A 55,545-nucleotide genomic window follows, 5' to 3' on the forward strand; every position below is an offset into this window, starting at 1 on the left:
CCGGCCGGAGACGGGGTATCAACATATCTGGCGTTGACTTTTGGCACGCTGTTGAGTTCTCAAGGAACGGACGCTTCCTTCGTACTCACCCGAGAGACTCTCTCAGGCTTTCCTCCGGGCGCTTCCCTTCGGTGTTTCCGACTCTATCAGATCTTTCCGATCCGATTTCCTCGGCGCTTTCCGGCCTTTCGGCCTTCCGGCGCTGCCGACTTTATCAGATCCTTCCGGGCTCTTTCGATCCCTTCGGGTCCTGATCCCCAGTCAACCGGGGGCGTCCTCCCAGCCCTTGGGCCGTTCCGACGAGTGAGACTTTAGCGGATTCCTTGCTCCCGAGCTAATCGGGGGCTGCGTCCTCGTAAAGCTTCGAACGCGGATTCCTCATTCCGAAAATACGCACGCCGAAGTGCACGGCGACAGAGCGCCGATTGATCGGTGGGTACCTGCGGAGTGGCTGTCCGGGGACCGACCGGAGTCGGCGCTCACGTCGGACAACCCGAAGAACTTTACGGGTCTGCCTGGGGTGTGTCAACTCCGCTCGCCACGGTCCCGGGCAGGCGTATGCTCCAGTCCATGACTTCGCGTACGTGCATCCGACAGTGGTGGGCCGCCTGACGGCGGCCGGACTCACGTATGCGCTCAACGGCCGCCGCTTCGGCGGCCGTTCTCATATCTCCTCCACAAGAGGCGGCGGGCCGGCAGCGGCGGCCCCGACCAGAAGGTGGAGAGATGACACGGGTCTTCAGTGGGGTCAAGCCGACCGGGCACCTGACGCTGGGCAACTACCTGGGTGCCATGCGGCGGTGGGTCGACGTGGACCAGCACCAGTCCGACGCCCTCTTCTGCATCGTCGATCTGCACGCCCTGACCGTGGACCACGATCCGGCACGGGTGCGCAGGCTCAGCCGCCAGGCGGCGACGCTGCTGCTCGCGGCGGGGCTCGATCCCGAGCTGTGCACCGTCTTCGTACAGAGTCATGTGGACGAGCACACGCGGCTGTCGTACCTGCTGGAGTGCGTGGCCACCGATGGCGAGATGCGGCGCATGATCCAGTACCGGGAGAAATCCACGCGCGAGCGGGAGCGGGGCGGGAGTGTGCGGCTGTCGCTGCTCACGTATCCCGCGCTGATGGCGGCGGACATCCTGGCCTACGGGGCCGACGAGGTGCCCGTGGGTGACGACCAGGCCCAGCATGTGGAGCTGACCCGGGATCTGGCCGTGCGCTTCAACCAGCGCTACGGGCTCACCTTCACGGTGCCCCGGGCGACTCGCCCCGAGGTCGCGGCCAAGGTCATGAACCTTCAGGACCCGACGTCGAAGATGGGGAAGTCGGACGACTCCGGGCCGGGGATCGTCTATCTGCTCGACGAGCCGGACGTGGTGCGGAGGAAGGTCATGCGCGGCGTGACGGACAGCGGATCGGACGTCGTGTACGACCGGGAGGCCCGCCCCGGGGTGACGAACCTGCTGGAGATCCTGGCCGCCTGTGAAGGAGGCGACCCCGAGGAGCTGAGCGGCGCTTACGGGTCGTACGGCGCTCTGAAGAAGGACACCGCGGAGGCCGTGGTCGAGGTGCTGCGGCCGGTGCAGGAGCGGCACAAGGAGCTGTGTGCGGATCCCGGGTATGTGGACGGGGTGCTGCGGGCCGGTGCGGAACGGGCCAGAGGGATGGCCCGACCGCAGGTGGACGCGGCGTACCGGGCGATCGGTTTGCTGCCGGCCGGGTGAGGGACCGCTGCCCACCGCCGGTCCCCCGGCGGTGGGCAGACCCGTCAGCTGTTGCCGGACGCCAGCTCGCGGCTGCGGTCGCGGGCCGCCTCCAGCGCGGCGATCAGTGCCGCGCGTACCCCGTGGTTCTCCAGCTCGCGGATGGCGTTGATCGTCGTGCCGGCCGGGGAGGTGACGTTCTCGCGGAGCTTCACCGGGTGCTCCCCGCTGTCGCGGAGCATGACCGCCGCGCCGATCGCGGACTGGACGATCAGGTCGTGGGCCTTGTCGCGGGGCAGGCCGAGCAGAATGCCGGCGTCGGTCATGGCCTCGACCAGATAGAAGAAGTAGGCCGGGCCCGAGCCGGACAGGGCGGTGCAGGCGTCCTGCTGGGCCTCGGGAACGCGGAGCGTCTTGCCGACGGCTCCGAAGATCTCCTCGGTGTGTGCGAGATGGGCCTCGGTGGCGTGGCTTCCGGCCGAGATGACGGACATGGCCTCGTCGACGAGGGCGGGGGTGTTCGTCATGACGCGCACCACGGGGGTGCCGGCGGCGAGGCGTGCCTCGAAAAAGGAGGTGGGGATGCCGGCGGCGCCGCTGATGACCAGACGGTCGGCGGGGATGTGCGGCGCGAGTTCGTCGAGGAGCGCGCCCATGTCCTGGGGCTTGACGGTGAGGATGAGGGTGTCGGCGGTCTTCGCGGCCTCGGCGTTGGAGACCGGGGTGACGCCATGGCGGCTGCGGAGCTCCTCGGCCCGTTCCCCGCGGCGGGCGGTGACCAGAAGGTCGGCGGGGGCCCAGCCGGCTCGGATCATTCCGCTGAGCAGGGCCTCGCCGATCTTTCCGGTGCCGAGGACTGCGACTTTCTGGGTCATGGTGCGGGTGCCCTCCGGGGGTTGCGTCGTCCGGGTTCATCCTCGCACCGGGGTGGGCGTACGGGGCGGGTTGTCCGGTGGGCGGGACACCGAACGGGTCCCGCGCCGTCCCTATGCCGTGCGACGCCTGAGGGTCGCCGCTCCCAGTGCGAGCACCAGGAGCGCGCAGCCCGCGACGATCAGGGCGTCCCGGACGAACGCCGTCGTCATGTCCGTATGGCGGAGCACCTCGTTCATGCCGTCCACCGCGTACGACATCGGCAGGACGTCGGAAAGCGCCGTCAGCACGGGATGCATGTCCGTGCGAGGGGTGAAGAGGCCGCAGAGCAGGAGTTGGGGGAAGATCACCGCCGGCATGAACTGGACCGCCTGGAACTCCGAGGCCGCGAAGGCCGAGACGAAGAGGCCGAGGGCCGTGCCGAGCAGGGCGTCGAGCAGGGCCACCAGCAGAAGCAGCCAGGGCGAGCCGGTGACGTCCAGGCCGAGGAACCAGACGGCCAGGCCGGTGGCCAGGGCAGACTGGACGATCGCGAGCGTGCCGAAGGCGAGGGCGTAGCCCGTGATCAGATCGGCCTTGCCGAGGGGCATGGCGAGGAGGCGCTCCAGGGTGCCGGAGGTGCGTTCGCGCAGGGTCGCGATGGACGTCACCAGGAACATCGTGATCAGCGGGAAGATCCCGAGGAGCGAGGCCCCGATGGAGTCGAAGGTGCGCGGGCTGCCGTCGAAGACATAGCGGAGCAGGACCAGCATCAGACACGGGACGACCAGCATCAGCGCGATGGTGCGCGGGTCGTGGCGGAGCTGCCGCAGTACGCGGGCGGCCGTGGCCGTCGCGCGGGAGAGGGTGAGGGCCCTCGCGGTCGGGTGGGCGGTGGCCAGGGTCATCGGACCGTCTCCTTTCCTGCCGTCCGCTGCGCCGTCGCCTCGTCCACCAGGTGCAGGAACGCTTCTTCAACCGTCTCCGCGCCGGTACGGGCCCGCAGGCCTTCCGGGGTGTCGTCGGCGAGCAGTTCTCCCTCCCGCATCAGCAGGAGGCCGTGGCAGCGCTCCGCCTCGTCCATGACATGGGAGGAGACGAGGAGGGTGGCGCCGCGGTCGGCCGTGAGGCGGTGGAAGAGGGCCCAGAGATCGCGGCGCAGGACCGGGTCGAGGCCGACGGTGGGTTCGTCGAGGACCAGGAGTTCCGGGGTGCCCAGCAGCGCGACCGCGAGGGAGACGCGGCTGCGCTGACCGCCGGAGAGGTTGCCGGCGAGGGAGTCGGCGTGTGACGTGAGGTCGACGTCGGCGATGGCCCGGGTGACGTTGTGGTGGCGGCGGCCGGCGGCGGCGCGGCCCGGGTCCAGGATCGCGGCGAAGTAGTCCAGGTTCTGGCGGATCGTCAGGTCCGCGTAGACGGAGGGCGCCTGGGTGACGTAGCCGATGCGGGAGCGCAGGGGGGCGGAGCCGGCGGGGAGGCCGAGGACCTCCAGGGTGCCGGTGACCTTGGCCTGGGTGCCGACGATCGCCCGCATGAGGGTCGATTTGCCGCAGCCGGACGGGCCGAGCAGACCGGTGATCCGGCCGCGGGGCACGGTGAAGCCGAGGTCGTGGAGGACCGTGCGGGTGCCGCGGCGGACGGTGAGCCGGTCGGCGTGGACGGCGGGTGTGGTGGAGGTGAGGGATGTGGCGGGTGTGGCGTGGGCGGAGGCCGGCGCGTCGGGGCCGGGCGGGTGGGCGCGGCGTTTATTCATCATGCGATGAATATGACGCGCACGGGTCCGGTCGTCAAGGGGCGGGGGTTCTGGTCGTCAAGGGGCGGAGGTCTGACGGAGGGTTCCGGCAGGGAGTCCTGGCAGGAAGTCCCGGCAGAGGGTCCTGGGGTCGATGCGGACTGCGGAGTCGATGCGGACTGCGGAGTCGATGCGGACAAGGCCGCCGGGCCGGGTGGGCGCGTGGGCTCGGCCTGACCGCCTCACCCGCGCCCGGCGCCCGGCGGCTTCGGCCCGAGCTCGGGCGGCCACCTCGGGGCTACGGACGTCGCGCCACGATGAGCTCCACGTCGTAGACCTCCTCCACGAAGCCGTCCGGGAAGTCCTCGAGCAGGCGCTCCCGTTCCCCGGCGAGGAAGGTGCGGGTGCCCTCCTCGCCGTGGACGAGGAAGAGCGAGTGGCTGCCGATGTTGGCGAGGTGGATGTCGACGGGCACCGTACGGCTCCAGCGCACCACGCGGTGGGTGTGGGCCGGGACCTCGGGGGCGCCCTCGAAGGCGAGTTCGGTACGGGTGCCGCCGGCGCCGTTCTTGGTGGCGTCCTCGGCGCCGAAGTACCGCTTGATGCGCTCCGCCTGCGCGGAGATCCAGGGCACGTCCGGGGCATCCATGTTCCACCACAGCGCGAGCGCGCCGCCCGGGCGCAGGACGCGCAGGGCCTCCGGGACCGAGCGGGCGGGGTCGGTCCAGTGCCAGGCCTGGGCGTAGGTGAGGAAGTCGACGGAGGCGGTGGCGAGCGGGAGGGCGTTGCCGTCGCCGCGCAGCAGCGGCACCTCGGGCAGGGTGCGGCGGAACTGGGCCGCCATCCCCTCGCCGGGCTCCATCCCGAGGACCCGCGCGCCTCTGGCCCTGAGGAGGGCGGTGGCGATACCGGTGCCGGCTCCGATGTCCACGACGCGGGCGCCGGTCAGGGGGCGGCCGGCGAGTTCCTCCAGCGCGTCGAAGAGGACGGGCGGATAGGAGGGTCGGTTGGCGGCGTACTGGGCCGCGGCGGCGTTGAAGGAGTGGGCTCGCAGGGAGCGGAAGGGCGCGGTCATACGCCCATGGTGGCGCGCCGCGGCGGCCGGCACGGCGAGTCGGGGAGAAGGGTCAGGAGCGGCGCTTGCGGGCCGGGTTCCCCGTACGGCGCGACGTGCGCTTCTCATGGGCGGCGCGGGCCTCGTCGTACTCCTCGCGGTGCAGCTTCTCGCCGGGGGCCTCGGCCAGCGAACGGACGAAGTAGGCGAGCAGTGAGCCGAGGAAGCCGATCGCGAGCAGGCCTCGGAGAGAGGACTGGCGCTCCGGGTCGGGGCGCTTGGTGAAGGCTCCCCAGGTGTGGCCGAAGGCCAGCGCGCTGCACACCGCGAACATCACCACGACCAACAGGGTCACGAGGCCGCCGACGTCGGCGATCTCCAGGCCCTGGTAGGCGAAGCGCAGCACGAGGCAGGAGACGGCGGCGGCCAGGAGTGAGCCGACGGCCACCGCCGCGCGGCGGGCGCCGTAGCCGCCGTCGTGGTCCACCCAGGTCGTGCCGAAGAAGCGGATCGGTTCGGGGCGGGGTCCGCGGGGGGTGTCCGGAGTGCCGTTGTCGTCGCTCACGCGTCGATTATCACCCCGGCGGCGGGCAGGACCCCGCCCCCGGTCCGGCTCAGCCGCAGCGGGAGGTGACGTAGCCGTCGCTGCCCGTGTGCACATACGCGTCCGCGACGTACTCGCCGTCGTCGATGCTGTCCCAGATGTTGCTCGTGCCGTACGGGCCGGTGACCGTCGTGCCCGGCGTCTGGCAGTAGATCGGCACCTTGGCCCCCTCGGGCAGGGTCCGGACGACGCCGTAGCCGGTGCCGGGGCCGCTGCGGACGCGGAGCTGGACGCCCGGGGCCACCGAGTAGTAGCGCACGGCCGCGGCGGTCGCGACAGACTCCGTCACGCCGTCGTGCCGGGCTTCTCCGACCTGGTCGACAGACATGGAATACCTCCCCCGTTGAGCCCCATGACCTCATGGGGTCCCGTTGATTCCCCCGCGTCACGCCACGAAACACAGCTGTGTGACACGCCCGTGGAGGCTAGCAAGCCGCCTCCGACTCGCACGAGTCATCGACTAGGCTCCGTGCGTCGCGCGCGCGGACGAACAGTCACGGGGGTGGTCCAATGGCGCCACAGCGCAACACCGGAGCGGGCGCGGAAGCGGAACTTCCCGAGTACGCCGGTCACTACCGCCTGGAGTCCTGCCTCGGCTCCGGTGGCATGGGTGTGGTGCATCTGGCCCGGAGCACCTCGGGGCTGAAGCTCGCGGTGAAGGTCGTCCACGCCGAGTTCGCCAAGGACCCGGAGTTCAGAGGACGTTTCCGGCAGGAGGTGGCCGCCGCCCGGAGGGTGAGCGGTGCCTTCACCGCACCCGTCGTCGATGCCGATCCCGAGGCCGCGCGGCCCTGGATGGCCACGCTGTTCATCCCAGGTCCGACCCTGTCCGACCATGTGAAGCGGAACGGGCCCATGGCGCCCGCCCAGTTGCGCCGGCTGATGGCCGGGCTCGCCGAGGCGCTGCGCGACATCCATCGGGTCGGGGTCGTGCACCGGGATCTGAAGCCGAGCAACGTGCTGCTCGCCGAGGACGGCCCGAAGGTCATCGACTTCGGCATCTCCCGGCCGAAGGACAGCGAACTGCGCACGGAGACCGGCAAGTTGATCGGCACGCCGCCCTTCATGGCGCCCGAGCAGTTCCGTCGGCCGAGGGAGGTCGGTCCGGCCGCCGACATCTTCGCGCTCGGGTCCGTCCTGGTGCACGCGGCGACGGGCCGTGGGCCGTTCGACTCCGACAGCCCGTATATCGTCGCCTACCAGGTCGTGCACGACGAGCCGGATCTGACCGGTGTGCCGGAGAGCCTCGCGCCGCTGGTCCAGCGCTGCCTGGCCAAGGAGCCCGAGGACCGGCCCACTCCCGACGAGCTGATGCGGGAACTGCGGTCGGTGGCGGCGTCGTACGACACACAGGCCTTCATACCGGCCCAGCGCACCGATGACACACAGAGCGGCACTCCGGGTGACCTGTCGAACGACGCTCCCGGTGACACGACGGGTGAACTGTCGAGTGACACCCCGGGTGACACGCCGGACGGTAAGCCGCCGCCCGAATCCCGTGCGGGCAGGCCGGGCCGGCGGCCCCGGGGCCTGCTCAGCCGGATGGCTCTGGTGGCGGGAGCGTTCAGTCTCGTGGTGGGCGGCGCATGGTCCGCCGTCCGGCTGTTCGACGACGGCGGTCCCGCTCCGGCCGGTCCCCGCACCACGCCGGCCGCGTTCCGCACCTGGGAGGCGAAGCCGACGTCCGGGGACAGTGCTGTGCCGCAGTGCTCCTACGGTGCGGAAGAGCTGCTGTGCGGACAGTCCGGTCTGGTCTTCGCCCTCGACCCGTCCGACGGCTCCCTGGTGTGGCGGCACAGGTACGCCCCGGCCGTCCGCAGCGGTCCACCGGTCCTCTCGGGCGGTCTGGTCCAGCCGTTGCCGGCCCGGCACCGGCGCCTGGAGGCGCTGGATCCCGGTTCGGGCCGGACCCGCTGGGACCGGGACATGCCCGCCTACAACGGGATGCGGCAGGCGGGGGGCATGCTCCTGCTCACCGGCACCGACGGGACGGTCACCGGCGTCAACAGCGCCTCGGGGAAGACCGAGTGGAGCCACCGGATCCCCGGCCAGAGCATGCCGTACTTCACCTCCTTCACCGGGGACCCGCTGGCGTACGCCGTGAGCACGTCCGACGACGGGTCGGGCACACGGGTCACCGCGGTGGACGCGGAGACGGGTGAAGTGCGCTGGGATGCCCGTATGAAGGGGAACCTCAGGCCGTTCGGGAGCGCGGACGGGTCCGTCTTCCTCCTCTCCGAGGACCCGGTCTACGGGCGCGCCCGAGCCGTGGTCCGCTACACCCCCGGGTCGAGGTCGACGCGGGCCGTCGCGCTGCCCTTCCCCCTGGACGACGCCCATGCCACTGTCCACGGCAGCACCGTCTATCTGCTGGCCGCCGGGGGCACGCTGGAGGCCGTCGACATGGACCGGCGCGGACAGCTCTGGCATGTCGAGACGTCCGTGAGCCGCGGCTCGGCGCCGGTCGCGGACGGCGGGCACGTCTACTTCACCGCGGCCGACGGACGGCTGCTCGCCTTCGACGCGGGCGACGGCCGGCTCCTCGGCCAGACCCGGCCGCGCCTCGGCCCCCATGCCGACCGGGTGACGGCCGCGCTGCCGGAGCCCGTGATCGTCGACGGTCATGTCTACGCGGGCGCCCCCGACGGCACGGTCTTCGGGGTGGACGGGCGTGATCCGTCGCTCTGGTGACATGCGAGGGGGCCGCTCCCGAAGGAGCGGCCCCCTCGCGCGTCGCCGGTCAGCCCGGCTCCGTCACGTGGTTCAGCCCAGCTTCGACACGTCGCGCACCGCGCCCTTGTCCGCGCTCGTCGCCATCGCGGCATAGGCGCGCAGGGCGGCCGAGACCTTGCGGTCGCGCTCCGCGGGGGCGTAGACGCCGTTCAGGGCGGCGCGGCGGGTGTCCAGCTCCTCGTCGGAGACCAGGAGGTCGATCGTGCGGTTCGGGATGTCGATGCGGATGCGGTCGCCGTCCCGGACCAGGGCGATCGTGCCGCCCGAGGCCGCCTCCGGAGAGGCGTGACCGATCGACAGGCCCGAGGTGCCGCCGGAGAAGCGGCCGTCCGTGACCAGCGCGCACGCCTTGCCCAGGCCGCGGCCCTTCAGATACGAGGTCGGGTACAGCATCTCCTGCATGCCCGGGCCGCCCTTGGGCCCCTCGTACCGGATGACGACGACATCGCCCTCCCTGACCTGCTGGGCGAGGATCTTCTCGACGGCCTGCTCCTGCGACTCGCAGACGACCGCGGGGCCCTCGAAGGTCCAGATCGACTCGTCGACGCCCGCCGTCTTCACCACGCAGCCGTCGACCGCGAGATTGCCCTTGAGGACCGCGAGCCCGCCGTCCTTGGAGTACGCGTGCTCGGCCGACCGGATGCAGCCGCCCTCGGCGTCCACGTCCAGCGCCTCCCAGCGCTCGGACTGGGAGAACGCCTCGGCGGAGCGCACACAGCCGGGGGCCGCGTGCCACAGCTCGACCGCCTCGGGGGAGGGGGAGCCGCCGCGGACGTCCCAGGTCTTGAGCCAGTCCGCGAGGGAGGGGCTGTGGACGGCGTGGACGTCCTCGTTCAGCAGGCCCGCGCGGTGCAGCTCGCCCAGCAGGGCCGGGATGCCGCCGGCGCGGTGCACGTCCTCCATGTAGTAGGTCCGGTCCTTGGCCACGTTCGGGGCGACCTTCGCCAGGCACGGCACCCGGCGCGAGACCTCGTCGATCTCCGCGAGGCCGAACGGGACGCCCGCCTCCTGGGCGGCGGCCAGCAGGTGCAGGATCGTGTTGGTCGAGCCGCCCATCGCGATGTCGAGGGCCATCGCGTTCTCGAAGGCCGAGAAGGTGGCGATGCTGCGGGGCAGGACGGTCTCGTCGTCCTGCTCGTAGTAGCGGCGGGTCAGGTCCATGACCGTGCGGGCCGCGTCCTCGTACAGCGCCCGGCGGGCGGTGTGAGTGGCGAGGACCGAGCCGTTGCCGGGGAGGGAGAGGCCGATCGCCTCGGTCAGGCAGTTCATCGAGTTGGCCGTGAACATGCCGGAACAGGAGCCGCAGGTCGGACAGGCGTTCTCCTCGATACGGAGGATGTCCTCGTCGGAGACCTTGTCGTTCACGGCGTCGGAGATCGCGTCGACCAGGTCGAGCGTACGGACCGTGCCGTCGACCAGGGTGGCGCGGCCGGACTCCATCGGGCCGCCCGAGACGAAGACCGTCGGGATGTTCAGGCGCAGGGCCGCCATCAGCATGCCCGGGGTGATCTTGTCGCAGTTGGAGATGCAGACCAGGGCGTCGGCGCAGTGGGCCTCGACCATGTACTCCACGCTGTCCGCGATCAGATCGCGGGAGGGGAGGCTGTAGAGCATGCCGCCGTGGCCCATCGCGATGCCGTCGTCCACGGCGATCGTGTTGAACTCGCGCGGGATGCCGCCCGCCTCGCGAATCGCCTCGCTGACGATCCGGCCGACCGGCTGGAGGTGGGTGTGGCCCGGGACGAACTCCGTGAAGGAGTTGGCGACGGCGATGATCGGCTTCCGTCCGATGTCCGCACCGGGTACACCGGAGGCACGCATCAGGGCGCGGGCGCCCGCCATGTTGCGGCCGTGGGTGACTGTGCGGGACCTCAGCTCGGGCATCGTCGCTCGCTCCTTCGGAGAGTTCTGACTCACGTCGAGCGTACGCCGGTGCTCCAAGGGACGGACACGACTGTCCGCGATACGGGACGAGTGTTTCAGGAACGCGGCGGGGCGCGGGCCGTCGTTCTCAGGGGTTGGTCAGATGTCCCTGCACCATCGGCGCCAGCCGCGCCACCAGTTGTTCCAAGTCGGCCGACGCCAGCGGCTCCACCTTGATCACATACCGCAGCATCGCGACCCCGACGAGCTGCGCGGCCGCCAGCTCGGCACGCAGTTCCGCGTCGGGCAGGCCGAGCTGCCCGGAGATGCGGCGCAGCAGCTGCGCGACGACCAGCCGGCGGAAGACGGCGGCCGCGGTCTCGTTGTTCACGGCGGAGCGGACGATCGCGAGCAGCGGCGCACGGGTCGCGGAGTTCTCCCAGACGCCGAAGAAGAAGCGGGTCAGGCGCTCGCCGACGGCCTCGCGGGGGCCCTCGGCGAGCGCGTCCGGCGCGCTCAGGGCGGGCGCGACGGCGACCTCGATGGCGGCCTCGAAGACCTGTTCCTTGGTGCCGAAGTAGTGGTGCACGAGCGCGGAGTCCACCCCGGCGGCCTTGGCGATGCCGCGGACGGACGTCTTCTCGTAGCCGCGCTCGGAGAACTCCTCGCGGGCCGCCTCCAGGATGCGGTCGCGGGTGGCGGGAGCCGTGGCCGTCTCCCTGCGGCTGGGCCGTCCCCTGCCGCGGCGGACGGGACCCGCTCCCGTCGTCCCGGACCCTCCGGTGGTCCCGGTCACGGACGGACCACCCCGCTCACCCGCGGGACACCTTCGCGGCGGACGCGAGGTGCAGGCGGGTGAAGGCGAGCGCCTCGGCGAGGTCGGCCTCGCGCTCGGCGGCGGACATCGCGCGGCGGGTGTTGACCTCGATGACGACGTACCCGTCGAAGCCGGTGTGCGCGAGGCGCTCCAGGACCTCCGCGCAGGGCTGGGTGCCGCGGCCGGGAACGAGGTGCTCGTCCTTGTTGGAGCCGTTGCCGTCGGCGAGGTGGACATGGCCGAGGCGGTCGCCCATGCGGTCGAGCATCTGAAGCGCGTCGGACCGGGCCGTGGCCGTGTGGCTCAGGTCGATCGTGAAATGGCGGTAGTCGTCCCTCGTGACGTCCCAGTCGGGGGCGTACGCGAGCATCTCCCGGTCCCGGTAGCGCCACGGGTACATGTTCTCTACGGCGAACCGCACATCCGTCTCGTTCGCCATGCGCCAGATGCCGGCGACGAAGTCGCGGGCGTACTGGCGCTGCCACCGGAAGGGCGGGTGGACGACGACGGTGCCCGCGCCGAGCTTCTCGGCGGCCGTGCGGGCGCGCTGGAGCTTGACCCAGGGATCGCTGGACCACACGCGCTGGGTGATCAGCAGACAGGGCGCGTGGACGGCCAGGATGGGGATCCGGTGGTAGTCGCTGAGCCGGCGCAGCGCCTCGATGTCCTGGCTGACGGGATCGGTCCACACCATGATCTCGACCCCGTCGTACCCGAGGCGCGCGGCGATCTCGAAGGCCGTCGCCGTCGACTCCGGGTAGACGGAGGCCGTCGACAGGGCGACCTTCGCATCCGGGATGCGCACCGCTGGTTCTGCCACGAGGGACAGGGTACGGGGCGGCGCCTTGACATGGAGGGCCGGTCGCGCAGGGCGGGGTGTGGGAAGGCGCACAGCGCCGGGTGGCACCCGCTACCCCGCCGCCATGTGGTCCAGGCGGCGAAGGATCACGCCCTCGCGCAGGGCCCACGGGCAGATCTCCAGGGTCTCCACACCGAACAGGTCCATCGCGCCCTCCGCGACCAGCGCGCCCGCGAGGAGCTGGGCCGACCGGCCCTCGGAGACGCCCGGGAGGTCCGCGCGCTGCTCGGCCGTCATCCCGGCGAGCTGCGGCACCCAGCCCTCCAGGGACTCCCGCTTCAGCTCGCGCTGCACATACAGGCCCTCGGCGGAGCGCGCCGCCCCGGCCAGGCGGGCGAGCTGCTTGAAGGTCTTGGAGGTGGCGACGACGTGGTCCGGCTCCCCGAAGCGGCTGAACTCGCCGACCGTACGGGCGATCCGGGCGCGCACATGGCGGCGCAGCGCCCTGACGTCCTCGGGCTCCGGCGGATCGCCGGTGAGCCAGCCCGCGGTGAGCCGGCCCGCGCCCAGCGGCAGCGACACCGCCGCGTCGGGTTCCTCGTCGATGCCGTAGGCGATCTCCAGCGAGCCGCCGCCGATGTCGAGGACGAGCAGCTTGCCCGCCGACCAGCCGAACCAGCGGCGGGCCGCGAGGAAGGTCAGTCGCGCCTCCTCCTCGCCGGTCAGCACCTGGAGCTCGACGCCGGTGGCCTCCTTGACCCGGGCCAGCACGTCGTCCGCGTTGCTCGCCTCGCGCACCGCGGAGGTGGCGAACGGCAGAAGGTCCTCGACACCCTTGTCCTCGGCCGCCTGGAGGGCGTCGAGGACGACGGCGATCACCTTGTCGACGCCCTCGGGGCCGATGGCGCCGTCGCCGTCGAGGAGCTGCGCGAGCCGCAGCTCCGCCTTGTGCGAGTGCGCGGGCAGGGGGCGCGCACCGAGGTGCGCGTCCACCACGAGCAGATGCACCGTGTTCGAACCCACATCGAGGACACCGAGTCTCATGTACGGAACGCTACTGCCAGTACGACGATCCTCAGTCCCTGAAGCGGTGCGGAGCCACTTACCCTGGAGGCGTGCCAAAGACGAAAAAGGCGAAGTCCGACAAATCCTCCAAGGGATCGAAGGATTCTCCGCAGGCGAAGGCGTCCACATCCCCCAAGGCCCCGAAGGTGAGCGACGAGAAGGGGCTCGATTTCGCGCGCGCATGGGTGGAGTTCCCGGATCCGGCCGACGACGACCAGGTCTTCCGCTGCGACCTGACATGGCTGACCTCGCGCTGGAACTGCATCTTCGGAAGCGGCTGCCAGGGCATCCAGGCAGGCCGCGCGGATGACGGCTGCTGCACGCTGGGCGCGCACTTCTCGGATGAGGACGACGAGAAGCGGGTGGCCGAACACGTGGCACGGCTGACGCCGGAGATCTGGCAGAACCATGACGTGGGCATGGAGACCGGTTGGGTCTCGGTGGACGACGAGGGTTCCCGGCAGACCCGCCCCTACCAGGGCTCGTGCATCTTCCAGAACCGGCCCGGGTTCGCGGGCGGCGCCGGCTGCTCGCTGCACATCCTGGCGCTGCGGGAGGGCCGCGAGCCGCTGGAGACCAAGCCGGACGTGTGCTGGCAGCTGCCGATCCGGCGGACGTACGACTGGATCGACCGGCCGGACGACACGCGGGTGCTCCAGGTGTCCATCGGTGAGTACGACCGCCGGGGCTGGGGCCCGGGCGGCCATGACCTGCACTGGTGGTGCACGTCGGCGACGTCGGCGCACGGCGCGGGCGAGCCGGTGTACGTCTCCTACCGGGCCGAGCTGACCGAGCTGATGGGCAAGGCGGGGTACGACCGCCTGGTCGAGCTCTGCGAGCAGCGCCTGGCTTCGCAACTGCCGCTGGTCGCACCGCATCCCGCCGATCCCGTGGAGTGAACGGCGCGCGGCGGTTGTCCCGCGCGTCCGGTGGGCCGGGGGCCGTGCCCCGTGCGGATCGATGAACCGGGGGCCGTACCCGTCGGGCCGATGGACCGGGGCCGTACCCGTCGGTTCGATGGACCGGGGACCGCATCCCGCGCACCCCGTGGGCCGGGGACCGCATCCCGCGCACCCCGTGGGCCGGGGACCGCATCCCGCGCACCCCGTGGGCCGGGGTCTATGAGGACGGGCTCGGGTCCGCGCTCCCGGGGGACGGCGGGGCGGAGGACGAGGGGTTCTGGGAGGGGGCCGGGTCCGTGGTCGGCGGGGCCGTGGGCGTCGGGTCGCCGGGCGTGGGCTCCGGGCCGGTCGTGGGCGGATCGCTCGGCACGGGGACGGACGGGCCGGTGTGCACCGGGGTGGGGCGCGGGTCGGGCGAGCCCGCCGTCCCATAGCCGTCGATCGTGACCACGGCGCCCGCGGGTGCCACCGCCACGCGCGCGTGCCAGGGGCCGGACGGTTCGTGCAGCGGGTCGACGTACACCCGGACCGTGACCGACGCTCCTGGGGCGAGCGTTCCGGACGCCTGGCTGAGCGAGAGCCAGGAGGCTCCGGTGGAGGCCGACCAGGAGACCGGCGCGCTGCCCGACGCGGCGAGCGTGATGAGGGTCGTGGTGCCGTCGCCGGCGGCCGTCACCGTGAGGTGTCCCGCTTCCCCGGCACCCGTCCGCACCCCGATGACCTCGACGGACACATCGGGTGAGCGGCCGTCCTTGCCGAAGCGGGGGCCGGGTCTCGTATGCGCGTTGCCCGCGTTCTCGTACCCGTCCGAGTCCGCGCCGCCGAGCACGGCGGAGTCGTGCAGCTCGCGCGCGGTGACCGGGCGGCCGTCGGTGCCCTCGCCGGTGAGGGGCGCACCGCGGTAGGCCGCCCACAGGGCGATGACCGGAGCCGCGACCACGGCGGCGACGACGGTCGTGGTGACGGCACGCGCGCGTAGGCGGTCGCGTCGCGCCGCGTGGTCCTTGGGCTCCACGGGGAAACCGCGCCGGTCGAAGCGCGGAGCAGCGCCTCGCGCGCGTGGGGCATGCGCCATCGCGGCGTGCAGCGCGGTGCGCGGAGCGCCGAGGACGGGGAGCGCGGCTGGGGTGACGCTGGTGCCCGGCCAGGCGCCGGGGACCGCACGCTGGGCGGTGCGGCGGCAGCGCGGGCAGTCGTCGACGTGCCGGACGAGTTCGCGGCGCAGGGTGGCGCTCAGCACGAACTGGTGGTCGTCGGTGAGGCGGGCCACGCTCGGGCAGGAGCCGGTCTCGACGACCGCGAGCGCGGCGCGGGTGCGCTCCACCTCACAGGCGGCGGAGGCGAGGAGCTCACGCGCGGCCGCCACGTCCATGCCGAGCACGGCGGCGACCTCCCGGGCGGTGAGCTGGTGACGCACGGCGAGTTCGAGCGCCTCCCGCTGCTCGGGCGTGGTGCCGGCGGCCTCGGGCCAGGCGAGCTGGGCGAGTTCCCCTCTGCGCTGTTGCCGGATCTCCTCGGGGACGGCTCCCCCTGGGGCGGAGGCGCCGGCGATCGTCTCGGCGGCGCGCCGGTCGTCGGCCTCCCGGTACGCGCGAGGGCCGCGGTCGCGCCCGGCGGTAGGGCCGGTCTGTCGGCGGCGCCGGGCCTCCGCGAGCCTGCGCAGACAGGACCAGCGGGCCAGGGCGTACAGCCAGGCGCGGCAGTCCTCGGGGGTGTCCGGGCCACGGCTGCCACGGCGCTCGGCGAGCGCGAGGGCGTCCCCCAGGGCGGCCGTCGCCGTGTCGTGATCACACAGCACCGACAGGCAGTACGTGAACAGGCCGTCGAGGTAGGGCTCGTAACGCGCGGGCGGGTGCTGTGCCGTGGTGCGGGCGTTCACGCCACGACGCACGCTCCCCCGCTTGCGGGCGTCTTTGCGCGCCGGGCGTGCGCCGGTGGCGTGCGTGGAAGTCTCCGGCCTGCTGCTCATCACCCGTGCGACCGTAGGCGCCGATGGGCGGCACCTTCTTCCCCCTTGCGCACTTTTACTCCGTACGGGTGAAACGATCCCTCATAACGGGCCACGAGCGACGGGTGCGGCCGACCCTGCGCGCGCCGGCACTCCGACCGCGCGCAGGTCTCGGGCGCCCGCGCTCCCCGCACCCGCGCCGTGGGCGCCGGGCGCCGGGCGCCAGGGCCTCGGAGGAGGGCGGCGGTGGGCGGCGGGCAGCGGCCGGTGTCACGGCCCGTGGCCCCGGTGTCGTGGGCCGGGCCGGTCTCCCAGGCCGGGCCCGGTGTAGGCCGCGGGCCCTGGCGTCGTAGGCCAGGTCCGGTGTCGTAGGCCGCGGGCCCTGTGTCGTAGGCCAGGCCCGGTGTCGTAAGTCAGGCCCTGTGTCGTAGGCCGCGGGCCCTGGCGTCGTAGGCCAGGTCCGGTGTCGTAGGCCGCGGGTCCTGTGTCGTAGGCCAGGCCCGGTGTCGTAAGTCAGGCCCTGTGTCGTAGGCCGCGGGCCCTGGTGTCAGTGGGTCCCGCTACGGTTTCGTCCATGGCTGCCCGTACGAAGACCACCAAGGACCGGCCGTCCTACCGCTGCACCGAGTGCGGCTGGCAGACGGCCAAGTGGCTCGGCCGCTGCCCCGAATGCCAGGCGTGGGGCACGATCGAGGAGTACGGCGCGCCCGCGGTGCGGACGACGACACCGGGCCGGGTGACCACCTCCGCCCTCCCCATCGGCCAGGTCGACGGGCGGCAGGCCACCGCCCGGTCCACCGGCGTGCCCGAGCTGGACCGCGTCCTCGGCGGCGGGCTCGTGCCGGGTGCGGTCGTGCTGCTCGCCGGCGAGCCCGGCGTCGGCAAGTCCACGCTGCTGCTGGACGTCGCGGCGAAGGCGGCGAGCGACGAGCACCGCACGCTGTATGTGACGGGCGAGGAGTCGGCGAGCCAGGTGCGGCTGCGCGCCGACCGCATCAGGGCCATCGACGACCACCTCTACCTCGCGGCGGAGACCGATCTGTCCGCCGTTCTCGGCCACCTGGACGCGGTGAAGCCGTCCCTCCTCGTCCTGGACTCCGTGCAGACCGTCGCCTCTCCCGAGATCGACGGCGCGCCCGGTGGCATGGCCCAGGTCCGGGAGGTCGCCGGGGCCCTCATCCGCGCCTCCAAGGAGCGCGGCATGTCCACCCTCCTCGTCGGCCACGTCACCAAGGACGGCGCGATCGCGGGCCCGCGCCTGCTCGAACACCTGGTGGACGTCGTCCTGCACTTCGAGGGCGACCGGCACGCCCGGCTGCGCCTGGTACGAGGCGTCAAGAACCGGTACGGCGCGACCGACGAGGTCGGCTGCTTCGAGCTGCACGACGAGGGGATCACCGGCCTCGCCGACCCGAGCGGTCTGTTCCTGACCCGCCGCGACGAGCCGGTCCCCGGCACCTGCCTGACCGTCACCCTGGAGGGCCGCCGGCCCCTCGTCGCCGAGGTGCAGGCCCTGACGGTCGACTCGCAGATCCCCTCCCCGCGGCGTACGACGTCCGGCCTGGAGACCTCCCGCGTCTCGATGATGCTGGCCGTGCTGGAGCAGCGCGGCCGGATCAGCGCCCTCGGCAAGCGGGACATCTACTCCGCGACGGTCGGCGGGGTGAAGCTCTCCGAGCCGGCCGCGGACCTCGCGGTCGCGCTGGCGCTGGCGAGCGCCGCGAGCGACACCCCGCTGCCCAAGAATCTGGTGGCGATCGGCGAAGTGGGGCTCGCGGGGGAGGTAAGACGCGTCACAGGGGTGCAGCGCCGGCTGTCCGAGGCCCACCGTCTGGGCTTCACACACGCCCTCGTTCCGGCCGATCCGGGCAAAATCCCGCCCGGGATGAAGGTGCTGGAAGTGGCGGACATAGGGGACGCCCTGCGGGTCCTTCCGCGCTCCCGTCGGCGAGAGGCCCCGCGGGAGGAGGAGGACCGCCGGTAGACTTTGCCCTGGTCTCGCCCGTCCGTACGAACCGAGAGTGCGACACGGGAGCGCCCCAGAACCTGCGACCGGAGGAGTGCAGTGGCAGCCAACGACCGGGCGGCAGCTCCCGGAAAGTCCGGCGGGAGTTCCGGTGCCGATGGCCTGATGCGCGCCTCACTGAGCGCCGTGGCTCCCGGCACGCCCCTGCGCGACGGACTCGAGCGCGTGCTCCGCGGCAACACCGGCGGTCTCATCGTGCTCGGCTCCGACAAGACCGTCGAGACCATGTGCACGGGTGGCTTCGTCCTGGACGTGGAGTTCACGGCCACCCGCCTGCGCGAGCTGTGCAAGCTGGACGGCGCCCTGGTGCTCTCCTCGGACCTGTCGAAGATCCTCAGGGCGGGCGTGCAGCTCGTACCCGACCCGACGATCCCGACGGAGGAGACGGGCACGCGCCACCGCACGGCGGACCGGGTGAGCAAGCAGGTCGGCTTCCCCGTGGTCTCGGTCTCCCAGTCGATGCGCCTGATCGCGCTGTACGTCGACGGGCAGCGCCGGGTGCTGGAGGACTCGGCGGCGATCCTGTCCCGCGCCAACCAGGCCCTCGCCACCCTGGAGCGGTACAAGCTCCGTCTGGACGAGGTGGCCGGCACGCTGTCCGCGCTGGAGATCGAGGACCTGGTGACGGTCCGGGACGTCTCGGCGGTGTCGCAGCGGCTGGAGATGGTCCGCCGTATCGCGACCGAGATCGCGGAGTACGTCGTCGAGCTGGGCACGGACGGCCGTCTGCTCGCCCTCCAGCTCGACGAGCTGATCGCCGGGGTGGAGCCCGAGCGGGAGCTGGTGGTGCGCGACTATGTGCCCGAGCCGACAGCGAAGCGCTCCCGCACGGTCGAGGAGGCCCTGTCCGAGCTGGACGCGCTGTCCCACGCCGAGCTTCTCGAACTCCCCACGGTGGCCCGCGCCTTGGGCTACACCGGTTCCCCCGAGGCACTCGACTCGGCCGTGTCCCCGCGCGGCTTCCGTCTGCTCGCGAAGGTTCCGCGGCTGCCCGGCGCGATCATCGACCGCCTGGTGGACCACTTCGGGGGCCTCCAGAAGCTGCTCGCGGCGAGCGTCGACGACCTCCAGACGGTGGACGGCGTCGGGGAGGCCCGGGCGCGCAGCGTCCGCGAGGGCCTGTCGCGACTGGCGGAGTCGTCGATCCTCGAGCGGTACGTCTAGCCTCCGGCGGCATCCTGCGGCCGGGCCACGTGGGTCCGGTCCGGTGGCAGGGCGCGGTGCGCGGTGAGGGACGGGGACCCGCCGGAAAACCGGTGGAGCGGCTTCGCTGCCGCCTCTACGTTCGGAGGATGACTACCCGAACGTTCCGGATCACCGTCCGCGGCGTCTTCGACGGGCTCGGCGACGGGCAACGCGCCGAACTCCTGGCACGCGCCGCCGAGCACGACGTGCTGCGCGCGGCCTTCACCCCCGAGGGCCACCTCAGTTACGACCTCGCGGCCCGCTCCGCCTTCACCTTCCGCTTCCTCGACTCGGGCGAGGCCGAGGAGGACATCCTGACCGCGACGGAGCGCGCCGAGGCCTCCACGAGGGCCTGGCTCACCGAGCGCGGGTACGGCTACAAGAACCTCCGCTCCAGCGCCGAGGACCTCTCCGAGGCCCCGCTCGGCAAGCGCCGGCGCCGGGCCCTCACCCGCCCGTCCTCCTGACCGGACCCGGGCCCTCACCCATCCGTCCTCCCGACGGGCCCGGGCCCTGTCGGGAGACCGCATCAGTCCTTCGACAGCACGAACGACGTCTGGGCCTTCGGGAAACCGGGGACCTTCGCCTCGACCAGATAGGTTCCCGGGGGCACCGAACCCGTCGGCGGTGTCGCGCAGTTCGGGGCGCTCTGCTTGCGGTCCCACTTCACCGTGTAGGTGACATGGGCGTTCGCGGGCACGCGGAACAGCACGCTTCCCGAGCCGCTCGGGCAGTCGGCCGAGGACCACACGTCGTTGTCGCTGCCGGTCTGGGTGACCGTCAACACGGCACTCCTGGGGCCCAGATCGATCTTGCAGTCGCTGCCGGTGGAGTTCTTCGCGTCCAGCTCGAACGCGGGGGTGTCTCCGGGCTCGTAGGTGTTGTGGACGCTCCGCAGCGTGAACTGCACCGCGCCCGGCGTGCAGTTGGGCAGGGACGCCCCGGCGCCGGCTGGCAACTGGCCCCCGGCGGAACCGCCGTTGCCGCCGCCGTCCGACCCCCCGGATCCCGTGTCCGATGCCCCGGACGCCGTACCCGATCCACCCGAGCCGTCGGACCCCGACGATCCGGACGAACCCGCCGACCCGGAACCGTCTCCGCCGCCCGACTCGTCCCGCCCGCCCGGATGTTGGCTGATCGCCGGTCCGGTTCCGGACGGACCGGGAGTGATGGAGGACGTGGGGTGCTGGCCGTTCGAGCCGTCCGCCTTGTTCTTGCCACCGCCGCCACCGGCCGTGACCGCCCAGGCGATCAGCAGCGCCAACAGGGCTAGCACAGACAGCAGTACGGCCCTCCGTCGCCAGTAGATGGAGGAGGGAAGCGGCCCGACCGGATTGCGCAGAGATCCCACGGCGAAAACTGTACGAGAGATCCGAGCCGGGCCTTGCCCCACCCGCCGCCCCCGCATCAACTTTTCCGGATCATCATCCCGCGCCGCCCTCCGCCGTCACCTCCTCGCGCCCCGCCCGCCGGACTCCGCCGAACGCCGCGCCCTTCCCCCACCCCGCCCCCGGCCGGACCCCAGGCCCACCGACACAACACCCCCAGCCGGGCCGGTCCCCCACCCCAGCGCCCCTCACGTGGCAGGATCGAAAGCGTCATGACTGCACCCACCACCCCCACCCCCGTGCCCACTCCCGCCCCCGAACCCGCCCAGACCGACGACCTCACGGGCCGGGCCCCCGGCGGGGCTCTGCACGCCCCGGTCATCGCCTGGTTCAACGAGCACGCCCGCGATCTCCCCTGGCGACGCCCGGAGGCCGGGCCGTGGGGCGTGATGGTCAGTGAGTTCATGCTGCAGCAGACGCCGGTCAACCGCGTCCTGCCCGTCTACGAGCAGTGGCTCTCCCGCTGGCCGCGCCCCGCCGACCTCGCCAAGGAACCCCCGGGCGAGGCCGTCCGCGCCTGGGGCCGCCTCGGCTATCCGCGCCGCGCCCTGCGCCTGCACGGCGCCGCCGTGGCCATAACGGAGCGGCACGGCGGCGACGTACCCACCGATCACGCCCAGCTGCTCGCCCTGCCCGGCATCGGCGAGTACACCGCCGCCGCCGTCGCGTCCTTCGCCTACGGCCAGCGGCACCCCGTCCTCGACACCAACGTCCGGCGCGTCCTCGCGCGCGCGGTCACCGGGGTCCAGTACCCGCCCAACGCCACCACCGCCGCGGAACGCAGGCTCGCCCGTGCGCTGCTGCCCGAGGACGAGCGCACGGCGTCCCGCTGGGCCGCCGCCTCCATGGAGCTGGGCGCGCTGATCTGCACCGCGAAGAACGAGACGTGTCACCGCTGCCCGATCGCCGCGCAGTGCGCCTGGCGGCTGGCCGGGAAGCCGGAGCACGACGGCCCGCCGCGGCGCGGCCAGACCTACGCGGGGACGGACCGTCAGGTGCGCGGCCGGCTGCTGGCCGTGCTGCGTGAGGCGATGGGGCCGGTCCCCCAGTCGGCCCTCGACCGGGTCTGGGAGGACCCGGTGCAGCGCGCCCGTGCCCTGGACGGGCTGGTCTCCGACGGCCTGGTGGAGCCCCTCTCCGGCGGCCTCTACCGCCTTCCGCTCACCTGATCCCGCCCGCCCGGGCGCGCGACCTCACTCCCGCGCCCGGGCGGTCCTCGTACCCCCACCGCTCCGCCGGCGCACAGTCCTGGATCAGCCCACGGCTTGTCCGCTCACAGCCGTTACCTCGTTACTTCACAGAGTTCTCGACCCAACACACGGACAAATCCCCCCATACCCTCCCCAACTCCCGCCTCTCTTTACCCCGTTCCTCGCTCTGTTACACAACCGACGGACAGCCGAGCGCTCTCCGCAGGCTGGCTCGGACAACGCCGTGACAACCCGTCCGTAACTTCATATGCGTGCCGGGGATGGACCGGTGCAGGAGCCGGGGACGGCTCATACGGACTTTGCGGTACCGGCACTCGGTTCGGCTGCGGAACACAGCCGGCGAACGGGTCGGAAACGGGGATCGGAGGCGGTTGGAATGGCGCACGGCGAGGTGCTCGAATTCGAAGAGTACGTACGTACCCGTCAGGAGGCGCTGCTGCGCAGCGCCCGCCGACTGGTGCCCGACCCGACCGACGCCCAGGACCTGCTGCAGACCGCTCTGGTGCGCACGTACGGCCGCTGGGACGGCATCGCCGACAAGCGTCTGGCGGACGCCTATCTGCGCCGCGTCATGATCAACACGCGCACCGAGTGGTGGCGGGCCCGCAAGCTGGAGGAGGTCCCCACCGAACAGCTCCCGGACGCCTGCGTCGAGGATTCCACCGAGCAGCACGCCGACCGGGCCCTGCTGATGGACGTCCTCAAAGTGCTCGCTCCGAAGCAGCGCAGTGTCGTGGTGCTGCGACACTGGGAGCAGATGTCCACGGAGGAGACGGCCGCCGCCCTCGGCATGTCGGCCGGTACGGTCAAGAGCACGCTGCACCGGGCGCTCGCCCGGCTCCGGGAGGAGCTGGAGGCCCGCGACCTGGACGCACGCGCGCTGGAGCGTGAGGAGCGGGAGCGTTGCGCGGCCTAGGCACAGGGGCCATACGGCCCAGCGGGGCCCTCAAGGCGACGATGGCGGCGGTGACCGCGGTCGTCGCCCTCGGGCTTTTCGTCTCCGCCTGCGCCACCGGTGGCACGGGCGCGCGGGACGAGGGTCCGGCGGGCCACGATCCGGTGGTCGCGAGCGCCGCCACACCCTCCGCCTCGCCGACCAGGAAAGAGCCCACGCGGCTGGACGTGGTCAACATGGTCAAGGACGATCCGAAGGTCGCGAAGGCGGTCAAGGACGATCTGAAACCATGCGTGGCCGATGAGTACCCTGTCGACGTCTCGTACGGCGACGTCACCGGCGGCACCGCGAACGACATCGTCGTGAACGTGATGACGTGCAGCGACGCGGTCGGTCTCGGCTCGTACGTGTACCGCATGGAGAATCACAGGTACGAGAATGTGTTCCGGGCCGAGGAGCCTCCGGTCTACGCGGAGATAGACCGCGGTGACCTGGTGGTGACCCAGCAGATGTACGAGAAGGGCGACCCGGTGTCGTACCCCTCAAGCGAGGAAGTGATCACCTACCGCTGGACGGCACGCCATTTCGCCGTGGTGTCCAGCACGCGCAACGTGTACAGCAACGCGGTGGGCAACGACGACAAGCCCGCCCCGACGGGGAACTGAGAGAGCGGATGGCAGAGCAGACCCACGTCCTGTTCGTCGAGGACGACGATGTGATCCGCGAGGCCACCCAGCTCGCCTTGGAGCGGGACGGCTTCGCGGTCACCGCCATGCCCGACGGACTGTCGGGCCTGGAGGCGTTCCGCGCCCGCCGCCCCGACATCGCGCTGCTGGACGTGATGCTCCCCGGACTGGACGGCGTCAGTCTGTGCCGCCGCATCCGGGACGAGTCGACCGTCCCCGTGATCATGGTCTCGGCGCGCGCCGACTCGATCGACGTCGTGCTCGGCCTGGAGGCGGGCGCCGACGACTATGTGACCAAGCCGTTCGACGGCGCCGTGCTGGTCGCGCGCATCCGTGCGGTGCTGCGCCGCTTCGGGCACGCGAGCGGCGCCGACCGGGGCAGCGAGGACTCCTCGTCCCTGGGAGACGGCACGCTCACCTTCGGCGAACTGGAGATCGACACCGAGGGCATGGAGGTACGGCGCTCGGGACAGCCGGTGGCGCTCACGCCGACCGAGATGCGGCTGCTGCTGGAGTTCTCCTCGGCACCGGGCACCGTGCTGTCGCGCGACAAGCTGCTGGAGCGGGTGTGGGACTACGGCTGGGGCGGTGACACCCGGGTCGTCGACGTCCATGTGCAGCGGCTGCGCACGAAGATCGGGCAGGACCGGATCGAGACGGTCCGCGGCTTCGGCTACAAGTTGAAGGCCTGAGCAGGAGTATGCGCGGGATCCTCGGCCGCCTGATCACGGACGACCCGGCCATACGGACCGGCCTCAGATGGAAGCTCAGCGCGGCGATCGCCTTGGTCGGCGCGCTGGTCGCGATCGCGCTCAGCCTGGTCGTGCACAACGCGGCGCGGGTGTCGATGCTCGACAACTCGCGCGACCTCGCCATCGAACGTATCCAGGTGGCCCAGCGGATGTACGAGTCCGGGCGCACCCAGACCTTCGGCGTCAAGGTCGACGACCCGACCATCCCCCGGGATCTGCTCCAGAAGGTCATGAAGGGCCGGCGGGCCACCTATGTCTCCGAGGGTGCGCACGGTGTGCCGGACATCTGGGCGGCAGTGCCGCTCAAGGACGGCCGGGTGCTGTCCCTGCACACCCGTTTCACCGACCGCAGCGCCGATGTGATGAAGGACCTCGACCAGGCCCTGATCATCGGTTCGATCGCCGTGGTCCTCGGTGGCTCGGCACTCGGCGTGCTGATCGGCGGGCAGTTGTCGCGGCGCCTGCGCAAGGCGGCGGCCGCGGCGAACCGGGTCGCCAAGGGCGAGACCGACGTCCGCGTGCGCGAGGCGATCGGCGGGGTGGTGCGCGACGAGACCGACGACCTGGCCCGCGCGGTGGACGCGATGGCGGACGCGCTGCGGCTGCGTCTGGAGGCGGAGCGCCGGGTGACCGCGGACATCGCGCACGAGCTGCGCACGCCCGTCACCGGCCTGATCACGGCGGCGGAGCTGCTCCCGCCGGGGCGGCCCACGGAACTGGTGCTGGACCGTGCGCAGGCCCTGCGCACGCTGGTGGAGGACGTCCTGGAGGTCGCCCGGCTGGACGGCGCCTCCGAGCGGGCGGAGCTCCAGGACATCATGCTCGGGGAGTTCATCACCCGGCGGGTGGCCGCGAAGGACGCCGATGTCGAGGTCCGGGTGATCCACGAGTCGGAGGTCACCACGGATCCTCGCCGCCTCGAGCGTGTGCTGTTCAATCTGCTGGCCAACGCGGCCCGGCACGGCAAGCCGCCGATCGAGGTGTCGGTCGAGGGCCGGGTGATCCGGGTACGGGACCACGGGCCGGGCTTCCCGGAGGAGCTGCTGGCCCAGGGACCGAGCCGCTTCCGTACGGGCAGCTCGGACCGCTCGGGGCAGGGCCATGGCCTCGGCCTGACGATCGCGGCCGGCCAGGCGCGGGTGCTGGGCGCGCGCCTGACGTTTCGCAACGTACGGCCGGCCGGCGCGCCGGAGGATGTGCCGGCCGAGGGGGCGGTGGCGGTGCTGTGGCTGCCGGAGCACGCACCGACGAACACGGGAAGCTTCCCGAGGCTGCCGCTGTCCGGCGGCTGAATCTCCGGCCACCCGGCCGGCGGGCAAAGACCGGCAGACCGCTGTCCGGCGCCTGAATCTCCGGCTCGCCGACCGGCGGCTCACCGACCGGCGGCAGAATCGCCGGCTCACCGACCGGCGGCCGGGCTCCGGAGGGTGGACGCCCGGCCCTCCTTCCGGGAGCCGGTGCCTCCGGGGACTACCGGGCCCACTCCTTGTCGAGGTCCAGGTCGCCCTCCCGGCGCTGGGTGAAGGAGAACCAGTTGCCGGAGTCGTCACGGAAGAGCGCCTCGATGCCGTAGGGGCGCTCCTGCGGCTCCTGGAGGAACTCCACGCCGCGCTCCTTGAGCTTCTCGTAGTCCCCGTGGATGTCGTCGGTGGCCAGCACTCCCGCGCCGAGGGCGCCCTTGGCGATGAGCTTCCTCATCATCTCGGCGGACTCGGGGTCCATCGCGGGCGGGCCCGGCACCATGAGCGTCAGCTCCACGTCGGGCTGGTCCGGGGCGCCGACGGTCAGCCAGCGCATGCCGCCGTCGCCCATGGTCATGTCCGTACGGACCTCGAGGCCGAGCTTCTGTGTGTAGAACTCCTTGGCCCGGTCCTGGTCCAGGACCCAGACGGTGGTGATGGCGAGGCCCTTGATCATGTCGTTCTCCCGGGTGATGCGAGGTGTGGTTGCGTTGCCACCGTAGGCAGCACGGCCCTCAGTCCGCTTCTCCGGAATTGCGCTACCGGCCCCCGGCCCCCGGGCGGAAGCCGCCGGCCCAGAGCATCGCGTAGCACCCGGGTATGAGTGCGGCGCCGCGGCCCACGTGCTTGGTCCGGTACTCGCTGGGTGTGAGGCCGGTCCAGGTCTTGAACCGGGCGGAGAACGTGCCGACGCTGCTGAAGCCCACGAGGTGGCAGATCTCGGTCACCGTCAGGTTCGCCGTCCGCAGCATCTCCTCGGCCCGCTCGATCCGCCGGTGCGTCAGATACTGGCCGGGGGTCTCGCCGTAGGCGGCCTTGAAGGCCCGGATGAAGTGATACCGCGAGTACCCGGCGTGGGCGGCCACGGCGTCGAGGTCGAGCCCGGGGTCGGCCCAGTCCCGGTCCATCGCGTCCTTGGCGAGCCTGAGCTGCCGCATCTTGTCCACCTCTCGATGCTGCCACGGGGCACTGACAGGGCACGGCGGCGCTCTACGGCGAAGACTTCCGGCGCACCGGCGCACGGAACGGCGACGGCCCCCGGAGCGCGGCTCCGGGGGCCGTCGGGGCCGGGGGATGTGCGTCAGACGGCCTCTGCCACCGTCGGCTGCACCTCCGCGGCGTCCCCAGCCGCGTCCCCGGCCTGCTTGTTCGGTCCGGCGCCGCGCAGCGGCACCTCCTTCACGAAGACCGCGGCCACCAGCGCCGCCACGGCCACCACCGAGCCCAGCAGGAAGGCCGAGTGCGTGCCCGCCGACACCGCGTACTGGTACGCCTCACGGGCCGCCACCGGCAGCTTCTCCAGGCTCTTCGCGTCGAGCTGGGCGGACTGCTCGGTGATCTTCGAACCGAGGGCGCCCGCGCGCTGGGACATCACGTCCTGCACCCGGTTGTTGAACAGCGCGCCCATGATCGCGACACCGAAGGAGGAGCCGAGCGTACGGAACAGGGTGGTGGACGACGACGCGACGCCCATGTCCTTCATCTCCACGCTGTTCTGCGCCACCAGCATAGTGATCTGCATCAGGCACCCCATACCGGCGCCCAGGACGGCCATGTACACGCCCGAGGTGAAGCGGGTCGTGCCCGTGTCCATCTGGGACAGCAGGAACAGACCGATGATCATCAGCACGCTTCCGACCAGCGGGAAGACCTTGTAGCGCCCGCTGTTGGTGGTGACCCGGCCCGCGATCATCGACACGACGAGCATCGCGCCGAGCATCGGCAGGAGCAGCAGCCCGGAGTTGGTCGCGGACGCGCCCTGCACCGCCTGCTGGTACAGCGGCAGGAACAGCGTCGCTCCGAACATCACGAAGCCGGTGATGAACCCGATCGCCGACATCAGCGAGAAGTTGCGGCTGCGGAAGATGTGCAGCGGCACGACCGGCTCGGCGGCCTTGGTCTGCCAGAACACGAACCCGACGAGCGCGGCGACACCGATGCCGATCAGCTCCATGATCCGCGCGGAGGTCCAGGCGTACTGGGTCCCGCCCCAGGTGGTGACCAGCACGATGGAGGTGATGCCGACCGTGAGCAGAGCGGCGCCGAGGTAGTCGATCCGGGTCTTGGCGCGCTTCCTGGACAGATGCAGTACGGCGCTGATCGCGACCAGGGAGACTATGCCGAGCGGCAGGTTGATGTAGAAGGCCCAGCGCCAGCCCCAGTGGTCGGTGATCGTGCCGCCGACCAGCGGGCCGCCGATCATCGCGAGAGCCATGACGCCGGCCATCATGCCCTGGTACTTGCCGCGCTCCCGCGGCGGGATCAGGTCGCCGATGATGGCCATGACCCCGACCATGAGGCCGCCTGCGCCGAGGCCCTGCACGGCGCGGAAACCGATGAGCTGGCCCATGTTCTGCGCCATGCCACTGAGCGCCGAACCGATCAGGAAGATCACGATCGAGCTCATGAAGGCGCCCTTGCGCCCGTACATGTCGCCGATCTTGCCCCACAGCGGGGTGGAGGCGGCGGTCGCGAGCGTGTACCCGGTCACCACCCAGGAAAGGTGCTGTAGCCCGCCGAGCTCGCCCACGATTGTCGGCATCGCGGTGCCCACGATCATGTTGTCGAGCATCGCGAGCATCATCGTGATCATCAGCGCGAGCAGGACGACGCGCACGCTCCGTGGCTGTTTCTCGGTCTCGGGCGATGCCGTGTTGTCCGCCATGCTCCCCACTCCCCTAGGTATTGCGGGCCGCCCGGCTACTTACTTGCCGACCGGCTAGTTGACTACACTGAGGGAAGGTAGCCCCGGAACTAGCCGGGCGTCAAGTAAGTTTGGCGGGCCTGCCTGTCGGGCGGTAAGCAGGTATCCGAAGTCCGAGGAGTACGAGGATGGGCGGCACGACCATGGACGGCACCAGGCGGCAGCGGCGCGGGGACACGCGCCAGCGGATCCAGGACGTGGCGCTCGAACTCTTCGCCGAGCAGGGCTACGAGAAGACCTCGCTGCGGGAGATCGCCGAGCGCCTGGAGGTCACCAAGGCGGCCCTCTACTACCACTTCAAGACCAAGGAAGAGATCCTGGTCAGCATCTTCGAGGACATGTCCCGCCCGATGGACGAGCTGATCGAGTGGGGCAAGGCACAGCCGCACACCTTGGAGACCAAGCGGGAGGTGCTGCGCCGCTACAGCGAGGCACTGGTCGGCGCCGCCCCGCTGTTCCGCTTCATGCAGGAGAACCAGGCCGCGATCCGCGAGCTGAGCATCGGCAACGAGTTCAAGGACCGGATGCTCCAGATGCGCGACATCATCCGGGACCCGGACGCCTCGCTGACCGACCAGGTCCGCTGCATCAGCGCGCTGTTCACGCTCCACGCCGGGATGTTCGTCCTCCGGGAGGTCGAGGGCGACGAGGAGGACAAGCGCAAGGCGGTCCTGGAGGTCGCCATCGACCTGGTGACCCAGGCGCACGCAGAGCCTCAGGCGTCGTAGCGGCACCCCGGCCGGTCACCGCCCGGCTCGGACCGCCACGCCCCTCGCGCACAGAAAGGCGAGGGGGTTCACGGCGTAGGCCGCCCCGTCACCTGCCCCGTTGCCGCCGGCCTTGACGTCGGTGCCGCCGTGCACGGCGGCGACCGGGGTACCGCTCGGCACTGCGAAGTCCTTGCCGGTGTGACCGGCCCGCCCCCTCCCGCCGGTTGACGCAAGCACCCCCCGACGCCCCGAAAACCGTGCACTACGACGATTCTTCGTACATACCGGGCGCGAATTCCGCCCTCTTGACGTAAGGGATGTCCATTAGGAAGCCGGTGAAAGCGCCCGACCGGGCGCCATTCACGCGTCCCTTCCCGCACCCAAAGGCTAAATGTCCCTTTTGTCGATAACGTTCTCCTGCTAGATGCTGTAGTACCGTCCGCGCTCCTGTGGACCATGTCACCGCCAGGCGGGCTCCATGCCCCACGGCGGAAAGGCCATTTCCTGTTTCCGGGGACGAGGGAAAGCGCGCGGCAAAAAGGGGCTGCCCCGGGACCGAGGTCCCGGGGCAGCCCCTTTGCGAAAGCCGCGGAGGCTTACGCCTCCTTGCTCAGGTTCGGACCGCCACCGGCCGCCTGCTCGATCGGCGGAACGTCCGGCAGTGCCGACTTCTCCTCACCGCGGAAGGTGAAGGTCTGGCTGTCGCCCTCGCCCTCCGTGTCGACGACCACGATGTGGCCCGGACGCAGCTCGCCGAAAAGGATCTTCTCGGAGAGCGTGTCCTCGATCTCGCGCTGGATCGTGCGGCGCAGCGGCCGGGCGCCCAGCACGGGGTCGTAGCCCTTCTTGGCCAGCAGCTCCTTGGCGGACTGGGCGAGCTCGATGCCCATGTCCCGGTCCTTGAGCCGCTCGTCGACCTTGCTGATCATCAGGTCGACGATCGCCAGGATGTCGATCTGGGTCAGCTGCGGGAAGACGACCACGTCGTCGACGCGGTTGAGGAACTCGGGGCGGAAGTGCTGCTTCAGCTCGTCCGACACCTTGTTCTTCATGCGCTCGTAGTTGGTCTTCGTGTCGCCCGCGGCGGCGAAGCCCAGGTTGAAGCCCTTGGAGATGTCCCGGGTGCCGAGGTTGGTCGTCATGATGATGACCGTGTTCTTGAAGTCCACGACCCGGCCCTGGGAGTCGGTCAGACGACCGTCCTCCAGGATCTGGAGCAGCGAGTTGAAGATGTCCGGGTGGGCCTTCTCGACCTCGTCGAAGAGGACGACCGAGAACGGCTTGCGGCGCACCTTCTCCGTCAGCTGGCCGCCCTCCTCGTAGCCCACGTATCCGGGGGGCGAACCGAAGAGACGCGACACCGTGTGCTTCTCGCTGAACTCCGACATGTCGAGGGAGATCAGCGCGTCCTCGTCACCGAACAGGAACTCGGCGAGCGCCTTGGACAGCTCGGTCTTACCGACACCGGACGGGCCCGCGAAGATGAACGAACCACCCGGACGCTTCGGGTCCTTCAGGCCCGCACGCGTACGGCGGATCGCCTTCGAGAGCGCCTTGACGGCGTCCACCTGGCCGATGACCCGCTTGTGCAGCTCGTCCTCCATGCGGAGCAGCCGGCTGGACTCCTCCTCGGTGAGCTTGAACACCGGGATGCCCGTGGCGGTGGCCAGGACCTCGGCGATCAGCTCGCCGTCGACCTCGGCGACGACGTCCATGTCGCCGGCCTTCCACTCCTTCTCCCGCTTGGCCTTCGCGGCGAGCAGCTGCTTCTCCTTGTCACGGAGAGACGCGGCCTTCTCGAAGTCCTGGGAGTCGATCGCGGACTCCTTGTCCCGGCGGACGGCCGCGATCTTCTCGTCGAACTCACGCAGGTCCGGCGGAGCGGTCATCCGGCGGATGCGCATCCGGGAACCCGCCTCGTCGATCAGGTCGATCGCCTTGTCGGGCAGGAAGCGGTCCGAGATGTAGCGGTCGGCCAGGGTGGCGGCCTGGACCAGGGCCTCGTCCGTGATGGAGACGCGGTGGTGAGCCTCGTAACGGTCGCGCAGACCCTTGAGGATCTCGATGGTGTGCGGCAGGGACGGCTCCGCGACCTGGATGGGCTGGAAGCGGCGCTCCAGGGCCGCGTCCTTCTCCAGGTGCTTGCGGTACTCGTCGAGCGTGGTCGCACCGATCGTCTGGAGCTCACCGCGGGCCAGCATCGGCTTCAGGATGGAAGCCGCGTCGATGGCGCCCTCGGCGGCACCCGCACCGACCAGCGTGTGCAGCTCGTCGATGAACAGGATGATGTCGCCGCGGGTGCGGATCTCCTTGAGCACCTTCTTCAGGCGCTCCTCGAAGTCACCGCGGTAGCGGGAACCGGCGACCAGCGCGCCCAGGTCGAGGGTGTAGAGGTGCTTGTCCTTGAGGGTCTCGGGCACCTCGCCCTTGACGATGGCCTGCGCCAGGCCCTCGACGACCGCCGTCTTGCCGACGCCGGGCTCGCCGATGAGGACCGGGTTGTTCTTGGTCCGGCGGGACAGCACCTGCATGACCCGCTCGATCTCCTTCTCGCGCCCGATGACCGGGTCGAGCTTGGACTCACGAGCGGCCTGGGTGAGGTTCCGGCCGAACTGGTCCAGGACGAGGGAGGTCGAGGGCGTGCCCTCGGCCGGCCCGCCGGCGGTGGCGGTCTCCTTGCCCTGGTAGCCCGACAGCAGCTGGATGACCTGCTGGCGGACACGGTTGAGGTCTGCGCCCAGCTTGACCAGGACCTGGGCGGCGACGCCCTCGCCCTCACGGATCAGGCCGAGCAGGATGTGCTCCGTGCCGATGTAGTTGTGGCCCAGCTGAAGAGCCTCGCGGAGCGACAGCTCCAGGACCTTCTTGGCACGGGGAGTGAAGGGGATGTGACCGGAGGGGGCCTGCTGGCCCTGGCCGATGATCTCCTCCACCTGCTGGCGGACCGCCTCGAGCGAAATCCCGAGGCTCTCCAGGGCCTTAGCGGCGACACCCTCACCCTCGTGGATCAGGCCCAGGAGGATGTGCTCGGTGCCGATGTAGTTGTGGTTGAGCATCCGGGCTTCTTCCTGAGCCAGGACGACAACCCGCCGCGCGCGGTCGGTGAACCTCTCGAACATCGTTAATCGCTCCTCAGAGCGGTCAGGCAGTAAGGGGACGCTCCCCTCCCTGTCCTTCCGCAGCTTAGTCCCGCAAGCGGGGACCGCTCATTCCAACTGCCGACACCGTCCTTGGCCTCCTGACCCCGAACGCCGACATCTGCTCCAACCCGATGGTGCGAGACGATGTTCCCGCAGGCCAGGCAGATACCCCACTCGCCAGTACGCCTATGGCGAACGTGAGGCGGCCCGTCCTGCGTGTCGCCCCCTCCCACTAGGGATGTCTTACCCGTACGCACGGACAGTCCATGCCGCGCGCACCGGTTCCCTCCGCTACGGGCGAACATCCTTGCGCTGCCGAACACCCCCGCACGCCCTCTTTCCCGGCACTCTGCGCAGTCATTGCACCACCCAGCGTAACTTGGGGCCTCTTCGGGCTGTTGCTCGGGGCATGGTCCACACAGTGCCCCTGCTTTCCACGGTCCCCCTCCCCCGCCCACCGCGCGACCCGGACGAGACGGCGCGCCGCTGGTACGAGGACGGGCTGGGCTGGGCCACCGTTCCCGGGAAGCCGTTGCGGCTGGTCACAGGCGTGCGCTTCGACGTTCTGGAGGTCCCCGCCGAGGCCGGTTCGGCCGCGCTGCGGCATCTGGGGCCGCTGTCGCCCGTGGCGCTGCACGGGGACCGGATGCGGCTGCTGGTGGCCGCGGGCAGCGCGGACGAGCTGCCGGGGCTGCTCGACTGGCTGGAGTGGCGCTCCCTGGCCGTGGATCTCACCGCCATCGGAGCGGGCGGGCACATCGAGGCGCCGCTGCCACCAGGGCGGGCGCCCGCCGCCGGCTCCCCGGGCTCCGGCTTTCCGGGCCCGGCCGTCGCCCCCCTGCCCCCGGCGGGCGCGGTCCGGCCGCTCTCCCCGGACCTGACCGGTTCACAGGGGGCCGCCGTCTGGCTGCGGCCCCCCGAGCCGGGAAGCGATATCGAACTGCTGCTGCCGACCCTGTCGGCCATGGGGGGCGTTGGGGGCGCCCCCGATCTCGTGCGGCTGGTCGACACGATGGCCACGCAGTGCCACCGGGTGCGGCTGCGCCGCGCGTGCGCTCAGGCGTTGGCCTTCTCGTAGGCCTCGCGGATGGACGCCGGAACACGGCCGCGGTCGTTGACCTCGTAGCCGTTCTCCTTCGCCCAGGCGCGGATCTGCGCGGTGTCCTGGCTGCCACCGGAAGCGGCTGCGCGGGTCTTGCCGCGTCCGCCGGCCGCGCGGCCACCGGTACGACGGCCACCCTTCACGTAGGGGTCGAGAAGGCCACGGAGCTTGTCGGCGTTGGCGGTCGTGAGGTCGATCTCGTACGTCTTGCCGTCGAGCGCGAACGTGACGGTCTCATCCGCCTCGCCACCGTCGAGGTCGTCGACAAGAAGGACCTGAACCTTCTGTGCCACCGGATTTCCTTTCATCGATAACTTCAGGGCCGAGGGAGTGCGGCCTGCGCCGCTTGTTTCGCGTCCCCTGTTATATGCAGTACTGCAGTACGTCGGAAAGCAAACCGCTTTTGCTGGAAAAACACAAACCCCCGGGAGAGGTCACCCTGCGGCAGACGGCCCGGAAACATACGCGTTTCGGACATAGGGAACCTGGGCAACGCTGTCCGGCGGAAGCAGGGGCCGAATAGTCCGGGCGATCCCTTGACGATCACAGATGCAGAAGCATCCGGCTGTTGCCCAAGGTGTTCGGTTTCACTCGTTCGAGACCGAGGAACTCCGCCACGCCCTCGTCATAGGAACGCAACAGCTCCGCGTACACATCGGTGTCCACAGGCGTCTCGCCGATCTCGACGAAGCCGTGCTTCCCGAAGAACTCCACTTCGAAGGTCAGGCAGAAAACGCGGCGAACGCCGAGCCAGCGGGCGGTCTGGAGCAACTTCTCCAGCAACTGGTGCCCGACACCGAGTCCCGTGGTCTCGGGCTTCACCGCGAGAGTGCGCACTTCCGCCAGGTCTTCCCACATGACGTGCAGCGCTCCGCAGCCGATGACCTCGCTGTTGTCGTCGCGTTCCGCCACCCAGAACTCCTGGATGTCCTCGTAAAGCGTGACCGTCGCTTTGTCGAGCAGGATGCCGCGCCGGACGTAGGCGTCGAGGAGGCGGCGCACCGCCGGGACATCGGTCGTCCGGGCCCGCCGGACGGTGACAGCTTTTGCGGTGGGGCTCTCTGCTGGCATGGGCGGACGCTATCGCCCGGTGCCGCCCCCGTCCGAGGCGGGGTTCTTCTCGTCCCGCATCCCGGCGGGGTTCTCCCCCGGGGTTCCGCCGGGGTTGTCGCCGGCGCTCCCGGCCGGCCGATCGGAGGGTGCCGCGGATTCGGGGGATTCGGCTTCCGCGGGGGATACGGTTTCGATGCCTGCGGCTTCCGCGGCGGTCGGCGTTTCGCTGCCTCCGGCTTCCGTGCCGGACGCCGTTTCGCCGCCTTCGGGCTCCGGTGCACTCGCCGGGCCCTGCACGATGCGCATGGCGTCCTTGAGTGCCTGCCGCTGTTCGTCGCTCATCATCCCGAAGAAGGCGACGAGTGCGGCGGCCGGGTTGTCGCTCTGCGACCAGGCGTCGTTCATCAGTGCGGCCGCGTAGGCGGCGCGGGTGGAGACGGCCTCATATCGATAGGCCCGGCCTTCCGCCTCGCGGCGGACCCAGCCCTTCTGATGGAGATTGTCCAGCACGGTCATCACCGTGGTGTACGCGATGGACCGTTCCTGTTGAAGGTCTTCCAGGACTTCTCGAACGGTCACCGGGCGGTTCCACTTCCACACCCGCGTCATGACCGCGTCTTCGAGTTCTCCCAAGGGGCGGGGCACCCTCAGCACAATAGTGGGAGATGTCACCCATGGCCTGCCGGACGGGCACTTATCCTGCGAAAGGCGACAAAAAGGGCGTACATCTCGAAAAGCGAGTGAGACGCACGCCGGATGGCGCGCTGTGCCGCCGGTGCGGCCGGCGCCGGTTCGGGGCGAGCCGGTTCCTCAGTCCTGGGTGACGCGGGCGCCCTGGGAGGCGCTCTCCGCGTGCGCGAGCGCCGCGTCCACGGCCGCGTCCTCCTTGGCCTTGTTGGCGCCGCCCTGGGTCTTCACGATCACCCTGATGAGCCCGATGAAGAACACGGCCATGACGACCGGGGGCACGAGCGCGGAGACATAGTCCATGTGTCCAGAGTAGCCAGGCCCTGTCCGATGGATCCCGGTCGGGTGGCCTTACCGGACAGGGGCTGGTACGAGGGGTGGGGTGCCGGGCTAGCCGACGGCGAGCCGCTGCCGCGCGTGCGGGGGTCCCGGCTTGCGCTTGGGCGGGAAGACCTCGCCGGGGGTGGGGATGGGGCGCTGCGGGCGCGGGGACTGCGGCTCGGGGCGCGGCCCGGGCTTCTCGGGCTTGTCGGCCGGTTTGTCGCCGGGTTTGCGGACGGGCTTCCCGGCCGGTTCCTCCGCGCCGCCGCGGCCGCCCGGGAGGGCCGTGAGCCGGGCCCGGCAGGCGGGGACCGTGGCACCGCGGGGAGCGAGGCGGGCGCGCAGATCGCGTTCGGCGAGGGCGCGGCAGCGGTCGAGGAGGGCGGTCGCGGCCGGGGTGCCGCGCAGGGTGCGCAGGGCCGCGAGATCGTCCGGGACCGGACGGTAGCCGGCCCGCAGGGCGTCCTGCAGGAGGGCGAGATAGCCGCCTGCGGCGCCGGGGAGAGCGGCGCGATAGCGGGCGAGGTCGGCCAGCAGGAAGGCCCGCAGACGGGCGCCCTCCCGCACCGCCTCGTCGACGGACTCGGCGAGGCGGAGGCAGTCCTGAACGTCCTCGGCGGACACGGTGCGGGGATGGAGGGCGAGGGCGAGGGCCCGGCGGAGCACGCGCAGCTCCTCCGCACCGAAGGCCAGGCCGCCGCGGGATCCGTATGGCGTGGGCATGCGGTGACGCTACCGCTAATCGGACAAAACGGGACGTTCGGGGCTCCGTGTCGCCTCCGGGTTCCCTCAGGTGGGGGCGGCGCGGGGCTCCTCGCCGCTCCTCACATGCGGGAGACGTTCCGTTCGTAGACCAGCCGCAGGCCGATCAGGGTCAGCCACGGCTCGTGCTCGTCGATCACCGCGGACTCGCCGAGGACCATCGGGGCGAGTCCGCCCGTCGCGATGACCGTGACGTCCTCCGGGTCGGCCGACAGTTCGCGGGCCATCCGGCTCACGACCCCGTCGACCTGGCCCGCGAAGCCGTAGACGATGCCCGCCTGCATCGCCTCCACCGTGTTCTTGCCGATCACGCTCCGCGGCCGCGCCACCTCGATCTTCCGCAGCTGTGCGCCCTTGACGCCCAGCGCCTCCACCGAGATCTCGATGCCCGGCGCGATGACCCCGCCCACGTACTCCCCGCGGGCGCTCACCGCGTCGAACGTCGTCGCCGTGCCGAAGTCCACGACGATCGCCGGCCCCCCGTACAGCTCGACCGCGGCGACCGCGTTGATGATGCGGTCCGCGCCGACCTCCTTGGGGTTGTCGGTGAGGATCGGCACGCCGGTCTTCACGCCGGGCTCCACGAGCACGGCGGGCACGTCGCCGTAGTAGCGCCGCGTCACCTCGCGCAGCTCGTGCAGCACCGACGGCACGGTCGCGCAGATCGCGATGCCGTCGATGCCGTCGCCCAGTTCCTCGCCGAGGAGGGGGTGCATGCCCATCAGGCCCTGGAGCAGCACCGCCAGTTCGTCCGCCGTGCGGCGCGCGTCCGTGGAGATCCGCCAGTGCTCGACGATGTCCTCGCCGTCGAACAGGCCCAGGACGGTGTGCGTGTTGCCTACGTCGATGGTCAGCAGCATGGCTCTTCCCTACTCCGCCGCTCGCAGGTCCAGGCCGATGTCCAGGATCGGGGAGGAGTGCGTCAGCGCTCCGACCGCCAGGAAGTCGACGCCCGTGTCCGCGTACGCCATCGCGTTCTGCAAGGTCAGCCGGCCCGACGCCTCCAGCAGGGCACGGCCGCCGACGATCGCGACCGCCTCCTCGCACTCGCCCGGCGTGAAGTTGTCCAGGAGGATCAGGTCCGCGCCCGCGTCCACCACCTCGCGCAACTGGTGCAGGGTGTCGACCTCGACCTCGATCGGGACGTCCGGGAACATCTCGCGGACCGCCTCGAAGGCCTGGGCGACACCGCCGGCCGCCACGACGTGGTTGTCCTTCACCAGCGCCGCGTCCGACAGCGACATCCGGTGGTTCACGCCGCCGCCGCAGCGGACCGCGAACTTCTCCAGGGCACGCAGGCCCGGCGTCGTCTTGCGGGTGTCCCGGACACGCGTCGTGGTGCCCTCCAGGGCGTCCGCCCACGCGCGCGTGGCGGTCGCGATGCCCGACAGACGGCACAGGATGTTCAGCGCGCTGCGCTCGGCGGTGAGCAGGTCACGGGTGTGGGTGGTGACGGTCAGAAGCTTCTGGCCGGCCTCCACCCGGTCGCCGTCGTCCACGTGGCGCTCGACCTCGAACTCGTCGGCGCAGACCACCGAGATGACCGCCTCGGCGACCCGCAGACCCGCCACCACACCGGCCTCACGCGCGGTGAAGTCGCCGGTGGCGACCGCCTCCTCGGGGATCGTCGCCACCGTCGTCACGTCGACGCCGTGGTCCAGGTCCTCCTGGATGGCGACATTGGCGATGTCCTCGACCTCCACCGGGTCGAGCCCGGCGTCGGCCAGGAGCTGGGCGAGTGCCGGATCGAGCCCGCACTCCAGGTATTCCTCGTCGGCGTCCGCGCCGCAGGCGCAGCCGTCGCCGCAGCCACCGGTCGAGGCGAGGGGAAGGTCGGGGGTGCTCACTTCTGTCACTGCTCCTGGGGCCGGTGCTGCGGGAAGGTCAGCCCGGCGCGCGCGGCGCCGGGGGACTCGGGGAGGGTCGGGGGGAAGTCTGCGGTGTCCGTGGTGCGTACGGCCAGCGTCCGGTCCGGATTCAGCCGTACGACGATGTGGCGGCGCCAGGCGGTGTCGTCGCGCCCGGCGTGGTCCTCGCGCCAGTGGCAGCCGCGGGTCTCCTCGCGCACCAGGGCCGCGGCGACCAGGACCCGGGCCACGCACAGGAGGTTGGTGGCCTCCCAGGTGTCCACGCCGGGCTCGGAGGTCTTGCCGTTCTCGGCGAGGGCGTCGCGGGCGTCGCTGTGCAGCCGCTGGAGCCGGTCCGCCGCCTTCTGGAGGGACGTGGCGGACCTGAGCACTCCGGCGCCGTCCGTCATGACCCGCTGGATCGTGAACCGGTCCTCCGGGGCGAGCAGCGGGTGCGCGGGCCGCTCGGGATACGGGACGTATTCGGGCACGCGCGCGTGCAGGCCGTCCTCGTCCTCCGTCCGCCCCCGTGCGATGTCGGCGGCGATGCGCTCGGCGTAGACCAGGCCCTCCAGCAGGGAGTTGGAGGCGAGCCGGTTGGCGCCGTGGACACCCGTGCAGGCGACCTCGCCGCACGCGTACAGGCCCGGCACGGTCGTGCGGCCGCGGGAGTCGGTGCGCACGCCACCGGAGGCGTAGTGCGCCGCCGGGGCGACCGGGATGGGCTCGGTGACCGGGTCGATGCCATGGGCGCGGCAGGCGGCCAGGATCGTCGGGAAGCGGTGCTCCCACATCTCGGCACCGAAGTGGCGGGCGTCGAGGAACATGTGCTCGGCGTCCTGCTCCTGCATCCGGCGCATGATGCCCTTGGCGACGATGTCCCGGGGCGCCAGTTCGGCCAGCTCGTGCTGCCCGACCATGAAGCGCACGCCGGCCGCGTCCACGAGATGCGCGCCCTCGCCGCGCACCGCCTCCGAGACCAGCGGCTGCTGGCCTTCCGCGTCCGGGCCGAGGAACAGCACCGTCGGATGGAACTGCACGAACTCCAGGTCGCTGACCTCGGCGCCGGCCCGCAGGGCGAGCGCCACGCCGTCGCCCGTGGACACCGACGGGTTGGTGGTCGCGGAGAAGACCTGCCCCATGCCGCCGGTGGCGAGGACCACGGCGGGCGCGTGCACGGCGCCCACGCCGTCGTGCTGGCCCTCGCCCATCACATGCAGGCTGACTCCGGCGGTGCGGCCCTCGGCGTCGTTCAGCAGATCCAGAACCAGCGCGTTCTCGATCGTGCGCAGTCCACGCGCGCGTACGGCCTCCACCAGTGCCCGGGAGATCTCGGCGCCGGTCGCGTCACCACCGGCGTGGGCGATCCGGCGGCGGTGGTGGCCGCCCTCGCGGGTGAGTTCGATGCCGCCCTCGTCGTCGGTGTCGAAGTGCGCTCCGGTGGAGATGAGCCGGCGCACCGCGTCGGGGCCCTCGGTGACCAGGATGCGTACCGCCTCCTCGTCACACAGGCCCGCCCCCGCGACCAGCGTGTCCTGAAGGTGCTGGGCCGGGGTGTCGCCCTCGCCGAGGGCCGCCGCGATGCCGCCCTGCGCCCAGCGGGTGGAGCCGTCGTCCAGGCGGGCCTTGGTGACGACGACCGTCCGCAGGCCCGCGGCCTCGCAGCGCAGGGCCGCGGTGAGGCCGGCGACACCGGAGCCGACGACGACCACGTCTGCGGAGATGGACCAGCCCGGTGCGGGCGCGTGCAATCGTATGCCTGTGCTGTTCACGAGGCGGCTCCGTGGGGGTCGACGGGCTCGGGGGCTCCGAAGGAGAGAGGGATGTTGTCGATCAGCCGGGTCGTCCCGACCCGGGCGGCGACGGCGAGGATCGCCTCGCCGGTGTAGTCGTCGGGGACCTCGGTGAAGTCCGACGGGTCGACCAGGGCCAGGTAGTCCAGGACCAGCGGCGGGTCCAGTTGGGCGGCCTCGTCCAGCACCAGCCGGGCGGTGGCGCGGACGGCCGCGGGACCACCGGGCGCGGCCTTCGCCACGGCGTGCGCGTCGGCGGCGGCGCGCGACTCGCCTATCGCGCTGAGCGCCTCGGCACGCGCGTGTGTGGAGGGCACCTCACGGGCACGCGCGCGCAGCGCCTCCTGCGCCGCGTGCCGGTCGCGTCCCGCGAACAGGGCCCGGGACAGCGCGAGCGCGGTGTGCCGCTCGGTGGGCGAGAGGTAGCGGTTGCGGCTGGAGAGGGCGAGCCCGTCGGACTCGCGCACGGTGGGCACGCCGACGATCTCCACCCCGAAGTTCAGGTCGCGCACCATTCGCCGGATCAGAGCGAGCTGCTGGGCGTCCTTCTGCCCGAACAGGGCCACGTCGGGGCGCGTGAGGTGCAGCAGCTTGGCGACGACCGTGAGCATGCCGTCGAAGTGCCCGGGGCGGAAGGCCCCTTCGAAGCGCTCGCCCATCGGGCCCGCGGACATCCGCACCTGCGGCTCGCCGCCCGGGTAGACCTCGTCCACGGAGGGGGCGAACACGGCGTCCGCCCCGGCCTGTTCGGCGACCTTGAGGTCGGCGTCCAGGGTCCGCGGATAGCGCTCGAGGTCCTCGCCCGCGCCGAACTGGAGCGGGTTCACGAAGACGGTGACGATCACGAAGCCCTTGCCGCCGACGTGCTTGCGGGCCGCCCGGATCAGGGTGGCGTGGCCCTCGTGCAGGGCGCCCATGGTCATCACGACGGCGGTTCGGCCCGGCACCGCCTGATGGTCCCGGACGTACCGCAGGTCGTCCACCGTGGGGACGAGTTCGAAGGGGCGGCGGCTCATCGGTCTTCCCCGTTCGCAGGGTTCTCAGGGTTGTCGGGATTCTCGGGCTTCTCCGCGCTCCCGGGATTACCCGGCAGGTGGGTGCCGTCGGCGAGTACCCCGAGGAGGTCCTCCGCGAGCTCCGGCTTGAGCAGTCCGTGGGCGAGGGCCCGGTCGGCGGTCGCGCGGGCCATCGCCAGATAGCCGGCCACGGTCTGGGGGGCGTACGCGCGCAACTCGGCGATATGCGCGGCGACCGTGCCCGCGTCGCCGCGCGCGACGGGACCGGTCAGGGCCGCGTCGCCGGAGCGCAGGGCGTTGTCCAGGGCGGCGCCGAGCAGCGGGCCGAGCATGCGGTCCGGGGCCTCGACGCCCGCGGTACGCAACAGCTCCATGGACTCGGCGACCAGGGTGACCAGGTGGTTCGCGCCGAGGGCGAGGGCCGCGTGGTACAGCGGGCGCATCTCCTCGGCGATCCACTCGGGCTCGCCGCCCATCTCGATCACGAGCGCCTCGGCGGCCAGCCGCAGCTCCTCGGGCGCGGTGACCCCGAAGGAGCAGCCGGCCAGGCGCTGGACGTCCACCGGGGTGCCGGTGAAGGTCATCGCGGGATGCAGGGCGAGCGGCAGCGCTCCCGCGCGCAGGGCGGGATCGAGCACGCGTGCGCCGTACCGACCGGAGGTGTGCACGAGCAGCTGTCCCGGCCGTACGGCCCCGGTGTCGGCGAGGCCCTGCACCAGGCCCGGCAGGGTGTCGTCGGGGACGGTCAGCAGGACCAGGTCCGCGCGGTCCAGAACCTCGGCGGGCGGGACAACCGGCACGTCCGGAAGCATCAGCGCCGCACGCCGCCGGGACGCGTCGGACACCCCGGAGACCGCGACCGGGCGGTGCCCGGCGAGTTGCAGGGACGCGGCGAGTGCCGGACCGACCCGGCCCGCTCCGACCACGCCCACGGTGAGCCGCGCCGGGCGGTCCTTGGGATCTGGCTGTTGGAATGTACTCACTCGACGGTGGCCTTCCCGTTCCAGTCCGCTCTGGGTACCGGACGATTTCTCGTCATGTTAACGCGATTGGTTCGCGGGGCGGCCGGCCATCCACAAGCCCTGGGATTTCCGCAGGTCACGCGGGGCAGGGAATACCGGGTGCCGGACGCCGGGGGCGCACGGCATCATCCAGGGCGTGAACACGGTGGCGAGGGTGGAGGGGGACGAGGGCGGCATGGCGCGGACGACGGACGGGGACGGCCGGTCGGCGGCCGGACCCGAGGAGCGGGAACCGGACCGGGCGCACGGCGAGGAGGCGGAGGAACGCCAGCCGGGCCGCGCGCACGGCGAGGGGGCGCGGGAGCAGCCGGCGCCGGCGTCCGAGGAGCTGTCGCGGCTGCGGCGGGAGCGCCGGATCAGCGTCCTGCGGCATGCGGAACGCGTTCTGGCGCGTCCGGGCTTCCTGGGCACGCTCCGGGAGCGGCTGGCGCTGCTGGACGGCGTGCACGACCTGTACGACCTCGACGAGGCCGCGGACATGTACGGAACGGGCGTCGTCGAGGCCCTGGAGGAGAAGGTCGCCGGACTGCTCGGCACCGAGGCCGCCGCCTTCTTCCCCACCGGCACGATGGCCCAGCAGGTGGCCCTGCGCTGCTGGGCGGGCCGCACCGGCAGCCGCACGGTCGCCCTGCATCCGCTCGCCCACCCGGAGGTGCACGAGCGGAAGGCGTTCACCGAAGTCAGCGGATTGCGCCCGGTGCACATCACACGCGAGCCCCGGCTGCCGACCGCCGACGAGGTGCGCGACTTCGAGGAGCCTTTCGGGGCGCTGATGCTCGAACTGCCCCTCAGGGACGCCGGTTTCGTCCTGCCCTCCTTCGAGGAGCTGGCCGAGGTCGTGGAGGCCGCGCGCGAGCGTGACGCGGTGGTGCACTTCGACGGCGCGCGCCTGTGGGAGACCACTGTCCACTTCGGCCGCCCGCTGAGCGGGATCGCGGACCTCGCGGACAGCGTGTACGTCTCGTTCTACAAATCGCTCGACGCCTACGGCGGCGCGGCGCTGGCCGGCCCCCGGGCGCTCGTCGAGGAGGCCAAGGCCTGGCGCCACCGCTACGGCGGCATGGCCTTCCAGCAGTTCCCGACGGCGCTGTCGGCCCTCGCCGGCCTGGAGCGCCAGCTTCCCCGGCTGCCGGAGTACGTGCGCCACGCGCGCGTGGTCGCCGCGGCGCTGCGCGAGGGGTTCGCGGCGGCCGGGCTGCCCTGGGCGCGCGTGCACCCCACCGAGCCGCACACCCACGACTTCCGGCTCTGGCTGCCGTACGACGTCGACGTCCTCACGGAGGCCTCGTTCCGGCAGGGCGAGGAGACGGGGACCCTGCTGTTCGCCAACCCCTGGAAGAGCGGCGGCCCGGACCTGGCCTTCACCGAGGTCTCCGTACGGGCCGACGGGCTGGCGTGGACGGCGGACGACGTGAACGCGGCGGTGAGGGAGTTCGTGGCACGCCTGCCGGAGGCCGGGGACCCGGGCGGCGGTCGTCCGAACGGATAGGGAGTGGTCAGCAGCTGGGGCGCGGGCGGCGGCCGTGGACCCAACGGGACAGCACCGTCCGCAGACGGCCGCGTGCCGGGCGGCCCGCCACCACGGCACGCAACGCCTGGTAGTCGCGCAGTTCGCGCATCAGCTGCCAGTCGTGGGCGCCGGGGGCGGGCGGGGCGGGCTCGCACAGGCGCCGGGCCCGGTAGGTGTTGAGGATGTACTGCTGGGTGATGCTCATGGGATATCGCCTCTTCGGGACATGGAGACAGGGATCCGTAGGCTCCGCGGCTGCCCCGGCCGTCCCAGGCTGTGCCCGGGCCGGCGCCCCTGTCGCGTCGATTGACGACTGCCGTCAAACGGCGGCCGGGTTGTCAGTGGCGCGGTGCACCATGAGCTCATGAGCGTGCGCATCGACATCACCGGGCTGCGGCAGGAGCAGATCGCCGTCGTGGCATCCCCGCTGGCCGAGCTGGGGATGGCCCTGCACGCGCTGTCCGAGCCCGGCCACCACCCCGGGCTGCGGGGCTGGGCGACCAGCGTGGCCTGCGGCCTGGACCCGCACCTCGCCGACCGGATGTGCGAGGCGGACTTCCTGTGGCGTACGACGTTCTCGGACGTCTTCCTGCCGTACGCGGGCATACCGGGCGGGACCACGCTCCCCCGCGCCACCCTCGCCGAGGAACTGGACCTGCTGGACAAGCTCAGCGACGAGCAGTTCGTGGACGCGGCGCTGGAGTTCACCTGCGCGCCGCCGTACAGCGAGCCGGGCCCCGCCGCGCTCACCGACGCGGAAGCCCGTCGGCGCGCCCTGGAGCTGGCCGCCGCGCGCGGGCCGCGCAGCCTGCTGTTCAGCGAGCGGCTGCTGGCCGACCCGCCGCGCACCCGGGCCTGGCTGCGGCAGTTCCTGGAGGACTGCGACGCGGCGTTCTTCGCGGACACCTGGTCCCGCCTGCGCCACCAGCTCGCGGCGGACGCCCGTCACAAGACGGACCTGCTGCGGCACAGGGGCCTGGCCGAGGCGCTGGCGTCGGTGTCGTCGGCGGTGACGCTCGACGAGGACTCCGCCCGGATCACCGTGGACAAGCTCGGCGAGGGCCGCACGGCCACGGCGGAGGGCGGTCTGCTGCTCGTCCCGACCAGCCTGGGCTGGCCGCATCTGATGGTGCTGCACCGGTACGGCTGGCAGCCCGTGCTGCACTACCCCGTCGGTTCCCCGGAGATGGCGGCGCCGCAGTCCCTGGAGCAGCTGACCCTGCGGATGGCCGCCCTGTCCCATCCGGTGCGCATGCGCATCTGCCGCAGCCTCGCACGCAGCGCGTTCACCACGGGTGAGCTGGCCCAGGCCCACGGCATGACGGCCCCCGAGATATCCCGGCATCTGAGCACCCTGAAGAAGGCGGGTCTGCTGACGACCCGCCGCCGGGGCCGGTATGTCCTGCACCAGCTCGATGTGACGGCGGTGGCCCGGTTGGGGAGCGACTTCCTGGAGGGCATTCTCCGCTAGCCGCCGCGCGCGGGGGCGCGGGCGGTCGTCGGTCGAGCCGCATGTGCTTCGGCCAGGTCCTCAGTCCAAGTGCACGTGGCTCGCCCGGTCCTCAGTCCAAGCACGCCTCCCCCGCCCGGTCCTCAGTCCAAGCACGCCTGCCTCGCCCGGCCCTCGGTCCAACTGCCTCGACCCGGTCCTCAGTCGAAGCGCATGTGCTTCAGCCCCACCCTCGCCTGTCGCAGCCGCGTCCGCAGGGCGCCGTCCGTGTTGGGCCGGAGCGTCAGCCCGGCCAGCACGGCGATCCGGTCCGCGGTCTTGGCCACCGTGGAGTGGTCCGTCCACAGATGCTCGGCGAACTCCGGCTCGCGCAGCCGCTCCAGGCAGTGGTCGAGCTGCTGAACGGCCCAGCTCTCCCTGCGCAGCGGGGCGTCCTCGCCGGCCACGTACTTCAGGAGATGCCCGAAGCCGCGCTCCCGCAGCCGTCTCAGCACGGTCTCGCGCTCGGCGAGAAGAGCGAAGTGCCGTACGTCATGGCCCCGTTCGCTCAGCCGGCCCACCGTCTCCCTGAAGTAGTCCGGGTCGGTGACCGTCATGGGCACGATGACCACGCCGTCGTGCCGGGTCAGCGCCAGGTCGAGGACCTCGACCACGCCCTGCCGCCAGGAGGCCAGGTCCTGGAAGTCGCCCCGCAGTTCGGGCGGCAGCATGCGGTGCAGTCCGAAGCCGACGTGTTCCGGATCGCAGATGACGCTGCCGGGCAGACGTCGCTGGATCTCGTGTGCGGTCTGTGTCTTGCCACCCCCGAAGGGGCCGTTGATCCACAGGAGCATGCGCAGACCCTAGTGGGCGCCGGTCACCTTGAAGGCCGCGCGTGACTCAACCGTGGCCGCCCGCCCGTACGAGGCCGGTCTCGTAGGCGAGGACGACCACCTGGACACGGTCCCGCAGACCCAGCTTGGTCAGGATGCGGCCGACGTGGGTCTTGACGGTCGCCTCGGACAGCACGAGCCGGGCCGCGATCTCGCCGTTGGACAGTCCCTGCGCGACCAGCACCATGACCTCGCGCTCGCGTTCGGTGAGCCGCTCCAGCTCCTTGTGCCGGGGCTCGGTGGCGCCGCCCGGCAGCATGGGCGCGAACCGGTCGAGGAGGCGACGCGTGGTGGAGGGTGCGACCACGGCGTCGCCGCTGTGCACGGAGCGGATGGCGGCGAGCAGTTCGCCGGGCGGCACGTCCTTCAGCATGAAGCCGGAGGCACCCGCCTTCAGCCCGGAGAAGGCGTACTCGTCGAGGTCGAAGGTGGTCAGGATCAGCACCTTCGGGGCATCCGGATCCGAGCAGACGCGGCGGGTGGTCTCCACGCCGTCCAGCTTCGGCATGCGGACGTCCATGAGGACCACGTCGACCTCCGTGGAGCGCAGCACCTGGAGGGCCTCGACCCCGTCGCCCGCCTCCGCGACGACCTCCATGTCCGGCTGGGCGGCGAGGACCATGCGGAACCCGGTGCGCAGCAGCACCTGGTCGTCGACGAGCATCACGCGGATCGGCATGGCGGGGGTCCTCCGGTCGGACTTCGGTCGGTGGTCTGGGCGGTGTCGAAGGGGGTCGGGTCGGGGGCGGCCGGGTCGGGGGGCACGTGTCAGTGGACCGGTTTCAGCGGCAGCAGGGCGCTGATACGGAAACCTCCTCCGGGGCGGGGGCCGGCGTCCAGGGTGCCGCCCACCATGCCGACGCGCTCACGCATGCCGATCAGTCCGTGGCCCTGGCCGTCGAACCCGCCCTCCTCGTACAGCTCGTGCGGGGCGCCCTTGCCGTCGTCCTCCACGAGCAGTCCGAGGCCGTCGTCGAAGTAGACCAGGCGCACGCTCGCACCCGCGTTGGGGCCTCCGTGCTTGCGCGTGTTGGTCAGCGCCTCCTGGACGATGCGGTACGCCGTCAGCTCGACGCCGCTGGGCAGCGGGCGCGGGGTGCCCTCCACCTTGAAGTCGACGGGCAGGCCCGCGCTGCGACACTGCTCCACCAGTTCGTCGATCTGCTCGACGTCGGGCTGCGGCACATACTCGCCGGCCTCCTTGTGCTCGCCGGTGCGCAGCACACCGAGCAGGCGGCGCATCTCGGCGAGGGCCTGTCGGCCGGTTCCGGAGATCGTCTCCAGGGCCTTCTTCGCCTGGTCGGGGGCGGCGTCCAGGACATACGCGGCACCGTCCGCCTGCACCACCATCACCGAGACGTTGTGCGCGACCACATCGTGCAGCTCGCGGGCGATCCGGGCGCGCTCGGCGGCGACCGCTACCTTGGCCTGCGCCTCGCGCTCCTTCTCGAGCCGGGCGGCGCGCTCCTCGAGCTGGGCGAGATAGGCGCGGCGGGTGCGCAGAGAGTCCCCGAGCACCCAGGCGAGGGCGAAGGGGACGGTCTGGAAGATCGCGATCGCGACGTTCCCGAGCGCGCCCGAGTGGGCGTCCGGCCAGCGGCTCAGGGCCAGGGGCCCGGCGCACAGGCCGCCGATGAGACCGGTCCGTGAGGCCCAGCGGGCACCGTCCGCGGCGACCGTGTAGATGATCACCAGCATGGCGAAGTCGCCGATCATCGGCTGCTGGTCCGCGAACAGCTGAGCCAGCCCCATCGCCAGGGCCACCACAAGCATCTTCTCCGGCATGCGACGCCGCAGGGCGACCACCACGCACAGGATGGCGGAGATCGCGAGGCCCACGGGGATCGTTCCGTGGTGGTTCTGCGCCTCGCTGAGGTTGGTCACGCTCACGCAGGAGAGCCCGAAGAGGACGACGGCCCAGAAGCCGTCGACCCACGTCGGGTGCCTGCGGAGAAAGTCATAGAGGCGCTGCACGTAACCCAGCGTAGGGAAGCGCCGCGTGTGCCGGGGTCAACCGGAGGACCGATCCGAGGCGGACACGTGTACTCCGCAAGGTGGACACTCCATGATCCCGAACGGCTACGGCGGCTCCGGGTGGACGCGTCGGAGCCGCGGGAGCCCGTGGGTGGTGCGGGTGGCCGGTCGCGCGGCACGGCGGGCGCCCCGCGCGGAACGCCGGCCCCGCGGCCCGCGCGCGGCACTGCGGGGCCCCGCGCGGAGCGCGGACGCCACACGCCGGGCGCACACACCTGCCCCACCACCGGCCCTCCGGGCGCACGCACCTGCCCCACCACCGGCCCTCCGGGCGCACACACCTGCCCCACCGCGGCCCCTCCCCTGCCCGTTCCCCGCACCCGGCCTAGCCTGGCCCCGTGGCACAGCAGGCGGACGACGAGTGGCGGGGCTGGCGGGCGGCGGCCGAGGAAGCGCTGTACGGGGCGCACGGGTTCTACCGGCGGCCCGAGGGACCCGCGGGACACTTCCGTACGTCCGTGCACGCCTCCCCGCTGTTCGCGGCGGCGGTGGCCCGGCTGCTGTGCGCGGTCGACGAGGCCCTGGGACGCCCCCTCGAGCTCGCCTTCGTGGACATGGCGGCCGGCCGGGGCGAGCTGGTCACCGGCGTCCTGGACGCGCTGCCCCCGGACGTCGCAGGCCGCACGCGCGCGTACGCCGTGGAGATCGCCGGCCCTCCCGAGGGGCTCGATCCCCGGGTCGAGTGGCTCGGCGAGCCCCCGCAGGGCATCACGGGGCTGCTGTTCGCCAACGAGTGGCTCGACAACGTCCCGGTCGAGGTCGCGGAGGCCGGCCCCGGCGGCGTACCCCGGCTCGTCCTCGTACGCGCGGACGGCGGTGAGCGCCTCGGGGAGCCGGTGACCGGCGCGGAGGCGGAGTGGCTCCGGCGCTGGTGGCCGCCGGCGGCCGAGGGCTGCCGCGCCGAGATCGGGCTGCCCAGGGACACCGCCTGGGCCGCGGCCGTCGCCACCGTAGGCCGTGGACTCGCCGTCGCCGTCGACTACGCCCACCACGCGGCCGCCCGGCCGCCCTTCGGGACGCTCACCGGGTTCCGTGCGGGCCGGGAGGTCGCCCCGGTGCCGGACGGCTCCTGCGACATCACCGCGCATGTGGCGCTGGACGCGTGCGCGCTGCCCGGGGCGCGCCTGCTGACCCAGCGCGCCGCCCTGCGCACGCTCGGGATCACCGGCGCGCGCCCCCCGCTGACGCTCGCGTCGACGGACCCCGCGGCCTATGTACGCGCCCTCGCGCACGCCGGAGCCGCCGCCGAACTCACCGCGCCCGGCGGCCTCGGCGACTTCGGCTGGCTGCTCCAGCCCGTGGGGATCGCGGGGGCCCCGCTCGGGGGGCTACTTGTCGATGTCCCCGACCACGAAGAACAGTGACCCGAGGATCGCCACCATGTCCGCGACCAGCGTCCCCGGCAGCAGCTCGGTCAGCGCCTGGATGTTGTTGTACGAGGCCGAGCGCAGCTTCAGCCGGTACGGGGTCTTGTCGCCCTTGCTGACCAGGTAGTAGCCGTTGATGCCGAGCGGGTTCTCGGTCCAGGCGTAGGTGTGGCCCTCGGGCGCCTTGAGCACCTTCGGCAGGCGCTGGTTGACCGGCCCGGGCGGCAGCTCGGCCAGCCGGTCCAGGCAGGCGTCGGCCAGGTCGAGCGCGTTGTGCGTCTGCTCCAGGAGGCACTCGAAGCGGGCGAGGCAGTCGCCCTCCTGCCGGGTGACCACCTTCAGCGTGTCCTGGAGTTCCCCGTAGGCCAGATACGGCTCGTCCCGGCGCAGGTCGAAGTCCACACCGGAGGCGCGCGCGATGGGGCCGCTCACGCCGTACGCGTGCACCGTCGCGGGGGCGAGGACGCCCACGCCCCGGGTGCGCCCCCGGAAGATCTCGTTGCCGAGCACCAGATCGTCGAACCGGTCCATACGGGAGCGCACGTCCCGCACCGCCGTACGCGCGCGTACCGTCCAGCCGGCCGGGAGGTCCTCCTTGAGGCCTCCGACCCGGTTGAACATGTAGTGCATACGCCCGCCGGAGATCTCCTCCATGACGTTCTGGAGTTCCTCGCGCTCCTGGAAGGCGTAGAACACCGGCGTGATGCCACCCAGCTCCAGCGGGTAGGAGCCGAGGAACATCAGGTGATTGAGGACCCGGTTCAGTTCCGCGAGGAGCGTGCGCATCCACACCGCCCGCTCGGGGACCTCCATGCCGAGCATGCGCTCGACGGCCAGGACCACGCCCAGCTCGTTGGAGAAGGCGGAGAGCCAGTCGTGGCGGTTGGCGAGCATGATGATCTGGCGGTAGTCGCGCGCCTCGAACAGCTTCTCCGCGCCGCGGTGCATATAGCCGATGACCGGCTCCGCATGCGTGATCCGCTCGCCGTCCAGCACCAGCCGCAGCCGCAGCACACCGTGCGTGGACGGATGCTGTGGACCGATGTTGAGCACCATGTCGGTGCTCTCCGCGGCACCGCCGATCCCGACCATGGTCTCCGTCGTGGGAGTCATGGACCCAGTCTCTCCTACGTACCCTTGCGGCATGGAAACGGGGACTATAGGCCAGGGCGGCGAGCCGGCGTGGCGAGGATTGCCGCCCGGGCTGCTGCGGATGCGGCGATTGTTGCTGGTGGTGTGGCTGGGGCTGGCGGCGCTCGCCGTGGGGCTGCTCCTGGGTCTGCTCGCCGGGCCCGTGTGGGCCCTGTTCGCCTTGCTGCCGCTGGCCGCGCTGGGCTGGGGATGGGTGCTGCTCGGCCGCAACTGGCGCTCCTGGCGGTACGCCGAGCGCGCGGACGACCTGCTGATCAGCCGGGGCGTGCTGTGGCGCGAGCAGACCGTGGTGCCGTACGGGCGGATGCAGCTCGTCGAGGTCACCTCCGGGCCCGTCGCACGCCACTTCGGGCTGGCGAGCGTCCAGCTGCACACCGCGGCCGCGGCCACGGACGCCGCCATTCCGGGCCTTGCCCCGGCCGAGGCGGAACGGCTGCGGGACCGGCTGACCGAGCTGGGCGAGGCCCGATCGGCGGGGCTGTGAGCGCGCCCGGGGCCCCGCCCGCCCTGGCGGAGGGACGCAGGACGGCCGAGCGGCGGCTGCACCCGGTCACGCCGCTGCGACGCGCCTGGGCGCCGGTCACCGTGATCGCCGGCTGGGCCGTGCACGACCCCGGTCAGGCCCAGGAGCAGCTGACCCGGCTGACCGCGACCACGCTCCTCGCCGGACTCGCGGCCGTCGTCACGGCCGCCTCCCTCTACGGCTTTCTCAGCTGGCGGTTCACCTCCTTCGCGGTGACCGACACCGAACTGCGCATCCGTACGGGCCTGTTGTTCCGCCGTACCGCGCACATCCGCCTGGACCGGCTCCAGGCCGTCGACGTCACCCAGCCGCTGCCGGCCAGGATCGCGGGCGTCGCCAAGCTCAAACTCGACGCCATAGGGACCGACAAGAAGGACGAACTCGCCTATCTCGGCGAGGAGGAGGCCCGCGCCCTGCGCGCCGAACTCCTGGCGCGCGCGGCCGGGTTCGCACCCGAGACGGCACACCAGGTCGGTGAGGCACCGATGCGGCGGCTGCTGCATGTGCCGCCGGGCATGCTGGCCGTCTCCCTGCTGCTCATCGGCGCCACCTGGGGTTCGCTGCTCGGTGCGCTCGTCGTGCCGACGCTGGTGTGGTTCGGCACACACAGCGTCTGGTCGGTGCTCGCGGCCGGGCTGCCGCTGGTGGGCGGGGCGGCCACACGGAGCGCGGGGCGGTTCGTCCGCGCCTACGACTGGACGGTCGGCGAGTCGCCGGACGGGCTCCGCATCGACCACGGGCTGCTCGACCGGGCGCACGAGACGGTGCCGCCGGGGCGTGTGCAGACCGTACGGATCGTGGAACCACTGCTGTGGCGGCGGCGCGGCTGGGTCCGGGTGGAGCTGAGCGTGGCGGGCTCCTCCAACTCGGTGCTGGTCCCGGTCGCCCCCCGCCACCTCGCCGAGTCGCTGATCGCCCAGGTGCTGCCCGGGGTGACGGTCCCCACGGCCCTCGCGCGGCCGCCGCGCCGCGCGCGCTGGTGCCTGCCGCTGTGGTGGCGCGGCCACGGACTCGCCGTCACCGGCACCGTCTTCGCGGCGCGGCACGGCCTGCTGCGCCGGACCCTGTCCCTCGTCCCGCATGCGAAGGTGCAGAGCGTGCGGCTGACGCAGGGGCCGTGGGAACGGTTCTGGAAGGTCGTCGACGTGGAGGTGGACACCGGCGCCGACAAGACGGTGACAGCCCGGCTGCGGGACGCGGAGGAGGCCGCGGCGCTGCTGTACGCGCAGGCGGACCGGTCGCGGACGGGGCGACGGGACGCCCGGCCGGACCGGTGGATGGCCTCGTAGGCCGAACGGCAGGGAACGACGTGAGGGGCGGCGGCACCCGGTGTGCCGCCGCCCCTCACTCGTACGGGCCGTGCTCAGGACGCCGCGGTGCGCAGCCCCTGGATGTCGATCTGCTCCGTCTCGTCGTGGGCCGTCAGGTCGATGACCTGGCCGACGCCGCGCGCCTGCGGATCAGCCGGCTTGAAGCCGGACTCGGACTCCGCCTTGTGCATCGCGAGGGCCTCCTGGCCGACGACGTCCGCGAGGTCCTCGTTCTGCACGGATGTCACGGACTCCCCCGACCTCTTGGTGCCGAAGAAGTCGAAACCGCCGGCCGTGGCCGGGCGCCGCGGCGGGGCCGCCGGTACGACGGCGACGGCGGTCGGCACGGTGAAGTGCCCGGTGGCGTGGGCCGGTTTGGTCACGGCCGGCTGGGGCTGCCGCGCGGTCGGGACGGCGGTGTGCTCCCGCCCGGCGACCGCCGTGGGCTTCCCCGCCGCCTCGTCCTCCTCACCGGAGCGGCCCCGTCCGGTGCCGGCCTCCGCGGAGCGGCTCATCCCGCCGCCGTTGCCCGGGCCGTCGTCCTTCGGGGGAACGGACTCCGGGGAGGTCTTCGCCCGGGCCGCGGTGAGCGCGGAGAGCGCCGAAGGCGCGGGCACCTTGGGGGCGTTCCCCGAGATGTCCGCCGTCGCCTTCGCGGGGCCGCTCCCGTCCACGGTCTCGTCCTCCTCGACGGACTCGACAGATGGGCCGGGTTCGGCGGATTCGGCGGGTTCGATGGATTCGGCGGATTCGATGGATTCGCCGGATTCGATGGATTCGCCGGATTCGACGGACTCAGCGGTGCCGTCCTCCGTGGCCGCCAGCGCCGCGTCGTCGCCCGTGGCGTCGTCGCCCCGCGTCGGGTCCTCGCCCTGCTCCGGGTCGTCGCCCTGCGCCGATGCGGCGGTCTCCTCCGGGGCGTCGCCCTTCGGCTCGGCGTCCTGCGATGCCTCGTCGCCGTCGTCCTTGACGAGTCGTGCCAGCGCCGAGTCGGCCCGCAGGAAGAGTGCGGATCCCTCGGGGGAGAACGCCCCGGGAGTCGCCGCCTCCGGCGTGGCGTTCCGCTCCGGTTCGGCCGCGTCCGCACCGGTCCCGCCCTCGGAGTCCCGTACGTCCAGGCCTTCCGGGGTCCCGCTCTCGGCGGCGTCCGGCGTCGTGGAGCCGCCCGGCGCACCCGTCTCCCCGGCGGGGAGCGCCCGGGCCGCCGGCGCCGTCGTCTCTATGGCCAGCAGACGGCGGCCCTCCAGGGCTGTCGCGCGCTCCGTCTCCGCGGTGGCGTACCGCCGCAGCAGGGCCGCGTGCTCGTTGCGCAGCCTGGCCAGCTCCGCACGCTTCGCGCGCAGCTTCTGCTCCAGCTTGGTGCGCAGCTCGCGCGACTCCTCCAGGTCGGACTCCAGCTCGGCGACCCGCTCCTCGTGGCGCCATTCGTCACTCGCCCGCGCGCGCGTGAGGTCAGCGACGTGTTTGCCCGCGGCCACGTCCCAGCGGCGCATGACGACCGCGCCCAGCACCGTCGTCGCCGCGGCACCCGCGGCCAGCCCACGGAGCACCAGTGGCTCCGTGAACAGCCAGGGCCCCACGGCGCAGACGATCGAGACGCCGGCGATCATCGAAGAGGGCAACAGCCTGTGCAAGGGCGGAGAATGGCGGTGACGTCCACGTGGCATGGCCAGAAACTTACCGCGCGTAGGCGAATGATGGTGCCCCGCCCGGTAAAAACACGCCACTCCTATGCGTTCACTCCACCCGGGGGCCACCGGAAACGGAAGAGCCGCCCCCAAATCCGATGCATTCCCTCCCGCCGCGCATACGACACGGGAACCGGAGGGTGGCGGCGCCCGTCCCGTCGGCGCCTCGCGGCCGCTTCACGGTGCCTCCGGCAGTCGCCGACCCCTATTCAAGATCATTTCCTGGCGGGGCGCGAGCCTTGTCCTCCCGGACGGGATCCCCCGCCCGAAAGCGACCCCGGGGCACACCCCCGGGCGAATTCCGGAGCCGTAGCGAGACAACACCGGCACAGGCCGGCTCCGTGTCGGAGCCGGCCTCCGCCGGATTGCGCGGAATTCCGGGCGGAGCCGCCGCGCATTCGTCCCCTCAGCGGTCGCTGAGCCGCCCGCTCAACCACTGCAAGGCCGCCGGGATCTCCCGTCGCCAGGTGTTGAAGTTGTGACCGCCACTGTCGAGGATGATCGACGAGATCCGGGTCGGCTTCCTGGCCTCCACCTGCTGAATGAACTTGAGCGTGGACCGGTAGTCGCCCTCGCCGACCCTGCTGCTGCTGACGAGCAGGGAGGTGTCCGGGGCGGGCAGATGCTTGAGGCACCACCACAGATCGGCCCGGTTGCGCAGGTTCTTGTCGCCGTGGAAGAGGTCGCCCGTGGTCGGGTCGATCGGCGCCTTGTAGTACGGCGACAGGCCCGCGCCGGCGGCGTAGGAGTCCGGGTGGTGCATCGCCAGCTTCAGCGCGCAGTAGCCGCCCGTCGAGTCGCCTATGACGCCCCAGCTGCCGGGCTTCTCCCCGACCCGGTAGTGCGCCCCGACCGCGTCGGGAAGGTCCTTCGCGAAGAACGTCTCGCTCCGCGGGCCGCCCGGGACGTCCACGCACTCCGTGTCCCGGGGAGGCGCCACGGTCGGCCGCAGCATCACCAGGATCATCGGCTGCATCCTGCCGCTCTTGGCCAGCCCGTGCGCCGTCTGTGGATAGTGCAGCCCCTTGATGAGCGCCTCGGCCGTGCCCGGGTAGCCGGTGAGAACGACGGCCGCGGGGAACGTGCGTGTGCGGTACTGCGGCTGGAAGTACTCCGGCGGCAGATACACATACGCGGGCGTGGCCACGTGGGTGGTCCGCCCCACTATGTCGACTCGCTGGATCTGCCCGCCGATCTGTGGCCGCGCACCGCCTTGCACATTCACTTCACGGGTGCCGACCACCTGGAGGGGACCCCCGGTCGAACCGGCCAGACCATGGTTGACGACCACACCCTGGGTGCTCTCCTGGCCGAGCAGGTCGGCCCAGCTGGCATAGAACCCGAAGGCCTGGTTGGTGGCGAGCCCGACCGACGCGAAGACCGCGAGCTGGGTGGCGAACAGCAGGCCGACCCGTCCGCCGACGGCCCGCCAGGTGCGCCGCGCCAGCCGTGGCCAGTACCAGACCGTGCCCGCGAACAGCAGCACGGCGAACAAGACCGCCAGAACCAGCACTTTGTTGCTCGTGAGACCCATGGGCTCTTTTCCTGCCTGCGCTTTCCGACCCATGGGGCGTCACCCGCACTTTCGCGAGGGCTTGCCCCGGACTTTCCTTCGCCTTTGAACCGGCTTTGAGGTGGGGAGTGAACCTCTCTCCCCGCAACACCGTCCTAGAGGGCGCAATGTCGCCGGATGCCCGAAACGGCACCGGACACAAGGTCTCTCGCAGAACTACGGGATGCGATGTCTGTCAGGATAGATGGGGAAAAGTCGGGCGAGGTTCCGGAGCGATCCCATGTGGTGCGCCG

At 71.8% G+C, this 55,545-nt stretch carries 52 protein-coding genes and 1 pseudogene (1 of these 53 only partly in view); 19 read left to right on the forward strand and 34 right to left on the reverse strand.

All coding sequences use genetic code 11. The annotated features are described in order from the left end of the window. The first annotated feature begins 726 nt into the window (after positions 1 to 726). Positions 727 to 1,725, forward strand: a complete 999-nt coding sequence (gene trpS / locus ACIP94_RS09150) for a tryptophan--tRNA ligase (RefSeq protein WP_402421774.1) — start codon at positions 727 to 729, stop codon at positions 1,723 to 1,725. A 44-nt stretch (positions 1,726 to 1,769) separates the two neighbouring features. On the opposite strand, the gene proC is transcribed toward trpS, so the two are convergent. The 6 genes from proC to ACIP94_RS09180 form a co-directional block, all read right to left on the reverse strand. Then, positions 1,770 to 2,579: a pyrroline-5-carboxylate reductase gene (gene proC, locus ACIP94_RS09155; RefSeq protein ID WP_402421777.1), complete on the reverse strand. Its 810-nt coding sequence runs from the start codon at positions 2,577 to 2,579 to the stop codon at positions 1,770 to 1,772. Between the two features lie 111 nt (positions 2,580 to 2,690). After that, positions 2,691 to 3,464: an ABC transporter permease gene (locus ACIP94_RS09160; protein ID WP_402421779.1), complete on the reverse strand. Its 774-nt coding sequence runs from the start codon at positions 3,462 to 3,464 to the stop codon at positions 2,691 to 2,693. Then, positions 3,461 to 4,312 (reverse strand): ABC transporter ATP-binding protein, encoded by an 852-nt coding sequence (locus tag ACIP94_RS09165; RefSeq protein WP_402421781.1) that lies wholly within the window; start codon positions 4,310 to 4,312, stop codon positions 3,461 to 3,463. The genes ACIP94_RS09160 and ACIP94_RS09165 overlap by 4 nt, the downstream gene beginning before the upstream one ends. Before the next feature lie 274 nt (positions 4,313 to 4,586). After that, positions 4,587 to 5,363, reverse strand: a complete 777-nt coding sequence (locus tag ACIP94_RS09170) for a class I SAM-dependent methyltransferase (protein WP_402421784.1) — start codon at positions 5,361 to 5,363, stop codon at positions 4,587 to 4,589. A gap of 52 nt (positions 5,364 to 5,415) precedes the next feature. Then, positions 5,416 to 5,907, reverse strand: a complete 492-nt coding sequence (locus tag ACIP94_RS09175; RefSeq protein ID WP_402421787.1) for an EamA/RhaT family transporter — start codon at positions 5,905 to 5,907, stop codon at positions 5,416 to 5,418. Between the two features lie 49 nt (positions 5,908 to 5,956). Beyond that, entirely contained in the window at positions 5,957 to 6,274 is a 318-nt protein-coding gene (locus ACIP94_RS09180; RefSeq protein ID WP_402421790.1) for an SH3 domain-containing protein, read from the reverse strand. 182 nt (positions 6,275 to 6,456) lie between these two features. Here ACIP94_RS09180 and ACIP94_RS09185 point away from each other — a divergent pair, with 182 nt between their 5' ends. Next, a complete protein-coding gene (locus ACIP94_RS09185; protein WP_402421793.1) occupies positions 6,457 to 8,637 on the forward strand; it encodes a PQQ-binding-like beta-propeller repeat protein in 2,181 nt (726 codons plus the stop codon). Positions 8,638 to 8,709: 72 nt separating this feature from the next. Here the strand turns inward: ACIP94_RS09185 and ilvD are convergent, their stop codons facing one another. The 4 genes from ilvD to ACIP94_RS09205 all read right to left on the reverse strand — a co-directional run bounded on the left by ilvD (position 8,710) and on the right by ACIP94_RS09205 (position 13,202). Then, positions 8,710 to 10,563, reverse strand: coding sequence for a dihydroxy-acid dehydratase (gene ilvD, locus ACIP94_RS09190; protein WP_402421796.1), 1,854 nt, complete (start codon positions 10,561 to 10,563; stop codon positions 8,710 to 8,712). Positions 10,564 to 10,690: 127 nt separating this feature from the next. Next, positions 10,691 to 11,338: a TetR family transcriptional regulator gene (locus ACIP94_RS09195; protein ID WP_402421799.1), complete on the reverse strand. Its 648-nt coding sequence runs from the start codon at positions 11,336 to 11,338 to the stop codon at positions 10,691 to 10,693. Positions 11,339 to 11,354: 16 nt separating this feature from the next. Beyond that, entirely contained in the window at positions 11,355 to 12,179 is an 825-nt protein-coding gene (locus ACIP94_RS09200; RefSeq protein WP_402421802.1) for a sugar phosphate isomerase/epimerase family protein, read from the reverse strand. A 90-nt stretch (positions 12,180 to 12,269) separates the two neighbouring features. Beyond that, on the reverse strand, positions 12,270 to 13,202 hold the full coding sequence (locus tag ACIP94_RS09205) for a Ppx/GppA family phosphatase (protein ID WP_402421805.1): 933 nt from the start codon (positions 13,200 to 13,202) through the stop codon (positions 12,270 to 12,272). A gap of 71 nt (positions 13,203 to 13,273) precedes the next feature. Here ACIP94_RS09205 and ACIP94_RS09210 point away from each other — a divergent pair, with 71 nt between their 5' ends. After that, on the forward strand, positions 13,274 to 14,122 hold the full coding sequence (locus tag ACIP94_RS09210; protein ID WP_402421808.1) for a hypothetical protein: 849 nt from the start codon (positions 13,274 to 13,276) through the stop codon (positions 14,120 to 14,122). Between the two features lie 220 nt (positions 14,123 to 14,342). Here the strand turns inward: ACIP94_RS09210 and ACIP94_RS09215 are convergent, their stop codons facing one another. Then, a complete protein-coding gene (locus ACIP94_RS09215; RefSeq protein ID WP_402421811.1) occupies positions 14,343 to 16,097 on the reverse strand; it encodes a hypothetical protein in 1,755 nt (584 codons plus the stop codon). Positions 16,098 to 16,647: 550 nt separating this feature from the next. Here ACIP94_RS09215 and radA point away from each other — a divergent pair. From radA to ACIP94_RS09230, 3 genes are all read left to right on the forward strand, one after another. Further along, positions 16,648 to 18,057, forward strand: coding sequence for a DNA repair protein RadA (gene radA, locus ACIP94_RS09220; RefSeq protein ID WP_402421813.1), 1,410 nt, complete (start codon positions 16,648 to 16,650; stop codon positions 18,055 to 18,057). A gap of 81 nt (positions 18,058 to 18,138) precedes the next feature. Beyond that, on the forward strand, positions 18,139 to 19,263 hold the full coding sequence (gene disA / locus ACIP94_RS09225) for a DNA integrity scanning diadenylate cyclase DisA (RefSeq protein ID WP_402421816.1): 1,125 nt from the start codon (positions 18,139 to 18,141) through the stop codon (positions 19,261 to 19,263). A gap of 128 nt (positions 19,264 to 19,391) precedes the next feature. Then, a complete protein-coding gene (locus ACIP94_RS09230) occupies positions 19,392 to 19,751 on the forward strand; it encodes a DUF6204 family protein (RefSeq protein ID WP_402421819.1) in 360 nt (119 codons plus the stop codon). Between the two features lie 62 nt (positions 19,752 to 19,813). Here ACIP94_RS09230 and ACIP94_RS09235 read toward each other — a convergent pair whose 3' ends face one another. Further along, the gene (locus ACIP94_RS09235; RefSeq protein WP_402421822.1) at positions 19,814 to 20,635 is read right to left on the reverse strand and encodes a hypothetical protein; all 822 of its coding nucleotides are present in this window, start codon (positions 20,633 to 20,635) and stop codon (positions 19,814 to 19,816) included. 249 nt (positions 20,636 to 20,884) lie between these two features. Between ACIP94_RS09235 and ACIP94_RS09240 the strand changes: the two genes are divergently transcribed. The 5 genes from ACIP94_RS09240 (at position 20,885) to cseC (ending at position 25,508) form a co-directional block, all read left to right on the forward strand. Further along, positions 20,885 to 21,841, forward strand: a complete 957-nt coding sequence (locus ACIP94_RS09240) for an A/G-specific adenine glycosylase (protein ID WP_402421825.1) — start codon at positions 20,885 to 20,887, stop codon at positions 21,839 to 21,841. A 418-nt stretch (positions 21,842 to 22,259) separates the two neighbouring features. After that, a complete protein-coding gene (locus tag ACIP94_RS09245) occupies positions 22,260 to 22,799 on the forward strand; it encodes a SigE family RNA polymerase sigma factor (RefSeq protein WP_234511981.1) in 540 nt (179 codons plus the stop codon). A 41-nt stretch (positions 22,800 to 22,840) separates the two neighbouring features. Continuing rightward, complete coding sequence (locus tag ACIP94_RS09250; RefSeq protein ID WP_402421828.1) at positions 22,841 to 23,443, forward strand: hypothetical protein; 603 nt, start codon at positions 22,841 to 22,843, stop codon at positions 23,441 to 23,443. A gap of 8 nt (positions 23,444 to 23,451) precedes the next feature. Further along, on the forward strand, positions 23,452 to 24,156 hold the full coding sequence (cseB, locus tag ACIP94_RS09255) for a two-component system response regulator CseB (RefSeq protein WP_402421831.1): 705 nt from the start codon (positions 23,452 to 23,454) through the stop codon (positions 24,154 to 24,156). Between the two features lie 8 nt (positions 24,157 to 24,164). Further along, a complete protein-coding gene (cseC, locus tag ACIP94_RS09260; RefSeq protein ID WP_402421833.1) occupies positions 24,165 to 25,508 on the forward strand; it encodes a two-component system sensor histidine kinase CseC in 1,344 nt (447 codons plus the stop codon). Between the two features lie 178 nt (positions 25,509 to 25,686). Here the strand turns inward: cseC and ACIP94_RS09265 are convergent, their stop codons facing one another. From ACIP94_RS09265 to ACIP94_RS09275, 3 genes are all read right to left on the reverse strand, one after another. Continuing rightward, positions 25,687 to 26,133, reverse strand: coding sequence for a VOC family protein (locus ACIP94_RS09265; RefSeq protein ID WP_402421836.1), 447 nt, complete (start codon positions 26,131 to 26,133; stop codon positions 25,687 to 25,689). Between the two features lie 82 nt (positions 26,134 to 26,215). Next, positions 26,216 to 26,614 (reverse strand): helix-turn-helix transcriptional regulator, encoded by a 399-nt coding sequence (locus ACIP94_RS09270; protein WP_402423016.1) that lies wholly within the window; start codon positions 26,612 to 26,614, stop codon positions 26,216 to 26,218. Positions 26,615 to 26,757: 143 nt separating this feature from the next. Further along, the gene (locus tag ACIP94_RS09275) at positions 26,758 to 28,341 is read right to left on the reverse strand and encodes an MDR family MFS transporter (protein ID WP_402421838.1); all 1,584 of its coding nucleotides are present in this window, start codon (positions 28,339 to 28,341) and stop codon (positions 26,758 to 26,760) included. A gap of 167 nt (positions 28,342 to 28,508) precedes the next feature. On the opposite strand from ACIP94_RS09275, the gene ACIP94_RS09280 reads away from it, so the two are divergent. Further along, positions 28,509 to 29,108 carry a TetR/AcrR family transcriptional regulator gene (locus tag ACIP94_RS09280; protein WP_402421840.1) on the forward strand — a complete coding sequence of 200 codons (600 nt, stop codon included), beginning with the start codon at positions 28,509 to 28,511 and terminating at the stop codon, positions 29,106 to 29,108. A 75-nt stretch (positions 29,109 to 29,183) separates the two neighbouring features. On the opposite strand, the pseudogene ACIP94_RS09285 reads toward ACIP94_RS09280, so the two are convergent. Then, positions 29,184 to 29,291 (reverse strand): annotated as a pseudogene (locus ACIP94_RS09285) (M23 family peptidase); the annotation flags it as partial. Positions 29,292 to 29,686: 395 nt separating this feature from the next. After that, positions 29,687 to 32,209, reverse strand: coding sequence for an ATP-dependent Clp protease ATP-binding subunit (locus tag ACIP94_RS09290; protein ID WP_402421843.1), 2,523 nt, complete (start codon positions 32,207 to 32,209; stop codon positions 29,687 to 29,689). A gap of 430 nt (positions 32,210 to 32,639) precedes the next feature. Between ACIP94_RS09290 and ACIP94_RS09295 the strand changes: the two genes are divergently transcribed. After that, on the forward strand, positions 32,640 to 33,308 hold the full coding sequence (locus ACIP94_RS09295; protein ID WP_402421846.1) for an SCO3374 family protein: 669 nt from the start codon (positions 32,640 to 32,642) through the stop codon (positions 33,306 to 33,308). Here the strand turns inward: ACIP94_RS09295 and ACIP94_RS09300 are convergent. The 10 genes from ACIP94_RS09300 to ACIP94_RS09345 all read right to left on the reverse strand — a co-directional run bounded on the left by ACIP94_RS09300 (position 33,287) and on the right by ACIP94_RS09345 (position 41,794). Beyond that, on the reverse strand, positions 33,287 to 33,625 hold the full coding sequence (locus ACIP94_RS09300) for an Lsr2 family protein (protein ID WP_402421849.1): 339 nt from the start codon (positions 33,623 to 33,625) through the stop codon (positions 33,287 to 33,289). The genes ACIP94_RS09295 and ACIP94_RS09300 overlap by 22 nt on opposite strands. Positions 33,626 to 33,875: 250 nt before the next feature. Next, positions 33,876 to 34,403 carry an amino-acid N-acetyltransferase gene (locus ACIP94_RS09305; protein ID WP_402421851.1) on the reverse strand — a complete coding sequence of 176 codons (528 nt, stop codon included), beginning with the start codon at positions 34,401 to 34,403 and terminating at the stop codon, positions 33,876 to 33,878. A gap of 9 nt (positions 34,404 to 34,412) precedes the next feature. After that, positions 34,413 to 34,994 carry a BlaI/MecI/CopY family transcriptional regulator gene (locus ACIP94_RS09310; protein ID WP_402423019.1) on the reverse strand — a complete coding sequence of 194 codons (582 nt, stop codon included), beginning with the start codon at positions 34,992 to 34,994 and terminating at the stop codon, positions 34,413 to 34,415. A gap of 201 nt (positions 34,995 to 35,195) precedes the next feature. Continuing rightward, positions 35,196 to 35,375 (reverse strand): hypothetical protein, encoded by a 180-nt coding sequence (locus tag ACIP94_RS09315; protein ID WP_402421854.1) that lies wholly within the window; start codon positions 35,373 to 35,375, stop codon positions 35,196 to 35,198. 87 nt (positions 35,376 to 35,462) lie between these two features. Continuing rightward, positions 35,463 to 36,086, reverse strand: coding sequence for a hypothetical protein (locus ACIP94_RS09320; protein WP_402423021.1), 624 nt, complete (start codon positions 36,084 to 36,086; stop codon positions 35,463 to 35,465). Between the two features lie 131 nt (positions 36,087 to 36,217). Then, positions 36,218 to 37,015 carry a type III pantothenate kinase gene (locus ACIP94_RS09325; RefSeq protein WP_402421857.1) on the reverse strand — a complete coding sequence of 266 codons (798 nt, stop codon included), beginning with the start codon at positions 37,013 to 37,015 and terminating at the stop codon, positions 36,218 to 36,220. A gap of 9 nt (positions 37,016 to 37,024) precedes the next feature. Beyond that, the gene (nadC, locus tag ACIP94_RS09330) at positions 37,025 to 38,002 is read right to left on the reverse strand and encodes a carboxylating nicotinate-nucleotide diphosphorylase (RefSeq protein WP_402421860.1); all 978 of its coding nucleotides are present in this window, start codon (positions 38,000 to 38,002) and stop codon (positions 37,025 to 37,027) included. A gap of 5 nt (positions 38,003 to 38,007) precedes the next feature. Beyond that, entirely contained in the window at positions 38,008 to 39,774 is a 1,767-nt protein-coding gene (locus ACIP94_RS09335) for an L-aspartate oxidase (RefSeq protein WP_402421862.1), read from the reverse strand. Then, positions 39,771 to 40,811 carry a pantoate--beta-alanine ligase gene (gene panC / locus ACIP94_RS09340; protein WP_402421865.1) on the reverse strand — a complete coding sequence of 347 codons (1,041 nt, stop codon included), beginning with the start codon at positions 40,809 to 40,811 and terminating at the stop codon, positions 39,771 to 39,773. The genes ACIP94_RS09335 and panC overlap by 4 nt, the downstream gene beginning before the upstream one ends. Further along, positions 40,808 to 41,794 (reverse strand): Rossmann-like and DUF2520 domain-containing protein, encoded by a 987-nt coding sequence (locus ACIP94_RS09345; RefSeq protein ID WP_402421868.1) that lies wholly within the window; start codon positions 41,792 to 41,794, stop codon positions 40,808 to 40,810. Before ACIP94_RS09345 ends, panC begins: the two co-directional genes overlap by 4 nt. 214 nt (positions 41,795 to 42,008) lie before the next feature. Between ACIP94_RS09345 and ACIP94_RS09350 the strand changes: the two genes are divergently transcribed. Further along, positions 42,009 to 43,322: a threonine aldolase family protein gene (locus tag ACIP94_RS09350; RefSeq protein WP_402423023.1), complete on the forward strand. Its 1,314-nt coding sequence runs from the start codon at positions 42,009 to 42,011 to the stop codon at positions 43,320 to 43,322. A gap of 7 nt (positions 43,323 to 43,329) precedes the next feature. Here the strand turns inward: ACIP94_RS09350 and ACIP94_RS09355 are convergent, their stop codons facing one another. Continuing rightward, positions 43,330 to 43,548 carry a hypothetical protein gene (locus tag ACIP94_RS09355; protein ID WP_402421871.1) on the reverse strand — a complete coding sequence of 73 codons (219 nt, stop codon included), beginning with the start codon at positions 43,546 to 43,548 and terminating at the stop codon, positions 43,330 to 43,332. 159 nt (positions 43,549 to 43,707) lie between these two features. On the opposite strand from ACIP94_RS09355, the gene ACIP94_RS09360 reads away from it, so the two are divergent. After that, the gene (locus tag ACIP94_RS09360) at positions 43,708 to 44,814 is read left to right on the forward strand and encodes a DUF5937 family protein (RefSeq protein WP_402421872.1); all 1,107 of its coding nucleotides are present in this window, start codon (positions 43,708 to 43,710) and stop codon (positions 44,812 to 44,814) included. A 179-nt stretch (positions 44,815 to 44,993) separates the two neighbouring features. Here ACIP94_RS09360 and ACIP94_RS09365 read toward each other — a convergent pair whose 3' ends face one another. From ACIP94_RS09365 to ACIP94_RS09375, 3 genes are all read right to left on the reverse strand, one after another. After that, on the reverse strand, positions 44,994 to 45,626 hold the full coding sequence (locus ACIP94_RS09365) for an AAA family ATPase (protein WP_402421874.1): 633 nt from the start codon (positions 45,624 to 45,626) through the stop codon (positions 44,994 to 44,996). A gap of 46 nt (positions 45,627 to 45,672) precedes the next feature. Then, positions 45,673 to 46,344: a response regulator gene (locus ACIP94_RS09370; protein WP_402421877.1), complete on the reverse strand. Its 672-nt coding sequence runs from the start codon at positions 46,342 to 46,344 to the stop codon at positions 45,673 to 45,675. Between the two features lie 89 nt (positions 46,345 to 46,433). Next, positions 46,434 to 47,639 (reverse strand): sensor histidine kinase, encoded by a 1,206-nt coding sequence (locus tag ACIP94_RS09375; protein ID WP_402421880.1) that lies wholly within the window; start codon positions 47,637 to 47,639, stop codon positions 46,434 to 46,436. A 398-nt stretch (positions 47,640 to 48,037) separates the two neighbouring features. On the opposite strand from ACIP94_RS09375, the gene ACIP94_RS09380 reads away from it, so the two are divergent. Beyond that, positions 48,038 to 49,063: an SAM-dependent methyltransferase gene (locus tag ACIP94_RS09380; protein ID WP_402421883.1), complete on the forward strand. Its 1,026-nt coding sequence runs from the start codon at positions 48,038 to 48,040 to the stop codon at positions 49,061 to 49,063. Here the strand turns inward: ACIP94_RS09380 and ACIP94_RS09385 are convergent. Continuing rightward, positions 49,028 to 50,179, reverse strand: a complete 1,152-nt coding sequence (locus tag ACIP94_RS09385; protein ID WP_402421885.1) for an NADH-quinone oxidoreductase subunit D — start codon at positions 50,177 to 50,179, stop codon at positions 49,028 to 49,030. The genes ACIP94_RS09380 and ACIP94_RS09385 overlap by 36 nt on opposite strands. Positions 50,180 to 50,210: 31 nt before the next feature. Between ACIP94_RS09385 and ACIP94_RS09390 the strand changes: the two genes are divergently transcribed. Together ACIP94_RS09390 and ACIP94_RS09395 are read left to right on the forward strand one after the other, a co-directional pair. Then, positions 50,211 to 50,702, forward strand: coding sequence for a PH domain-containing protein (locus ACIP94_RS09390; RefSeq protein ID WP_402421888.1), 492 nt, complete (start codon positions 50,211 to 50,213; stop codon positions 50,700 to 50,702). Continuing rightward, positions 50,699 to 52,030: a PH domain-containing protein gene (locus tag ACIP94_RS09395; protein ID WP_402421891.1), complete on the forward strand. Its 1,332-nt coding sequence runs from the start codon at positions 50,699 to 50,701 to the stop codon at positions 52,028 to 52,030. The genes ACIP94_RS09390 and ACIP94_RS09395 overlap by 4 nt, the downstream gene beginning before the upstream one ends. Positions 52,031 to 52,104: 74 nt before the next feature. On the opposite strand, the gene ACIP94_RS09400 is transcribed toward ACIP94_RS09395, so the two are convergent. Both ACIP94_RS09400 and ACIP94_RS09405 read right to left on the reverse strand, forming a co-directional pair. Then, on the reverse strand, positions 52,105 to 53,718 hold the full coding sequence (locus ACIP94_RS09400) for a hypothetical protein (RefSeq protein ID WP_402421893.1): 1,614 nt from the start codon (positions 53,716 to 53,718) through the stop codon (positions 52,105 to 52,107). A gap of 427 nt (positions 53,719 to 54,145) precedes the next feature. Next, a complete protein-coding gene (locus ACIP94_RS09405) occupies positions 54,146 to 55,273 on the reverse strand; it encodes an alpha/beta hydrolase (protein WP_402421896.1) in 1,128 nt (375 codons plus the stop codon). A gap of 207 nt (positions 55,274 to 55,480) precedes the next feature. Between ACIP94_RS09405 and ACIP94_RS09410 the strand changes: the two genes are divergently transcribed. Beyond that, positions 55,481 to 55,545, forward strand: partial view of a phosphatidylglycerol lysyltransferase domain-containing protein gene (locus ACIP94_RS09410; RefSeq protein ID WP_402421898.1) — the 5' end (the start) only. The gene runs 1,765 nt beyond the window's last position; the window shows 65 of its 1,830 coding nt (coding positions 1-65); the start codon lies at positions 55,481 to 55,483; its stop codon lies beyond the right edge, outside the window.

Origin of the sequence: Streptomyces sp. NPDC093261 (assembly GCF_044753645.1) — a bacterium.
Classification (GTDB): domain Bacteria; phylum Actinomycetota; class Actinomycetes; order Streptomycetales; family Streptomycetaceae; genus Streptomyces.

Bases quoted from the DNA above. Each gene is read 5' to 3' on its own strand.
- trpS (WP_402421774.1), top strand. From the start codon at position 727: ATGACACGGGTCTTCAGTGGGGTCAAGCCGACCGGGCACCTGACGCTG.
- proC (WP_402421777.1), bottom strand. From the start codon at position 2,579: ATGACCCAGAAAGTCGCAGTCCTCGGCACCGGAAAGATCGGCGAGGCC.
- ACIP94_RS09160 (WP_402421779.1), bottom strand. From the start codon at position 3,464: ATGACCCTGGCCACCGCCCACCCGACCGCGAGGGCCCTCACCCTCTCC.
- ACIP94_RS09165 (WP_402421781.1), bottom strand. From the start codon at position 4,312: ATGATGAATAAACGCCGCGCCCACCCGCCCGGCCCCGACGCGCCGGCC.
- ACIP94_RS09170 (WP_402421784.1), bottom strand. From the start codon at position 5,363: ATGACCGCGCCCTTCCGCTCCCTGCGAGCCCACTCCTTCAACGCCGCC.
- ACIP94_RS09180 (WP_402421790.1), bottom strand. From the start codon at position 6,274: ATGTCTGTCGACCAGGTCGGAGAAGCCCGGCACGACGGCGTGACGGAG.
- ACIP94_RS09185 (WP_402421793.1), top strand. From the start codon at position 6,457: ATGGCGCCACAGCGCAACACCGGAGCGGGCGCGGAAGCGGAACTTCCC.
- ilvD (WP_402421796.1), bottom strand. From the start codon at position 10,563: ATGCCCGAGCTGAGGTCCCGCACAGTCACCCACGGCCGCAACATGGCG.
- ACIP94_RS09205 (WP_402421805.1), bottom strand. From the start codon at position 13,202: ATGAGACTCGGTGTCCTCGATGTGGGTTCGAACACGGTGCATCTGCTC.
- radA (WP_402421813.1), top strand. From the start codon at position 16,648: ATGGCTGCCCGTACGAAGACCACCAAGGACCGGCCGTCCTACCGCTGC.
- ACIP94_RS09230 (WP_402421819.1), top strand. From the start codon at position 19,392: ATGACTACCCGAACGTTCCGGATCACCGTCCGCGGCGTCTTCGACGGG.
- ACIP94_RS09240 (WP_402421825.1), top strand. From the start codon at position 20,885: ATGACTGCACCCACCACCCCCACCCCCGTGCCCACTCCCGCCCCCGAA.
- ACIP94_RS09245 (WP_234511981.1), top strand. From the start codon at position 22,260: ATGGCGCACGGCGAGGTGCTCGAATTCGAAGAGTACGTACGTACCCGT.
- ACIP94_RS09250 (WP_402421828.1), top strand. From the start codon at position 22,841: ATGGCGGCGGTGACCGCGGTCGTCGCCCTCGGGCTTTTCGTCTCCGCC.
- cseB (WP_402421831.1), top strand. From the start codon at position 23,452: ATGGCAGAGCAGACCCACGTCCTGTTCGTCGAGGACGACGATGTGATC.
- cseC (WP_402421833.1), top strand. From the start codon at position 24,165: ATGCGCGGGATCCTCGGCCGCCTGATCACGGACGACCCGGCCATACGG.
- ACIP94_RS09265 (WP_402421836.1), bottom strand. From the start codon at position 26,133: ATGATCAAGGGCCTCGCCATCACCACCGTCTGGGTCCTGGACCAGGAC.
- ACIP94_RS09270 (WP_402423016.1), bottom strand. From the start codon at position 26,614: ATGCGGCAGCTCAGGCTCGCCAAGGACGCGATGGACCGGGACTGGGCC.
- ACIP94_RS09275 (WP_402421838.1), bottom strand. From the start codon at position 28,341: ATGGCGGACAACACGGCATCGCCCGAGACCGAGAAACAGCCACGGAGC.
- ACIP94_RS09280 (WP_402421840.1), top strand. From the start codon at position 28,509: ATGGGCGGCACGACCATGGACGGCACCAGGCGGCAGCGGCGCGGGGAC.
- ACIP94_RS09290 (WP_402421843.1), bottom strand. From the start codon at position 32,209: ATGTTCGAGAGGTTCACCGACCGCGCGCGGCGGGTTGTCGTCCTGGCT.
- ACIP94_RS09295 (WP_402421846.1), top strand. From the start codon at position 32,640: ATGGTCCACACAGTGCCCCTGCTTTCCACGGTCCCCCTCCCCCGCCCA.
- ACIP94_RS09305 (WP_402421851.1), bottom strand. From the start codon at position 34,403: ATGCCAGCAGAGAGCCCCACCGCAAAAGCTGTCACCGTCCGGCGGGCC.
- ACIP94_RS09310 (WP_402423019.1), bottom strand. From the start codon at position 34,994: ATGACGCGGGTGTGGAAGTGGAACCGCCCGGTGACCGTTCGAGAAGTC.
- ACIP94_RS09315 (WP_402421854.1), bottom strand. From the start codon at position 35,375: ATGGACTATGTCTCCGCGCTCGTGCCCCCGGTCGTCATGGCCGTGTTC.
- ACIP94_RS09325 (WP_402421857.1), bottom strand. From the start codon at position 37,015: ATGCTGCTGACCATCGACGTAGGCAACACGCACACCGTCCTGGGCCTG.
- panC (WP_402421865.1), bottom strand. From the start codon at position 40,811: ATGAGCCGCCGCCCCTTCGAACTCGTCCCCACGGTGGACGACCTGCGG.
- ACIP94_RS09350 (WP_402423023.1), top strand. From the start codon at position 42,009: ATGGCGCGGACGACGGACGGGGACGGCCGGTCGGCGGCCGGACCCGAG.
- ACIP94_RS09355 (WP_402421871.1), bottom strand. From the start codon at position 43,548: ATGAGCATCACCCAGCAGTACATCCTCAACACCTACCGGGCCCGGCGC.
- ACIP94_RS09360 (WP_402421872.1), top strand. From the start codon at position 43,708: ATGAGCGTGCGCATCGACATCACCGGGCTGCGGCAGGAGCAGATCGCC.
- ACIP94_RS09365 (WP_402421874.1), bottom strand. From the start codon at position 45,626: ATGCTCCTGTGGATCAACGGCCCCTTCGGGGGTGGCAAGACACAGACC.
- ACIP94_RS09370 (WP_402421877.1), bottom strand. From the start codon at position 46,344: ATGCCGATCCGCGTGATGCTCGTCGACGACCAGGTGCTGCTGCGCACC.
- ACIP94_RS09385 (WP_402421885.1), bottom strand. From the start codon at position 50,179: ATGACTCCCACGACGGAGACCATGGTCGGGATCGGCGGTGCCGCGGAG.
- ACIP94_RS09390 (WP_402421888.1), top strand. From the start codon at position 50,211: ATGGAAACGGGGACTATAGGCCAGGGCGGCGAGCCGGCGTGGCGAGGA.
- ACIP94_RS09400 (WP_402421893.1), bottom strand. From the start codon at position 53,718: ATGCCACGTGGACGTCACCGCCATTCTCCGCCCTTGCACAGGCTGTTG.
- ACIP94_RS09405 (WP_402421896.1), bottom strand. From the start codon at position 55,273: ATGGGTCTCACGAGCAACAAAGTGCTGGTTCTGGCGGTCTTGTTCGCC.